A 56,013-nucleotide genomic window follows, 5' to 3' on the forward strand; every position below is an offset into this window, starting at 1 on the left:
CGTCACGTCGGTGAAGCTGACCGCCGTGTCCGCCTTGGTCGTACAGAGATCGGCCAGCGGTGGCTGCCCGGCACGACGAGCAGGCAGCCGTTGTCCTCGTCGGTCGCATCGAGAGCCATCCAGGCTGCGATGCAGGTGCCCGGCTCGGCCTTCAGGTAGAAGTTGTCCTGGTGCAACGCCTGGCCGCGTGCCCCGGGCGGCTTGAAGTAGAGCATCGTCTGGACGGCGTACGGGTCGTTGCCGACCAGCGTCTGCAGCTGGGCCCGAAGCCGCGCATCGAGCAGCCACTGCAGCGACGTGTCGTCCCAGCGGTGCATCTGCGCCATCCGCGGATAGCGCTTCAACGGGTCCTTGCTGCTCGGCTGGACCCCGACCATGTCCTCCGGCAGCCGGTCCCGGCGACGCGCCCTCATGTAGTGGTCACGCAACCGGTCGACCTCGTCGTCGGCGAAGAGCCCGCTGACGACGGCGTACCCATCGGTCTCGAACGTACGCTTGACTGAATCACTCACCATGAGAAAAGCATCCGCCCGAGAACTGGCTCATACGAGGGCCAGCCGTCGCAAGGCGTTGCCTGTTTGACGCATCTGTCTCTCCATGGCTCGCCCAGCTACTGGCGCTGCGAGCCCGAGTGGTCTTGGCGGTCCAAGCCGTTGGAGGACCACCTCCTGTGGTGCGTCCTCGACGGCGTCGGCCGGCTGGAGGTGGCCGGTCACGACGTCGCGCTCCGACCGGGCGTCTGCTTCCTCCTGGAGCCGGGTGACGCCCCGGTTGCCGAGCACGACCCGCACCGGCGGCTGCTCGTCTTCGGCATCCATTTCGAAACCCCAGACGATGTACGCCTGCCGCACCGTTGGTGCGCGACCCGCGACTTCGACCTGCTGACCGGGCTCGCTCGCCTCGCCCACGACGGGCACCGCCGAGGAGACGTGCGCGGGCTGCGGCAGGCGGTCCTCGGTCTCGAACAGATCCTGCTCATGCTCCACGACGACGCGACCCGGCCGACGCCGAGTCACGTGGACACGGCCCTGGCCGACGTCGTACGCGACATCCGTGGCGACCCGGGCCGACGCTGGACCGTGCCCGAGCTCGCGACGCGGACGGGTCTGTCGCGGTCGCAGCTCACGCGCCGGTTCACGACGTACACCGGTCTGCCGCCGGCTCGCTTCGTGGCGCAGGCGAGGGTCGCGCGGGCCCGCGAGCTGATCGTCGAGACGGATCTGACTGTCAGCCAGGTCGCGACTGTCCTGGGCTACAGCGACCTCGGCCACTTCAGCCGTCAGTACCAGCGCCACACCGGACGCGCACCCGGCGCCGACGGCCGCCGATCTAGGGTGGTCGACCGTGCCGACGACTGACTCGACCAGCGACGTCCTGCTCCTGCGCGAAGGCGCACTCGGGCGGATCGTCCTCAACCGACCGCACGCCATCAACGCGCTCACCGAGCCGATGGTCACCGCCGTCTCCGAGGCACTGCGCGAGTGGGCGAGCGACGAGACCGTGCAGACCGTCTCCATCGAAGGCGCGGGCGAGCGCGGCCTGTCCGCGGGAGGCGACGTCGTGGCCGTACGCCGCGCCCGGCTGGCCGGCGAGGACCACACCTCCTTTTTCCGAGCCGAGTACGCCATGAATGCCGCCCTCGCGTCGTTCACGAAGCCGGTGGTCGCGTTCCAGGACGGCGTGGTCATGGGCGGCGGCATCGGCATCTCGTCGTACGCCAGCCTCCGCCTTGTCACTGAGCGCTCGCGAATCGCTATGCCCGAGACGGGAATTGGCTTCTTTCCGGATGTGGGCGCGCTCTACCTCCTCTCCCGTGCGCCGGGCGAGATCGGCACCCACCTCGCGCTGACCGGTACGACGATCGGTGCCGCCGACGCCGTCGCCGCCGAGCTGTCCGACACGGCGGTGAGCTCCGCGGACTGGCCGGACGTGCTCGCCCGGCTGGCGGACGGCGTACCCGCACTGCGGACCACGGTCCCTCCGTCGCCGAGCACGCTCGCGGGTGGCCGCGGGTGGATCGACGAGTGCTACGCCGGGGACGAGGCGGTCGCGATCGTCGCCCGGCTCCTCTCGCACGCGTCGCCGGATGCGCAGGCCGCCGGCGCCCTCATCGAGACGCGCTCGCCGTTATCTGTGGCCGTGACCCTGGAGGCGTTGCGGCGGGCGACGACGATGGAGACGGTCGCCGAGGTGCTTGAGCAGGACCTGGTGCTGGCCGATCGACTGGTGGCCGGGGGCGACTTCGTGGAGGGCGTACGCGCCCAGCTGGTCGACAAGGACCGCTCGCCGCGGTGGCAGCACGACTCGCTCGGCGCGGTCCCGCGCGAGCTGGTGGAGTCGTACTTAGCGAACGGCGCCGGTTGAAGGAATCCCGCGCACAGCACAGTCGCGAGTGCGCGCTCATCGGCGGCCGCCAGAACTTTCTTTCGATATGCCCTTGCCTTAGAGCGTGCTCTAACTCTTACCGTCATAGACATGACCACCGCGACGATCATCGATCAGGCCCTCGCCAATCGCGTCGGCAACGAACCCGTCACCGTCGAGCAGGTGACCGCGCTGCTCAATGCCGATGAGGTCACCGAGCCGATGACCGTCGCCCAGGTTGCCGAGCTGCTCGACCTCAGCCCGCACACCCTGCGCTACTACGAACGCATCGGCCTCGTGTCGGTGCCACGGTCACAGTCGGGCCACCGGGTCTATGACGCAGACTCGGTGCGACGGATCACGTTCCTGACGCGAATGCGCCTGTCAGGTATGTCGATTCGCGATCTCAAGGAGTACGTCGACCTCGCCGCACAGGGCGAGTCCACAGCACCGCAGCGACTGGAGCTCATGCAGTCGCACCGCGACCGGATCGCCCGGCAGATCGAGGAGCTGCAGCTCTCGCTCGCGGTCACCGACTACAAGATCTCCGCCTACGGCGGCATCTGCTCCCCCTAGCGCGACCCGACCGCTTCCCATCTCTCAACTCCCCGATCGCGGGCGTTGTGAACCTTGTCCTGCCTCGAAACACTCGAAGGAGCAACTCAGATGAGCACCCAGATCCCCCGCCGCAGCATCGGTGACCTCGAGGTGTCCGCGCTCGGCCTCGGCTGCATGGGCATGTCGTTCGCCTATGGCGAGGCCGACCGCGACGAAGCCCTCGCGACCCTCAACCGCGCGCTCGACCTCGGCGTGAACCTGCTCGACACCGCCGACATGTACGGCAACGGCCACAACGAGCAGCTGCTCGCCGAGGTCCTGCGCACCCGTCGCGACGAGGTCGTGCTGGCCACGAAGTTCGGCATCCTGACCGACCCCGAGACATCGATGCCCAATGGGCAGGTCGACGGCTCGGCGGCGTACGCCCGCAAGGCCGTTGACGCCTCGCTCTCTCGTCTGGGCGTGGACCAGATCGACCTCTACTACCTGCACCGCCCGGACCCGCAGGTGCCGATCGAGGAGTCCGTCGGCGCGATGGCGCAGATGGTCGACGCAGGCAAGGTCCGGCAGATCGGTCTGTCCGAGGCATCCGCGGAGACGCTGCGCCGCGCGAACGCCGTCCACCAGATCGCGGCCGTGCAGACCGAGTGGTCCATCTTCAGCCGCGACATCGAGCGGGCCGTCGTCCCGACCGCGCGCGAGCTCGGCACCACCGTGGTGGCGTACTCGCCGCTCGGTCGGGGCCTGCTCACCGGTTCAGCGGCGGCAGCAAAGCCGGGTGACGACGACTTCCGGTCGACGCTGCCGCGCTGGCAGGGCGACAACCTGGACAAGAACGTCGCGCTGGTCGAGCGGATCCGCGAGATCGCAGACGGCGTCGACTCCACGCCGGGTCAGGTCGCGCTGGCCTGGCTGCTCGCCCAGGGTGAGGACGTCGTACCGATCCCTGGAACGAAGCGCCGGAAGTACCTCGAGGAGAACGTAAAGGCGGCCACCCTCGTGGTCCCGCAAAGCGCGCTCGATGAGCTGTCCGCGCTGGAGCCGGCCGGCGACCGTACGCCGGACATGAGCTGGGTCGAGCGCGACACCGTCGCCGCCGGCTGACTCAAGAGAACGCTGGTCGAGTAGGCGAGGAACGAGCCGTATCGAGACCCGGTGACGCACAGGGAGATTCCGCCGTCACCGGGTTTCGACTCGTGCTCGCCCAGGGGCTCGCCCGGCTCAACCTGCGGGGGTGGCGAGCAGCTCGTTGACGACGGTCGCGTCGTGGAACTCGATGTCGCCATCGGGCAGGTGCTGCACCCGCTCGTGCCCCTTGCCGGCCACGACCACCACATCGCCGGGCCGAGCCTGCGAGAGCGCCAGCTCGATCGCCTTGCGCCGGTCCAGCACGATCGTCGTACGACTGAGGTCGGCTCCCGTGGCGACCTCATCGGCGATGGCCTGCGGGTCCTCGGAGTAGGCGTCGTCCGTGGTGATGATGCCCACATCAGCCAGCCGCGACGCGACCTGACCCATCAGGGGGCGCTTGGCCTTGTCGCGGTCACCGGCGGCGCCGTAGATGCAGATGACGCGAGCGTCGGCGCCCCGGGCCTGGGCGACATCGCGCGCCACGTCGAGCACGGCCTGCAGGCCGATGTCGGTGTGGGCGTAGTCGACGACGACCTCGATGCCGTGATCCAGCGCCGCCGGCACCCGCTCGAAACGACCGGGCACCTGGTCCATCGTCTCGACCGCGCGCACCAGCACCTCGGGGTCCATGCCCATCTCGAGCGCGATCGCCGACGCACCCGCGACGTTGTGCACGTTGTAGTCACCCAGCAGCGGCGTCTTGAGCTCGAGCATCCCGCGCGGCGTCTGCAGCTCGAACGCCGTCCCGCCGCCCTCGACGCGCTCGCCGACAATCCGGTAGTCGGCGTTCTCGGACAGACCGAACGTCAGCGTGCCCGGGATCTCCTCTGCGAGCCGCTTGCCGTAGACGTCGTCGACGTTGCTGAGCTTCGGCCCGGCCGTCCACTCGAAGAGCCGACGCTTCGTGAGGTAGTAGTCCTCCATCGTGCCGTGCAGGTCAATGTGGTCACGCGTGAGGTTGGTGAAAAGCGCTGCGGCGTAATGGGTTCCGAGCACACGGTGCAAGTGGATGCCGTGCGAGGAAGTCTCCAGGACGACGTGCTGTACGCCGGCGTCGACCATCCGCGCGAGGTTGCCCTGGACGATGGGCGCCTCACCAGTGGTCCGCTCGGACACCTCACGCGAGTCGCCGACCGCGATCTCGGCCGTCGTCATCAGACCCGTGTGATCGGTGCCGTACGCCGCACTCAGGATGGCGTGCAGGACGTACGAGCTCGTGGTCTTGCCGTTGGTGCCGGTGATGCCATAGACGGTGAGCTTCTCGGACGGGCGACCGGTGACCTCGACGGCCAGGCGAGCGAGGGCCGTACGGGCATCAGGGACGATCGCGGTCGGTACGCCCGGGACCTCACGCTCGGCGACGACCAAGGAGGCACCACGCGAGAGCGCCTGGGGCACGAAGTCGACGCCGTCCACGAGGAATCCGGGAATGGCCACGAAGGCACCGCCCGGCACGACATCGCGGGAGTCATGAGTGACCGCGCCCACCGATGTCACGGACTCTGGGACATCAACGCCGAGGATGTCGCCCAGGGCCGCGTGGTCAAGAAGCACCGGAGGACTCTAACAACGGCAGGGCTCGTGCACCTGATCGGTGACGATAACCGCCTCTAGAACACGCGCTAGATCGTCCAAGAGGGCGCGATCGAGTCCCCCGGACGGGTGAGCGCTCCCACTCCACCGAGCGATGCGCAGGGCGCGGACTGCGGCCGATCCTGATGTCATGACCTCGATGACGACGCCCCATCACTGGGCGCCCGTGTCACGATGCGATGTGGCTTCCCTCACGGTGACCGTGCTCGGCAGCTGCGGCGCGTGGCCGGAGCCAGGACGGGCCTGCTCCGGACTCGTCGTCGAGGCCGATGGCGCCGCGGTACTGCTCGATCTCGGCTGGGGCACGCTGCCGAGGCTGCTGACGCATCTGGACTCAGCGGTCGCTGCGGGGCTTGAGGCGGTCGTCATCACCCATGACCACCCGGACCACACCGGCGACCTGGCCGGCCTGCTGCGGGCCCGCTGGTACGCCGGACGGGACCTTCCTCCCCTGCCGCTGTTCTGTCCCTCGGCCGTGTTCGAACGCCTCGCTGCTGTCGAGAAGGGCGGCGGGCTCGCGATGGCGCACGTCTTCGACTGGCGGGGTACGCCGGACACGGCCGAGGTGGGCGCGTTCCACCTCTCGTTGCGGCAGCTCCCGCACTACGTGGACAACGTGGGCGTCCGGGTGACGTCCGGCGCCGGCACGATCGCGTACACCGGCGACACCGGACCGGACGACGCGGTGGCGGAGCTCGGACGTGATGCGGACGTGTTCATCGTGGACGCCACCGACCGTCACCAGCAGGACGGAGTCCCGAGCGCGGAGGCGGGCACACCGGCGTACAACCTGACGGCAGCCGAGGCGGGACAGCTCGCGGAGCGCGCGAGGGCTCGACGTCTCCTGCTCACCCATTTCTGGCCGGGCAACCACCGCGAGCGCAGTCGCCAGGACGCCGCGGCACACTTCTCCGGAGACGTGCTGCTCGCGGACGAAGGGCTGTCGGTCACCGTTTGAGACATGGCGTCCACCATGCGGACAAAATTCCGGATGTGGATCTCCTGGGAGTCCTACAACGCGTCGTCGTGAAAGGGCGAACGGCCCTTCCTCCGCGTCATCAGCGCGATGTCATCGCCCTGATATCCAGACCCCGACGAGGCCCGCGAAGGCGCGCCTGATACCAGGCGCCAGACATTCACCTGGTGAATGGTGATCGGTCACCGGAAGCCATGGGACCGTGAAGGCCATGCCGATCAGCTCCGCCCCCGAGCCGACCGCGTCCCTCTGCCCTTCTGGCGAGCGCGTGCTCCGCTGTCGCGTCCTCGCCACCATCAAGGCACTCCTCGGCCTCGGCGTCACCGCCGGGGCCCTCATCTGGGGCCTGCCGCGCGCCGTCGGCGCCTCCTGGTCCCAGATCGGCTCGATCATCGTGGGTATCCCGATGTGGCAGCTGTTCGCGCTGGCCGCCCTCTGGGCGATCGGCATCCTCTCGCACACGATCATGCTGTCCGCCGCTATGCCCGGCCTCCGGCACCGCCAGGCTCTGCTGGTGAGCCAGACCGGCGCCGCTGTCGCCAACGTGCTCCCGGTCGGCGGGGCCGCCGGCACCGCCCTCAACTTCTCGATGATCCGGCGTTGGGGCTTCACCAGCTTCGACTTCGCGCGCTACGCGATGGTCACCAACCTGTGGGACACCCTCTTCAAGCTCGGCCTCCCGGTCGTGGCCGTCACCTGGCTCGGCGCGACCGCACCCGGTCAGGGCACGTTGTTCTGGATCGCGCTGTGGAGCCTGGTGATGTTCATCGCCGTGGTCGTCGGCGCGACCGTGCTGCTGCGCAGTGACCGACTCGCACACTCCGCCGGCCACCGCGCAGGTCGCGTCGCTGTCCGCTTCGGCCGTCCCGTCGAGCCAGCCGCGTGGGCGCGTCGCGCGGGCGAGATCCGTTGGGACACTGCGGGCCTCGTGTCCTCAGCGTGGATCCGCCTGACGACCGGCAAGGTCCTCTACGTCGTACTGCAGACCGCCCTTCTGGGCGCGTGCCTCGCAGCAGTCGGCGCGAACATCAACCCGGCCGTGGTCTTCGCCGCGTACGCCGTCCAGCAGGTCCTCAGCATCGCCTCCATCACACCCGGCGCGGCCGGTGTGGTCGAGGTCGGCATGGCCGGTGTGCTCGTCGCGCTCGGACTGCCCGCACCCGAGGCCGCAGCAGGAATCCTGCTCTACCGCGGCTTCACCTTCGCCCTTGAGATCCCCGTCGGCGGCACCGCGCTCGTGTGGTGGCTCGTCCGCGGTCGCCACCTGGCCGACGCCCGGCGCGCTAGCGCTCCGCAGCCGGCCGCCGTCGCAGCGACGCGCGCGCCTCGCCCAGCACACCCGGCGTACGCGGCGACGCCGCGCCCGACGTACCTGATGTACCGCCCCGCGCCCGAGCTCGCGCTCGCCGTCGACTGACCGCTCGGCTCACTCGCGCACTGCACCCTTCGTTCGCTCCCGCACTGCACCCTTCGTTCGCTCCCGCACTGCACCCTTCGTTCGCTCCCGCACTGCACCCTTCGTTCGCTCCCGCAAAGTGACTCTCGTCCTCGCAGGCGGCTCTCCTCAAGGCGAGGCATCTGCGAGGTAGCGAGTCACCTTGCGATCGCAAAGGGCCAAGCGGCCGGCGTGGCGAGATCGCGCAGCGCGATCAGGACTTTGGCCGTAGGTGCGGGTGCTGCCGGTAGAGGTAGCGCAGCTGAGTCGCGGCGTTCGGCTCACTCCGCTCGACGGCGCGCCGGAAGGCTCCCTCGGCGCCGGTGAGGTCGCCGCGCTCGCGCAGGTAAGCACCCAGTTCGGTGTGCGCGTCGGGCGCATAGCCGATGTCGGCCGCCAGCCGGTGGGCCGCCTCGGCGCCGGCTGAGTCCGAGGGGCGCCGCGCCAGCAGGGCGGCGAGGCTGGAAACCGCCTGTGCGTCACCTCGCGCCCGGGCCCGACGATAGGCGGCCTCCGCCTCCACGGTGTCGCCACGTGCGGCAAGGATGAGACCACAATGCCAGGCGCTCCTGCCGTGACCTCGCTCGTCGGCGAGCTGGTACCACGGCTGGGCGCGTTGGTGCCGGTCCTCATCGGGCTCCGGATGCTGCGGGAACTCCTCCGCCGCGCGGTCGCCCAGCAGAGCGGCGGCTTCCGCGCTGCCTCGGTCCACCGCGCGTCGCAGGGCTGCGACTCCCTGCTCGGTCTGCCGTTCGGCGAGGGCTTGGTCGCCCGTCTGCCGAGCGATCACAGCCTCCGCGAGCAGGTATGCACCGACGCGGCGTGCGGCCTTCGCGTCACCGACCGAGTCCGCGGCTTCCAGGGCCCGTCGATGTTCCGTCCGGGCTTGCTCGTAGGCGGACCTGAGCTCAGTGCGGTTCGCGTCGGCGCGGGCATGAGTGGTGTACAACAGCCACCACGCGGCCGGCTCACCGCGCCGCGCCGCACGCTCCAGCGCCTCCCGAGCGCCGGCCGGATCACCGCGTTCGGCGTGCACCCAGGCGCACCAGAGGGCGGCCTCCGAGTCTCCGTCGCGATCGGCTACCTCCCAATCGTGAACCACCTCGTCCCATGACCCGTCGGCCTTCAGCAGCCGAACCATGAAGTGCGTGCGGGCCGTCCACCCGTGGTCGCCCTCGGACAGGTGCCAGGTCTCCAAGGCCCGGGTCAGCTCCGCGACCAGGTTCTGCGTCTCACCGTCCACCGGACGAAGGTATCCCCGTCGACCGAGCCGGGCCCGCGCGTCGGTTCCCTGCGACTTGCTCTCGCAATCCAGGCGGGGTAGTCCAAAGTCTCGGACCTGCCCCTCGTGACGGGTCGAGGGTCTAGTACCTGGGGGTGACTTCGGCACCTCGTGATGGCCCCCGAGGGTGACGACGCCGCCCGCCGGTCGGCAGCAACATCGCTGTCATGACCAGTCCAGTGCTCACGCGGCCCGCGCCGACCCGGCTCACCACCAGCCCGACCGCGCTCCCGGGAGCGCCCACGGTGCGTACGGCCCCCACGACTCGACGCCCGGCTCCCAGCACGGCCCCCAGCCCGGCCCCACCCACGACGGCGCCTGAGGCCGCCCAGCAGCGCGCCTGGTGGCCCACCGCGCTGAAGGCGGTCCTCGGCATCGGCCTCACCGGCGCGCTGCTCGTGTGGGCGCTGCCGCACGCGATCGGCGCCTCGTGGTCGGAGATCGGCCACACGGTCGCGAGCGTCCAGCCCTGGCAGCTCGGCGCGCTCGCGGCGCTGTGGCTGCTCGGACTCGCCGTGCACACGCTGGCACTCTCGGCCGGGATGCCGGGCCTGTCGCACCGACGTGCCTTCCTGCTCAACATCACGGGCAGCTTCGTGTCCAACCTGCTGCCACTCGGCGGCGCTGCGGGGACGGTGGCGAACTACTCGATGGCCCGTTCCTGGGGCTTCGGGTCCGTGGCGTTCGGTCGCTGGGCGCTGGTCACCAACATCTGGGACACGATGATCAAGCTGGCGCTGCCGGCCGTCGCCGTCGGCTGGCTGGCCGCGACCACGACGGGCAACCACTCGCTCGCGATGGCGGCCGTCATCAGCGTCGCCGCTCTCGTGCTCCTCACCGTCGGAGTCACCACGGTGTTCCGCAGCGACCGGCTGGCCCGTGCCCTCGGTCGTACGGCCGGTCGCGTCGCGCTCCGCCTACGTCGTCCGGTCGACCCGACCACCTGGGCCGAGCAGGCCAGCGGGATGCGCGCCGACACCAACGAGCTGGTCTCCACCGGTTGGCTGCGCCTCACCATCGGCAAGCTCGCGTACGCCGCTCTCCAGGCGGTCCTGCTGTGGGCCTGCCTGGCCGTGGTCGGGCTGACGGTCACTCCGGCCATCGTGTTCGCAGCCTTCGCGATGCAGAGCGTGCTCACGCTGTTCGTGCTGACGCCGGGTGCGGCCGGGTTCGTCGAGGTCGGCATGGCTGGGATCCTCGTGGCCCTCGGCGTCCCGGCGGCGGGTGCCGCGGCCGGCATCTTGCTCTACCGCGGCTTCGTCTTCCTGATGGAGATCCCGGTCGGCGGTTTGCTGATGGCGGCCTGGATGGCGCGTCGACCGAAGCTGGCTCAGGCGTAGCCCCGCTGGTCGAGTAGGCGAGGGTCGAGTAGGTGAGGAACGAGCCGTATCGAGATCAGGTGCGCGCGTGCACCTGGTCTCGATACGCCTCCGCTAGCGCTCCGGCTACTCGACCGGCGGTGGAGGCTAGCGCTCCGGCTACTCGACCGGCGGTGGAGGCTAGCGCTCCGGCTACTCGACCGACTTATCGAGCTCGGCGACCAGACGCTTCGGCGCCGTGTTGCGGTAGGACATGTCGAGCAGCTCGGCCACTTGGGCCCAATCCGGTTGGCCCACAAGGAAGTTCAACCCGACCCAGCCCGATGGCCCGTAGTACGCCGGGCTGAAGCAGCGCTCGTCCTCCAGGAGTGCGAGCCGCTCGTCGGCGTCGGGCAGCACCAGCACCGAGCGTGCATACGTGTCGGCATGGTGGTCGCCCTTCACGATCCCGCCGAACACCGCAAACACCTTCTTGGTGAAGAAGTTCGGGTGTCCGTGCGACACCTTCACCTGAGCCTCCGGCAGAGCCAGGGCCAGCTCTCGGAGCCGGGCAAGGTAGGGGTCGTCGTCACGGAAGCGGGGCGGGTGCGCCATGCCGCCACCGTACGACGACCTCGCCTCCCGAGGCGTCGAGACTCAGTGCACCTGGGTGAGTGCGGCGTACCGGTCGAGGTAGAGCTGCCAGCCCTGGGGGCTACTGACACCGTCTCGCACGGACTGCCATCCGGGGCCGTGCCGATCGAGGTTGCGGTGCTCGAGCTCGAGCCTCGTGCGCTCCGGAGACTCAGCCGTGAAGCGGACCTCAACCTCACTGGTGTTCTCGAGGTTGGTCTCCACCTGCCACGTCGGGTCGATGTCCCAGCTGAAAACGACTCGGGTCGGGGGTTCGTACGCCAGCACGCGCGCCCAGCGGCAGACGCTGCCGTCCTCCCCACGGTCGTAGATGTGGCCACCGACGCGTGGCTCGAAGACCGTCTCGACGATCGGCGAGGTCAGCAGGGTGTGCTCCGGAGGCTTGAAGTCACCGAGCCGGGCAGTGAAGGTCTCGAAGGCGCGGTCGACGGGGATGTCGACGACCACGGTCTTCAGCACGGCGTTCGGACTCTCAGTCATGGTGTCTCCTTTGATGATTCGTCTGTGACGTCCTGCTCTGCGACGTCGGCGTATCCGGCCAGCGCGCGGTTCCAGAACGTGTCGAGCTGGTCGCGGAGCGCGATGACGCCCGCCGGGTTGAGCCGGTAGATCCTTCGGGTGCCTGCCGCTCGCTCGGAGACCAGCCCGGCGTCCTTGAGCACCTTGAGGTGCTGCGAGACGGCCGGTCGGGTCACGGGCAGGTCGTCGGCCAGCTCTCGGACGGAGCAGGACCCGCCGGCGAGGCGCTCGACGATGAGCCGACGAGTCGGGTCGCTGACGGCACTCCAGCCTTCTTGGTTAGCGGTCACGAACGGTAAGTTGCCACTTACGCATGGGTGATGTCAAGGGTCTGCGTGCCGATTCCGCACGATCGGAGGTGCTCTGCCCCGGGCCGCGACCTAGCGTCGAGCGCATGACGACCTTCGTTCTGATCCCCGGCGCCGACGGCCGTGCTTGGTACTGGCACCGCCTCGTCCCCGCGCTCGAGTCTCGTGGCCACCGAGCCGTCCCGGTCGATCTCCCCCTGGAAGGCACGTCGACCCTGTCGACCTACGTCGACGCCGCAGTCGATCAGGTCGGCTCCGGTCATGACGACCTCGTGGTCGTGGGTCAGTCGATCGGCGGCTTCAGCAGCCCGCTCGTGTGCGAATCGCTGGACGCCCAACGGCTGGTCCTCCTCAACGCGATGATCCCGAATCCTGGTGAAACTGCTGGCGATTGGTGGGACAACGTCGGTCAGGACAAAGCCCAGAGCGAGAACGCTGTGGCGCACGGTCGGCCCGCCGAGTTCGACCTGCGCCGCGACTTCTTCCACGACGTACCGGACGACGTGACCGAAGAGGCGTTCGCAGCCGCCGACGGGATGGCTGACCTGACCTCGATCTGGACGGATCCCTGGCCGCTGCAGAGCTGGCCCGAGGTTCAGACCCACATCCTGCAGGCGACCGACGACCGGTTCTTCCCGTTGTCCTTCCAGCAGCGCGTGGCGCGAGACCGCTTGCAGATCAACGAGATTGACACCATGCCCGGCGGCCATCTCGTCGCACTCAGCCAGCCGGAGATCCTCGCCGACCGCTTGTCCTGCTACGCCACGGCCTGACCCACAGGCGACACGCGACGGCCGACCGTGCGACGACGTACATAGTCGGCGGTGACCACCAGGAGCGTCGGACCCCAGAGGGCCAGCGGTGCGTAGCAGCCGTACATCAGGACGCCCCATGCGTCCCACGTCATGTTGCTCGGCATCCCGAACGCGACGGTCGCCCCGAACAGCGTTGCCCCCAGACCGCCGAGTAGCGCTGCGGTTGCTGCGAATCCGACCGGGACGGCCCGACCACCGATCAGCGGCAGCCACCTGGGAAACACCTCACCCCACGGCCGTACCAACCCGATCGCGAGGAATGCCAGACCATCGCTGAGGACTCCGAGACCGACCAGGTACGCCGCTCGCACCAGGAACGGGTGGCTCATCATCTCGTCCATGAACTCGTGATCCATACCCATGCTGACGCCGAACATCAGCGGCAGCCGCCACAGTGACGACAGCACCGGACTGAGGGCGCTGATGTGCGCAAGACGAACGATCCAGCGCGGAGCCGGCGGTGTCGGTCGGGTTGTCATGCCCCGCAGCCTGGTCCGCTCGTACGCCGACCGCCTCACTCCGCGGGACGACCCGCCTCCCCCTGGCGAGCGGTTCGCCACCAACGTTGGTCAACCCGGCGGAGCGCCAAGAGACTGCGTCTCCTGAATCTGACGCCCTTGTAAGGCGGTCAGATTCGGAAGACGCAGTCTCTTGGCGCCATTCGGTTAACAGTTAAAGGGGCGCGGCCGCATGGGGGCGAAACCCGGACGGCGCCTGGCGTCGAACACCGTTGCGCGCCAATCAGATTCCCCACTCTTAACAGTTAAAGGACGCTGGACCAGCCACCAGAAGAAGTGACCGGCTTACGTTCACGGGATCCCTCTCCACCCATTGCGAGGAGTCCAAGAAATGAACTCTCACCAGAAGGCCATAGCCGTGATCTGCGGCTCGACGCTTGCCGCTGGCGCCCTGGCCACGACGTTGAGCGGCAGCTCGGCTGCGGCCGAACGCCCTGCACCCGCCGCGCACCAGGACGGCGGAGCACCGGAGGCCACAGTCCGCGGCGTGGCAAAGGCATTCGGGATCTCACCCCGAGCAGCCCGGACCGAGCTGATGCAGCAGGACCAGGCGCACCGCGTGTTCTCGTCCCTTCCGCGAGAGCTGCGCGACCAGCTCGCCGGGCACTGGTTCGACCCGGCCAGCGGCAAGCTGACCGTCGCCGTCAACGATGCCAAGGACGCCGAGCAGGCACGAGCGCGCGGTGCGAACCCGAAGGTCGTTCCCCGCAGTCAGGCGGAGCTCGAGCGTCTTCTCAGCTCCGTTCGTGAGGCGGCAGGCTCGGGCGTTCCGGGTGTCTTCAGCTGGGGAATCGACGTGAAGAACAACGTCGTCCGGGTGAACGTGAGCCGGCCCGCGAAGACGGCCGCGACCGAGCGATTCCTCGCGACCGTGCGCAAGCTCGGCGGTGGCGTACAGGTGGTGACGACGGCGTCGCAGCAGCGTCAGCAGTCTGCCGATCCGGGCCTCCTGGGAGGCACCGTGCACACCGGCGACCCCTGGTGGCCGGGGGCTGAGACCCCCTGCTCGGTCGGCTTCGGCGTCACCGACTCTGCCGGTGCCAAGCACCTCCTGACGGCCGGCCACTGCACCAACGATGCCAACCAGCCCGCGTACGGCCAGTCCGGACAGCAGAACAAGCTCGGCACCTCGAATGTCGGCGGCACCCACACCGTCAACGGTCGTGAGGGTGACATGGGTCTGGTCTCGGTGACTGAACCGAGCTGGAACCTGACCGGATCGGTGAACACCTGGGGAAGCCCGGCGGTCTCGGTCACGGGCTCGGCCGAGGCCATGGTCGGCGACCGCGTGTGCCACTCGGGGAACACCTCGAAGTGGCAGTGCGGCGAGGTCAGGTACACCCACAAGTCCATCGACTACGGCGGCAACGTCGGCGTCGTCGAGGACCTCACCTGGACGACGGCCTGTTCGCTGGGCGGCGACTCCGGTGGCGGCTGGCTGCTGGGTGACAAGGCGGTAGGTCTGCACGAGGGCGGCCCGGCGAAGTGCGTGACGAACCCGACCAACGACAACGACCTGTCGATCTTCCAGCCGGTCAACGAGGCACTCGCCAAGTGGAACGTGCAGCTGGTGACCGCCCGCGGCAGCAACGACACGCAGGCACCGACCACGCCGGGAAGTCCGCGCTCGACAGGCGCCACGGACACGACGGTGTCGCTGGCCTGGGACGCGTCCACGGACGACGTCGGCGTCACCGGGTACGACGTTCTCAACGGTGCCACCGTGGTGAAGAGTGCGTCGGGCACCAGTGCCACGGTGACCGGCCTGACTCCGAACACCGAGTACTCGTTCACCGTGCGAGCCACGGATGCGGCCGGCAACAAGTCTGCGGCGACGGCTCCGGTCGTGGTCAAGACGGCGCCGGGTGGCGGCGGCGGCCGGGTGTTCACCAACGGCACCGACTACCCCATCCGCGACTTCGCCGTCGCGACCAGCGCCGTGAAGTCCGACGCGACCGGCCCGGCGGCCTCACCCATCACCGTGGGCGTCGTCGCGAAGCACACCTGCTTCGAGGATCTGAACATCACCCTCGTCTCGCCCACGGGTCGCCGCTACGCCCTCGCCCAGTGGCCCGGGGCGTACTACGACTGCACGCCGTTCGCCTCGAACAAGACCTTCAGCGTCCAGCCCGCGGCCGGTGAGCCGGCCGGGGGGACCTGGACGCTGCGCATCGGCGACAACGGCTACGGGGACACCGGCGTCCTCGACTCTTGGTCGATCACCGTCTAGCTGCCGCGCTCCGCCCATCGACCGTCCTTGGCGGGTGGTCGGTGGGCGGATGTGGCGATGAGGAATCCGGATGAGAGAAGTGATGTCGCACCTTGATGCAGCAGCAGATCTTGAGCAGGTCCTGTACGACGTGCACCGTGAGATCCAGCCTCTGATCGGTCAGGGGCAGCTCGCCGACTACATCCCGGCGCTGTCCGCGGTGGACCCACAGCAGTTCGGGCTGGCACTGGCGACGACGTCCGGGGAGGTCCACGGCATCGGGGACTATCAGCTGCCGTTCTCGATCCAGAGCCTGTCCAAGGTGTACGCCTTCGCCTTGGCCCTGGCTGCTGACGGGGAAACGATCTGGGAACGCGTCGGCCACGAGGCCTCGACCCATCCCTTCAACTCACTGCTGCAGCTCGAGCATGACCATGGAATTCCTCGCAACCCCTTCCTCAATGCCGGAGCATTGGTGAGCGTCGACCGGCTGATGAGCCGGCACGGGTCTGCTGTGCAGCCGTTGAGAGAGTTTCTGCGTGCCGAATCCGGCAACCACAACATCGATGTCGAGAAATCGGTCGCGGAATCGGAGAGAGCACATTGCGACCGCAACGCTTCGCTCGCCCATCTCATGGCCAGCTACGGCAATCTGGACAACCCTGTTCCGAACGTCCTGGACAACTACATCGAGCAGTGCGCGCTGACGATGTCGTGCCACGATCTGGCGCTCGCGGCGCGCTTCCTGGTGCGCGGCGGCGTACGGGCAGACGGCACGCGCCTCCTGTCCACCGACAACGCCAAACGGATCAACGCGACGATGCTGGTCTGCGGAATGTACGACCAGGCAGGGGCTTTCGCGTTTCGTGTCGGCCTCCCGGCCAAGAGTGGCGTCGGCGGCGGAGTCCTCGCCGTCGTACCGAACCGGGGCGTGCTGTGCGTGTGGAGTCCGGGGCTGGACCGCAGCGGGAACTCCGTGGCCGGGGTGGCAGCGCTCGAGGCATTCTCCTTGGCGACCGGCTGGTCAGTCTTCTGAGGCGACAGCCCGATCGGGGGCGGTGGACGGCCAGTCCCAGCGGAAGCCGTAACAGCCGGGTTCGAAGTCCAACGCGATGCCATGCACCGAACCCGTGTCGTCGATCTGCACCACGCGCACGTTCTCCTCGCCATTCTCCCGACGGGTGTACTGCTCGCAATGAATGGGCACGACGTCCGGGTCGAAGACGATCTCGAGCACGAACTCGCGGACCGGAAGTCGGAACTTCCGCTCGTAGTTCGTGGCGAGCGGGCAAGGTGCCTCGTTGATCAGCGCGTGCTCGGTGATGATCGTCTCGCCGCGCCGCAGTGGGCGGTCGAAGAGGAGCTCTGCGACCAACAGACCAACCTCGGGTTTGGCGATGGTTCGACCGAGGTGGCAGTGCCGTAGCGGCTGGACCTGCGGAAGGGCCCGGTCGTGCTCGTCCAGGTGCATGATCACCACCCAGCGATCAGGCCCGTCACGCTCCGCGCGCAGCACCTGTCGGGACACGTACGACTGCTCGCCACGGTCCGGTCCGACGAAGACCCGGTCGTGCTGGCTGATCCTGGTCAGCCGCTCGTCCCAGAACGCGTTGACCTGTCCGACCGCGTCCTCCACGTCGTACAGCGAGGGCCAGAACGCACCGATGGCCGGACGGTCGGTGGCCTGGTTGGACCACCGTCCCCTCGGTCGTGGTGGGCCGAGCAGCATCGCCAGCTCCCCAGGTGGCACACCAAGGATGGTCTCGAGGTGCCCCACGGCGGTCAGCGACGACGGGCGTTCCGGCCGGCTGCGCCCGGACTGCCAGTAGCTCAGGGTGGCCAGGCTGACCGAGACACCGCGATGTGCGAGGTGCTCCCTCAGCCGCTCCAGCCCAAGTCCGCGCGCCTCGATGGCGGCACGGAGCGCGTCGGCGAACTCAGTGTCCTGCGCCCGGTCGGGACCGGCGACGGAGACCGACTGTCCAGACATCGCGCCTCCCGTGGTCAGACTTCAGTCCTCCACCTGACGATAACGGCGCGCGGTCGCTGGCACGAGGCTCTGTGACGACGGGTGCTCAGAGGGTGCGGGCGATGAGCTCCTTCATGATCTCGTTGGTGCCGCCGTAGATCTTCTGCACGCGGGACGACGCGTACATCCGCGCGATCGGGTACTCGATCATGTAGCCGTACCCGCCGAAGAGCTGGAGGCAACGGTCGACGACCTCGCACTGCTTCTCGGTGGAGTACCACTTGGCCATGGACGCGCTGGCTGCGTCGAGCTCACCCTTGAGGTGCTGCTGTACGCAGTGGTCGACGAGGGTGCGTACGGCGCGTGCCTCGGTCGCGCACTCGGCGAGGACGAAGCGAGTGTTCTGAAACTTCAACAGCTCTCGGCCGAAGGCCTCGCGCTCCTTGGTGTACGCGACGGTCACGTCCACGGCGAGCTCGGCCACCTTGGCGGCCGACACAGCGATGACCAGCCGTTCCTGCGGCAGCTGTTCCATCAGCTGGACGAACGCCTGCCCTTCCTGACCGCCCAACAGGTTCTCGCGCGGGATCCGCATGTCGGAGAAGAACAGCTCTCGGGTGTCTTGGCCGTGCATGCCGATCTTCTTCAGCACCTGCCCGCGTTCGAACCCCTCCAAACCTTCAGTCTCCGCGACGATGAGCGACAGACCCTTGCCGCCTTCCTCACCAGTGCGCGCGACGATGATGATGAGGTTGGCGTGGGAACCGTTGGTAATGAACGTCTTTGACCCGTTGACGATGTAGTGCTCGCCGTCGTCGGACAGGCGGGCCGTCGTACGTAGGTTCTGCAGGTCCGAGCCTGCGCCCGGCTCGGTCATCGCGATCGCCCCGACCATCTCGCCGGTCGCCATCTTCGGCAGCCACCGATGCTTCTGCTCCTCGGTGCCGTAGTGCAGGACGTACGGCGCCACGATGCCGCTGTGCACGCTGTTGCCGAAGGCATCGTCGCCGGCTGCGGCCTGCTCCTCGATGACCACGGCCTCGTGCGCAAACGTGCCGCCGCCACCGCCGTACTCCTCCGGGATCGACATGCAGAGCAGGCCCGCCGCGCCCGCGGCGTTCCAGTACTCACGGTCGACCTGATGCTGCTCGGCCCAGCGCTCCTGATTCGGGACGGACTCCTTCTCGAAGAACGTGCGCGCAAGGGTCCGCACGTCGTCCAGGTCCTCAGTCATCCACGGTGACCGGTAGGTGCTCGTCAGCTGCATGGCTCAGTCCTTCGCATCTGCTGGTTGAGGTGAGCGGACTGCGGCGATCGGTAGGTCGTGCTCGCGCGCCCAGACCTCCCACTCATCAGCGGTGCGGGTGGTGAAGACCGCCTCCAGATCGCTACGACTGCCCTCGACACCCAGCTGCTCGGTGAGGTTCTGCCAGAAGTGGCCCTCAAGAGCGGCCACAGCGATGAATCCGCTTGCTGTCGAATAGATTCCGTACGCCGGCAGCGCGCCTCCGAGGAAGCCCTCAGCCGTCGTAAGTCGGTTCCTCACCGGCTGCGACATGTCCTCGGCCACATCGCTGAGCGCCACTTCTCGATGGACACCCTCGCCCGTACGCCCACGCTGCACGAGCGCCGCGACACCGTCGGCGACCGCGCGCTCGGCACCTCCGAGATCAGCGATCAGCACCGTCGGCATGTGCGGTGGCTGCAGCGTCCCGACACCCGCCTGATAAGTCAGGTCGTGCCCGGCCACCTCGGCTGCCTCGCCCGGATGACCCACGATCGCCACCTGACACAGCTGCGGCAACCGGGCGTGCAGCGTGGACCAGTCGAGCCCGAGCCGTGCAAGCGCAGACGGCCGGCTGGAGGTGACGAGCAGATCGGTGTCCGCCAGGAGCGTCCACAGCACGTCCAGGTCGGCCTCGTCCTTCAGATTGAGGGTGACGATCTCCTGGCCCTTGGTGAGGCGCGTGTAGTAGTCGGGCCCACCGAAGGCCAGCGGGTCACCACTCGGCGGCTCGACCTTCGTGACCTCCGCACCGAGCGTGGTCAGGCGAGCGGCCGCGGCCGGTCCGGGCAGGTTGATCGCCAGGCTCACCACGCGTACGCCGGCCAGCGGCAGCTCGCTCATCTCAGAACGCCTCTCCGCGCTCGGCTTTGGCGACCAGCCACGGCGAGGGTTCGAAACGCGGACCGTACGCCGCCGCCAGCTCGCGAGCGCGCGCGACGAACCCCGCCAAGCCCCCGTCGTACGCCTGCATGAACTGCGCCGTCCCGCCGGTGATCGGCGGGAAGCCGATGCCGAAGATCGAGCCGATGTTGGCCGCGGGAGCGGAGTCGATGACGCCCTCCTCGAAGCACTTGGCCGTCTCGAGCGCCATCGCGAACAGGTAGCGGTCCTGGATGTCCCGCAGCGGTACGTCCGTCTCGGCCTTGGCGAAGTGCTCACGGACCCCGGGCCAGAACTTCTTCGGTCCGTCGGCTGGGTAGTCGTAGAACCCGGAGCCGGCGGCGCGACCCTTGCGGCCGAACTCGCCCACCATCCGGTCGATCACGGCGGTCCCTGGCATGGCCGTCAGATCCACGCCGGTCTCCTTCATCGCCTCCGCCCGGATGTGCTGAGTCAGCGTCAGGGACACCTCGTCGAGCATCGCCAGTGGCGGAGCTGGGAATCCCGCCATGGTTGCGGCCCGCTCGATGGTGGCCGGGTCCACGCCTTCCTCGACCAGGGCAGCAGCCTCGAGGATCAGCGTCCCGAACACGCGGCTGGTGTAGAACCCACGGCTGTCGTGGACGACGATCGGGATCTTGCCGATCTGCTGGACGATGTCGATCGCGCGAGCGAGCGTCTCGTCCGAGCTCTCCTTGCCGCGGATGATCTCGACGAGCTTCATCTTGTCGACCGGCGAGAAGAAGTGCAGACCGATGAAATCCTTTGGGCGAGAGACATTCTCGGCCAAAGCTGTGATCGGCAGCGTGGATGTGTTGGAGCACAGCAGGGCGTCGTCGCCGAGCACCTCCTCCGCCTCGGCGAAGACCTTGGCCTTCAGACCCGCGTCCTCGAAGACGGCCTCGATCACCGCATCGCAGCCCTTCAGGTCGGCCGCGTCGGCGGTCGGAGTGATGCGCGCGAGGATCTCGTCGCGAGCCTCAGCCGTCATCCGACCCTTGCTGACCTTCTTGTCGAGCAGTCCGGCGGAGTACGCCTTGCCCTTGTCCGCGCCCTCGACCGAGACGTCCTTGAGGACGACATCGATGCCGCGGGTGGCACACGCATAGGCAATGCCGGCGCCCATCATTCCTGCGCCGAGCACCCCGACCCGTGAGACCTTGGAGGGCTCAATTCCCTTGGGCCGCAACGACCCTGACGAGATCGCCTGGAGGTCGAAGAAGAACGCCTGGATCATGCTCGACGAGACCGGACCCGTCGCGAGCGACGTGAGGTAGCGCGACTCGATCCGGCTCGCGGTGTCGATGTCGACCTGCGCACCCTCGACGGCCGCAGACAAGATCGCCCGTGGCGCCGGGTAGGCAGCGCCCTTGAGCTGCTTGCGCAGGTTGGCCGGGAAGGCCGGCAGGAAGGCCGCGAGCTTCGGGCTCGACGGAGTGCCGCCCGGCATCCGATAGCCCGGACGGTCCCAGGGCTGCGTCGCGGCTTCCTCGTCGTCCTTGTTGGCCAGGATCCACGCCCGCGCCGCCGGCAGCAGGTCGTCCTGCGTCGCGACGATCTCGTCGACGAAGCCCTTCTCCTTGGCCTCGACCGGACCACGCTGCTGTCCCTGCAGCAGCCAGTTCATCAGCGCGTCCTGCAAGCCGAGCATCCGTACGCCGCGGGTCACCCCACCGCCTCCCGGCAGCAGCCCGAGGGTCACCTCGGGGAAGCCGAACTTCGACTTGGGGTCGTCGACCGCGATGCGGTGGTGCGCGGCGAGAGCGATCTCGAGTCCGCCGCCGAGCGCGGTCCCGTTGAGAGCAGCGACGACCGGCTTGCCGATCTGCTCCAGCCGACGCAGCTGGGACTTCACGGTCTCGATCTCGGCGAAGAAGCGGCCCGCGTCCTCGGGCTGCGCAGCCTGCAGCAGCTTGAGGTTGCCGCCGGCGAAGAACGTCTTCTTGGCGCTGGCGAGGATCACACCGGTGACGTCGTCCCGCTCGGACTCGAGCTGGTCGATCGCGGCCGCCATGCCGGCGACGTAGCGCTCGTTCATCGTGTTGGCGCTCGCCTGCGGATCGTCGAGGGTAAGCGTGACGATGCCGTCGGCGTCCTTGTCGTAACGGACAGCGGTGGTCTCAGTGGTAGTGCTCATGGTGTCCTCAGATCCGCTCAACGATGGTCGCAATTCCCATGCCGCCACCCACGCACAGGGTGATCAGGCCGCGCTGCAGGTCACGTCGCTCCAGCTCGTCCACGACCGTGCCGAGCAGCATCGCTCCCGTCGCACCGAGGGGGTGGCCGAGCGCGATCGCGCCGCCGTTGACGTTGACCTTGTCGTGCGGGATCTCCAGGTCACGCATCACGCGGAGTACGACGGCCGCGAATGCCTCATTGATCTCCCACAGGTCAATGTCCTTGGGTTGCAAGCCAACTCGAGCGAGAGCCTTGCGTGCGGCCGGCACCGGGCCGGTCAGCATGATGGTCGGGTCCGAGCCGCTGACGGCGGTCGAGATGATGCGCGCTCGCGGTCGCAGACCGAGTTCCTGGCCGATCGCCTCAGTCCCGATCAGCGTGAGAGCCGCGCCGTCGACGATGCCCGAGGAGTTGCCCGCGTGGTGGACGTGGTCGATCTCGTCGACCCAGTGGTACTTCTCCAGGGCGACGGAGTCGAAGCCGCCCAGGTCGCCGATGTCCTTGAACGACGGCTTCAGACCGGCGAGTGACTCGACCGAGGTGTCGGGTCGGATGAACTCGTCGTGGTCGAGCACGGTCAGGCCGTTGCGGTCGAGCACCGGGATGACCGAGTCCTTGAAGTACCCCCCATCGCGCGCGGCAGCCGCGCGATGGTGCGACTCGGTCGCGAACTCGTCCACAGCCGTACGGGACTGGCCGTCCAGCGTGGCAACGAGGTCGGCGCCGACGCCCTGCGGGACGAAGCCGGTGGTGATCGCCGTCGCCGGGTCCATCGCCCAGGCGCCACCGTCGGAGGCCATCGGCACGCGCGACATCGACTCGACGCCACCGGCGATGATGAGGTCCTCGAATCCCGAACGCACCCGGCTGGCAGCCTGATTCACGGCTTCGAGACCAGAGGCGCAGAAGCGGTTGAGCTGGACACCGGCGACGGTCTCGGGCAGTCCGGCGGCGAGCGCGGCGACCTTCGCGATGTCGGAGCCCTGGTCGCCGAGCGGGCTGACGACGCCGAGGACGACGTCATCGATGCGGTTGGCGTCCAGGGACGGGTTGCGGGTCTGCAGCTCGTGCAGCAGCCCGACGACGAGGTCGATCGGCTTCACCTCGTGGAGGGAGCCGGTCTTCTTGCCGCGACCACGCGGCGTACGGATGGCGTCATAGACGAGCGCCTGCGGGGAGTCAGCCATGCCCTGACGCTAACACTGACAGTGTCACTGTCACTATGGTTGGGGTCAGACTTTCCACGACGTGATCAGGAGGTGTGCCACGATGCCGCGCATGTCTCAGGTCCCTCGCCCCGTCGGCGAGCTCAGCCTGGACGAGCTCGTCGCCCGATCCGGGGTGGGCGTCAGGACGATCCGCTTCTACACGAGCCGCGGCATGCTGCCGGCGCCCACCAAGCGTGGCCGCTCGGCGTACTACACAGCCGATCACCTGGCCCGGCTCGAGCTGGTCCGTGAGCTGCAGGCGCACGGGTTCACGCTGGCGGCGATCGAGAGCTACCTCGCCCGCATCCCGTCCGACGCCACGCCCGAGACCATCGCGCTGCACCGGACTCTCCTGGCGCCCTGGATGCCCGACCTGCCCGAGACGCTGACTCGCGCCGAGCTCGACGCGCGGGCCGGTCGACCACTCAGCAAGGACGACCTCGAGACACTGTCGACGCTCGGCATCGTGCAGCTGGTCAGCCGCGACCACTACCAAGTCGCGGGCGCACACCTGTCGATCGGCGTCACCATGCTCGACCTCGGCCTGCCACCGGCCGCAGCGCTCGCCGCCCACGAGATCTTCACGGCGCATGGTCGGGCCATCGCCGATGAGCTGACCGAGCTGTTCCGTACGCAGGTGTGGCCGGCGTACAAGGAGGCCGGGCTCCCGCCCGACCAGCTCCGGGAGACGGTCGAGAGGTTCAAGCCGTTGACGATCGCGGCCCTGGTGGCGGCGTACGAGAGCGCGGTCAACGAGACCAAGCGCGAGACCGTCACCCGTCGTACGACCGATCTCGCCTCTCCCCAGTCGCTGGTCGAGTAGCCGGGAGCGCCTACTCGACCAACGATCCGAACCTTTTGATTCGCGTTGTCGCATCGGGCGCACCCCGTTCGTAGACATGATGAGAGCAGGCAAACGGACCTGCCTCGAGGCGACCGAAGGAGCAGCACAATGACCCAGTACCTGATGTCCGTGGTGAGTGACCCGGACGGGCGTCCCACGCCGGAGGAGACGAAGCAGTCCTGGGCGGACACGGGCAAGTTCAACGACAAGCTGCAGGAGACCGGCGTCTGGGTCTTCGCCGGTGGGCTGCACGAGATCAGCACGTCCACGGTCGTGGACAACCGAGGCGACAACGTCGTCACGACCGACGGCCCGTACAGCGAGTCGAAGGAGTATCTCGCCGGCTTCTGGATCGTCGAGGTCCCTGATCTCGACGCCGCCTTGGCGCTGGCTGCCGAAGGCTCCAAGGCCTGCCGTGCGCGGGTCGAGGTACGACCGTTCCAGAGCATCGAGGAAGCCGCGCGCGACCTCGGCGTCGACGTTCCCTGAACCACAACCTCGGAAGGAGAAGCCATGACGCAGTACTTGCTGGCCGTAATGGGCCGCCAGGGAGATCCGGAGCGGTCTGAGCCGGACACGCAGGAGGCGTACGGATCGGTCGCCGCCTTCAACGAAAAGCTCGCTGAGGCGGGCGCGTGGGTCTTCGGCGGCGGGCTCGAGCCGGTCACCCAGGCGAGCGTGGTCGACGGCACCGGCGTCGATGTCGTCACGACCGACGGCCCGTTCGGTGAGTCGAAGGAGTTCCTCGGCGGCTTCTGGATCATCGAGGCGGCCGATCTGGAGGCTGCCCGACGGATCGCCGGTGAGGCCTCCAAGGCGTGCGGTGGCCCGGTAGAGGTCCGCGCATTCGACGGCGACGAAGACGTCGACCGCCTGAACGCTTCCGCGAGCAAGGGCTGACGACTCGGTGCCGGACTCCTTGGCTACCAACGAGATCGAGGCGATCTTCCGAGAGGAGTTCGGCCGTGTCGTCGCCACCTTGATCAAACGCTTCGGGGACATCGACCTCGCCGAGGAGATGGCTCAGGAGGCCTTCGTGGAGGCGCTCCAACGCTGGCCGCAGGACGGGCTGCCGCCCAACCCCGGCGGGTGGCTGACCACGACTGCGCGCAACCGCACCATCGACCGGCTCCGACGCGAGTCGCACCGCGACGCCAAGCACGCTGAGTCGCACCACCTTTATGGAGAGGAGGAGGACATGCCGATCACACCAGTGACCTCGGTCAACGACGACCGGCTACGCCTGCTCTTCACCTGCTGCCACCCGGCCCTCGCGACCGACACCCAGGTCGCCCTCACTCTGCGACTGCTGGGCGGTCTCACGGTGCCTGAGGTCGCCGACGCGTTCCTGGTCCCGGAAAGGACCATGGCACAACGGATTACGCGCGCCAAGCGCAAGATCTCGGCCGCCAACATCCCTTACCGAGTGCCACGCGACTCGGAGCTGCCGGACCGCCTCCGTGGCGTACTGGCCACGATTTACCTCGTGTTCAACGAGGGCTATCTGCCGCAGTCCGGCGAGCACGCCATCCGAACTGACCTGTGCCACGAGGCAATTCGGCTAGGTCGTGTGCTGCGCAGCCTGATGCCGGACGAGCCCGAGGTCGCCGGGCTGCTGGCGCTCATGCTGCTGACCGAGGCACGGCGACCCGCTCGCGTCGATGCAGACGGCGTGCTCGTCACGCTCGACGAGCAGGACCGGTCCGCGTGGGATCGCGCGCTCATCGACGAGGGCCACGACCTCGTCCGGTGGTGCCTCCAGCGCAACCAGCCCGGGACGTACCAGCTCCTCGCCGCCGTCAATGCGGTGCACACGGATGCGCGCACGGCCGCGGACACCGACTGGTCACAGATCGTGGCGCTCTACAACCAGCTGTACGCCGTGTCCCCGACTCCCGTCGTCGCCCTCAACCGAGCGATCGCTGTCGCTGAGATCGATGGTGCTGCAACGGGACTCGCGATCGTCGACGCGCTCGACCTCGATGCCTACCACCCGTTCCACGCGACCCGGGCCGACCTGCTGAGGCGGCTCGGTCGTACGAACGAGGCACGGGCGGCGTACGACCGTGGCATCGAGCTGGCGAGCAACCCCGCGGAGGTCGCGTTCCTCACCGCCCGCCGCGACGCCCTCGCGACGACCCCGCAGGTCGAGTAGCCGACAGCACCGCTGGTCGAGTAACCGGAGCGCTAGCGGAGGCGTATCGAGACCAAGGTGCACGCGGTCACCGGGTCTCGATACGGCTCGCCCCTTGGGGCTCGCCTACTCGACCAGCGGGATGGCTCGGCGTGTCGCGGCTGGGTGGTTCTGGGGTGTCCGGAGAAGCGCAACTTTGTTGTAGATCTGTACAACAAGGTTGTATTTCTTCACGAACCACCGCCGCTGCTCGAGTAGCCGGAGCGTCAGCTTCCACCGCTGGTCGAGTAGCCGGAGCGCTAGCGGAGGCGTATCGAGACCCAGGTGCACGCGGTCACCGGGTCTCGATACGGCTCGCCCCTTGGGGCTCGCCTACTCGACCAGCGGGATGGCGCCTTGGGGCTCGCCTACTCGACCAGCGGGACGGCGCCTAGGGGGCTCGCCTACGCGACCAGCGGTAGGGCTCCGGGTCAGAGGTCGAGGCGGTAGCCGTAGCCGCGCACGGTGTGGATGATGCGCGAGGCGGCCTCGTCGATGGCCAGCCTGCGGCGGATCTGACTGATGTGCATGTCGATGCTCTTGGACGACCCCGGCCAGCCGTCCGCGGAGACGTGGACAAGCTGCTCACGGCTGACGACTCGGCCCTCATTGCGGATCAGCGTCCGCAGGATGGCGCTCTCAGAGCGGGGCATGCCCAGTGGCCGTCCTCGCAGATGCACGTCTCCCGACTCGTCGACGCGCAGCAGGTTGGGGTCTGCTTCTGACGGCGCGGGGCGCGGGCGCCGTTGAAGCGCACGCAGTCGGGCCATCAGCTCGCCTATCCGGAAGGGCTTGGTGACGTAGTCGTCGGCGCCAGCGTCGAGGCCGACCACCACGTCGATCTCGTCGCAGCGCGCGGTCAGCATCAGGATCGGGACGGAGACGTCCTTGTGGCGGATGCGGCGGCACACCTCGAGGCCGTCCATATCCGGCAGCCCGAGATCAAGGAGGATGACGTCCGGCCGGTTGGGCAGACTCTCGAGCGCGCCGGCGCCGTCATACCGCGTTTCGACTTGGTAGCCGTCTCGCTCCAGGGCGGCCGCGAGCGCGGTGGAGATGGCGATGTCATCTTCCACCAGCAGGACCCGGGCCTTGTGCGTCACAGGAGTGACGCTAAACATCGGCCGCCCGTTCGTCTCGTGTTAACGGTGACAAATACCCGCCACGTCAGGAATGGGACACCCGATTCGGTAGCGCTGCGGTCCGCCCCTCCAGCACTCTCGAAAGAAGCATCGGTGCCTCACCCGGCCAGATCTGGAGTCCGCACATGAACAGCAACGGAACTATCAGGCCCGTCGCTCGATCCGGCAGCCTGACGATTTTGCTCGGCGATCAACCACATCGTCCAGCCGTGCCCGGGAGGGCCTAAAGACCAGGTAGGGCCCGGCCGTGTACCGACCTGGGCCCTACCTGCACCACCTGAGGCAGGCGCGTCGCGGTCCCCTACAACCAACCGCGACGCGTGGCCTGAATACCCAGCTGGAATCGCGTCTGGGCGCCGAGCAGCTCCTGAAGGCGCCGGACCCGACGGTGCACTGTCCGCTCGCTGATGCCCAGCTCGCGAGCGATCGCATCATCGGTCAGCCCGATGCTGAGCCGGACGAGCACGTCGCGCAGATCTTCTGATCGTGCGGCCAGCTCGTCCCCGGTGTCGGCCGGCGCGTCCGTGGACAGCGGGACGGCCATCCGCCAGAACGCCTCGAACAGCTGAGACAACGCATCCAGCAGCACCGAGGGCCGAATGATCAACGAGTCCATCGTTCCTCGGGAGGCATGCGGCAACGCGATCAAGCCGCGATCCCCGTCGGCCAGGAACAGCTTCATCGGGAGGCCGGGGAACACCCGGGCCTCCTCCCCCAGCGCGATGGAGTCCCGCGCGACGGCCAGCCGCGCCGGACTCTGCAGGACCTCGGAGTCATAGATCACGCGGTACGCGACGGCACGTTCGAGCGCTTCGGACTGACCGTCCGCGATGGTCTCGCCGATGTCGGTGAGGTACGGACCACGGTCGAAGGCGCGTACCTCTGAGACTGCGCAGCTCTGCAGGTTGGCGAAGGCCCGACGGCCGGCAACCTTCCCGCGCACGACCTCCACCCAGTCCACGCCCGAGCCCGCACCTGCGGAGTACAGCTGGGCCAGCGCCTCCGCGCCCTGCCACGCACGAGCCTCCTCGGCCTTTCGGGTCAGCGCCCACGCCTCAACAGCAGAGCGAGGCGACTGCGCCGACAGCACTCCTCCGCGCACGAGGACCAGACCGACCCGCTCCAGATCGGCCACCAGCCCGTCGGCCGCGCCTTCGTCCAGGTCGAGCCGGTCAGCCAGCTCGCTCAGCGACATGTCCCCACCGGCGAGCAGCGCCAGGTACATCGCCTCGGCGTCCGCGGAGACCAGATCCCTCAGGTGCGCGGTCATGGGCGAATCGTGCCACGCCTCAACTCGGTGCGCGCCCTACCGGGCGTTGAGGAAGTTGCGGACCTCGTTCCGGGCCGTGGGGTTGGTCGGTGAACCCTGCACCGAGTGACCGATGCCGTCGATGACGACGACCTTGCCGCGCGGCGCGTACCGCTTCTCCTCGTAGGCCCACTCGACCGGGCAGAACAGGTCGTTGCGACCGTGCACGATGAGCGTCGGCGGACGAAGCGTCTGCGCCCTGGGCTGCTCCGAAGGTCGCGAGACCGGCCAGTTGAGGCAACCCTCGACGGGCGCCAGCGCGCGGGCGGTCGCCTTGTCGTACGGGTAGAGGTCCTTCGAGTTGAGTCGCTGGACTGCACGGTCCAGGGGAGCCTGCCGCCGGGCCACGGGCGTGGCCGAGTCGCCCCAAGGGAAGCGCAGGTCGGCACAGAGCGTCGCCATGTGGAGACCGGCTGACATCTGATCGTGCGGAGCGCCGACGCTGCTCGTCTGCTCGAGGAGATTCTTGAGCGGAGCGGTGTCGCCGGTGCGCGCCTTGTGCAGCACACCGGGGATGCCTTCGAAGGTCGGGTTCACCGAGCTCAGACTCATCACACCCAGCGCGTCCAACAGCTCAGTGCCGTTGATGCGCTGCCCGTCGATCTCGCCGTGCCGGACGAGCCAGGCCAGGTCGGCGACGGGGTCGGTCGTGCACGTCGTGCTCTTTCGACAGGTGTCGGTGAGGACCCGCTTGGTCGCCGCCATGCCGTCGGCGCTGAACGGGTCGAAGCCACGGTGTGGGACCACTGAGTCCAGCACGAGTGCCGACACGCGGCTCGGGTATCGGAGTGTGTAGTGCTCCGCGGTGTACGTGCCGTACGAGACACCGTCGACCGCCATCCGACGTACGCCCAGGGCGCGTCTGAGCAGCTCGAGATCGTTCACCGTGTCGGGTGTGCGGTAGAAGTTGCGCGTCCGGCCGATCTGCGTCGCGCAGGAGATCACGTCCTCGCGCTTCGGCGTCAGGAAGTCCGAGCCACCAGTCGCCGCCTGGAGGTCGGCGCAGTTGATGCCGTCGGGTCCCGTGCCGCGCTGGTCGATCATGACCATCCGGTAGTCCTGGAGCACCTTCGGGTCGAAGTACGTCCGCACGCGGTTCACGAGGGACACGCCGGGCTGCCCCGGTCCTCCGGACAGGACGAGGAGTACGCCGCGGGGTGCGTTCACGTTGTTCGCCGCCGCGACCTTGAGGTCCAGGCTTCCCGGCGTCCGCCGACCGTGGTCAAGCGGCACGCGCAACGTGGAGCAGCTGAAGCCCTCGATGCCAGCGCACGGCGCCTGACCCTCGAGAACAGGGCCGCTCGCGGCGGCCGGAGTGGCCGCCGTCCGACCAGGGCTAGGCGTCGCGGCGCACGCCATCCCGCCTGCCAGGTTCAGCGGGACGGCAAGGGCGGCGGCGATGACGGTACGACGTCGCATGACTCTCCTCTGGTCGAGACGGGATCTCGATCAGGTTGCGAGAGGAGTGAACCGTCGCGCAAAGACCTTCGGCCGTGGCCGAATGTCGGTGTGATGCGCCTCGAGCTGAGCGCCGATGACCTGGCACGCACGCGTGTCGGTGGTCCTCTGGGTCCGTTCGCGGAGACGTTGCTCGGCGTAGCCTCGTTGCGGATGGCCGAGCCCCCTCAGGTGGCGCTCCCGTGGCGCACGCTCGCGCGTAGTCCGCTGGCGCACCCGACACGCGACCTCGCTCGGTTCATGTGCCCGGTGCCGACGGTGCAGCTCGACACGTTCAGCTGCGCCCAGCCTGCGTCCGACGTGGAGGCAGGTGCACAGGCCTGGTTGCACATCCCGAGGAGCCGGCTGCTCGACGAGATCGAGGCGACGGGGTGCCGCGCCGACCCGTCAGCGACGTGGATGGCGGGCCTCGAGCGCGCCAGCCGGCCTGCACGCCAACGCGTCACCGATCTCGTACGCCGTGTGCACGACATGGCGGTCGGCCCCCACTGGGCTGCGATCAGGACAGCCTTGGAGGTCGAGCGGCTCAGACTCCAACGCCTCATGCTGACCGGCGGGCTCGGCGCACTGCTGGCCGACATCCATCCTCAGGCGAGGTGGCGAGCGCCTTACCTGGAGCTGCCCACGGCGGGCCGATGGGCAAGGACGCCTCTTGAGGTTCCATTGCGGGGCCACGGGCTGACGATCGTGCCGTCGGCGTTCTGCGCGGTCGGCCCGATGCCCTTCTTCCCTCACACCGGCGAGCCGACGCTTCTCCTCTACCCAGCCCTGCGACAGGCACACAACGCGGGCCTGTGGGCTAGGTCCGCGCAGACGGCGGCTCACCCGTCCTCGGCCCTGGCTGCCGTGATGGGACGCACCCGTTCGGCTGCCCTCACCGCGATCGGCGAGGGATGTACGACCACCGAGCTGGCCGAACGGATCGACGTCTCGACGAGCTCGGCCAGTGAGCATGCGGCGGCCCTACGAGCGGCAGGTCTCATCCACAGCGTGCGCGACCGAAATCGCATGGTGCACAACGTGACTCGCCTCGGCCAAGACCTCCTGGACGGCGCTCGCTGAGCGACGTCTGGTCTCGATACCGGCTCGCCTAGCGGCTCGCCCTACTCGACCGGCGACAGGAGCGGTGTGGCTGAGCCACTGACCGTGATGCCGCCGGATGCCGGGATCGACACCGCCAGGATGCTCGGTCGGCCGACGTGCTTGCCCTGCTTGATGGTGATCGCACCGGGCACCGGAACAGCGCCCTGCGAGCGCAGGTAGGCGCCCGTCGCGGCCGCGGCCGCACCGGTCGCCGGATCCTCGGCAACGGTGCCGACCGGGAACGGGTTGCGCGCCTCCCACTCGGCCTCGGAGGCCTGCCACAGCACGGCCACGGTCACCCAGCCGTGCTGGTCCTGCAGCGCGCGCATTGCGGCTGGTTCGAACGAGAACCCGTCGAAGGTCGCCCGCTCGGCCAGCGGCACGATGGGGTGGGTGGCGCCCGCGTATGCCAGTCGTGGAGGCAGGTCTTCACGCAGGTCCTCGCGAGTGAGGCCGAGTACGTCGAGCAGCTGATCGAGCACCTTCGGATCCAGATCGGACACTCGCGGTTCGACGCTGGTGAACGACGCCTGGATCACGCCGTCGCGCTCGGAGGTCTCGATGTCCACCGGGCCGGACTTGGTGTTGAAGTGCAGCGGCCCCGTGCCCAGTCGACCCGCCAGCACGGCCGCCGCCGCGATCGTCGCGTGCCCGCAGAACGGCACCTCGGACAGAGGTGAGAAGTACCTGATCGTGAGCTGCCGGTCTTCGCCGGGCGGCTCGACGACGAAGGCGCTCTCCGGGTGGCCAAGCCGGGTCGCGGTCTCCTGCATCTGGGCGTCCGTCCACGCACTGGCATCGAGGACGACACCGGCAAAGTTGCCCCCGCCGGGCTCGGCCGCGAAGGCCGCCATCTCGAGCACCTCGTCGGTCAGCACCTCGGGAGTGCTCACGACGAAATCGCTTGCAGCGCCTCAGGAGTCACCGGGTCGACGATGTCGCCGTACTCCTGGTGCTTCTTGACGAAGGCTGCGACGTAGGGGCAGACCGGGACGACTCGTAGGCCCTCGGTACGGGTGTCGTCGAGCGCGAAAGTGACGAGCTTCGACGCGAGGCCCTGACCGGCGTACGCGTCATCGACGACGGTATGGAAGAAGATCCGCTGGCCACTGTGGTCGACGTACTGCGCGAAGCCCGCGACGGAGTCGCCGACACTGATCTCGTAGCGGTCGCCTGCTGAGCCCTTGGCGACGGCGACGTTGTCCTCGGTCATGCCTCGAACGTACGTCACGTCTGCAGGAACGGGTCGGCGGACACAGCAGGTCAGGCGCGGTGAGCCAGGCGATGCTCGAGACCGTCGAGCATGCTCTCCAGCCCGAACACGAACGAATCCGACTGCAGCTGCTCGATGTCGATCGATGCGCGACGGGCTACGGCATCGCGCATCGCGGGGTACTCGTTCGTGACCGACATGACGTCCTCGTACATCCGGTCCGCCCACTCCTCGGTCGATCGGCCCGAGCTGCGGACCGCCCCTCTCCAGGCGACCTCGGCAGTGGTGATGCCGAAGACGTAGGCGAACACGCTGCTCAGCGCCTTGTCGATCTCCAGCCCCTCGAACCCGGCCGCCTCGAAGAGCCTGAGCCCGCCCGCGCCGCTCGTCATCGCGTTGGGGCCGACGTTGGCCCGACCGAAGATGGCGCTGGGGACCCAGGGGTGGCGCAGGACCATCGAGCGCAGGCTGTGCGCCAGCAGCGTCACGCCGCCTCGCCACCCGGCCAGGTCGGGCTCCGGGACGTCAACCTCGCCGTAGATCTCGTCGATGACCAGGTCGAGCAGATCGTCCTTCGTCGACACGTGCCAGTAAAGGCTCGTCGTGCCCGACTCGAGTCGGCCGGCGAGCTTGCGCATGCTCAGCCCGGCGAGACCCTCCTCGTCGAGCAGCTTCACCGCGGCCCGCACGATCTGCTCGCGGCTGAGCGTCTCGCGAGGTGAGGACGAGGGCGCGGAGCGGGTCCAGATCGAGCCTTCCATGGCGTGAGCGTATCTCTACTCGCACACTGTACGAGTCCACTGGTACGGTGTTCGAGTGACTAGTACAGCGTTCGAGTCCGCACCGGACACCGCCCACCCCCGCCGCTGGTGGATCCTCTTCGTGCTCTGCCTGAGCCTTCTCGTCCTCGTCGTCGACAACACCGTTCTCAACCTGGCCATCCCGTCGCTGATGCGCGATCTCGGGGCCTCGCCGGCCGATGTGCAGTGGATCATCGACGCCTACATCCTCGCGTTCGCCGGGCTGCTGCTGACGGCCGGCAGCCTGTCCGACCGCTTCGGCCGCAAGCGCATGCTGATCATCGGCCTGGCGTTCTTCGGCGTCGCGTCACTGCTCGCCACGCTCGCCCATGAGCCGTGGCAGCTCATCGCCTGCCGCGCCCTCATGGGCGTCGGCGGCTCGTGCCTGATGCCGAGCACGCTCTCTCTGCTGTTCACCGTGTTCCCCCCCGAGGAGCAGCGCAAGGCAATGGCGGGCTGGTCGACGGTCGCCATGGTCGGCGTCATCGCCGGTCCCACGGTCGGCGGCTTCTTGCTCAACCACTACTGGTGGGGCTCGGTCTTCCTGATCAACGTGCCGATCACGATCGCGGGCATCATCGCGGCGGTCGTGCTCATCCCGGAGTCGCGCGGTCCGGCCCGTCCGGTCGACCCGATCGGCGCGGTGCTGTCGATCGTCGGCATGGTCGGCGTCGTCGGTGCGGTGATCTCCATCCCGGCCGACGGGTTCACCTCGGCCACGGTGATCATCGCCTTCGCCATCGGCCTCCTCGGGCTCCTCGCGTTCGCGCGGTGGGAGCGGCACAGTGCCCACCCGATGGTGCCGCTGGCGCTGTTCAAGGACCGCCGGTTCTCCGGCACGAGCGCCTCGATCGTGCTGCTGTCCTTCACCGCCGGCGGTCTGCTGCTCGCGCTGACGCAGTACCTCCAGCTCGTCCTCGGCTACGGACCGCTCAAGGCCGGCCTCGCCCTCATCCCGTACGCCGTCGCCGCCGCACTCTTCAACGGCATCGGCGCGACGCTCGGCAAGAAGATCTCCGACCGCACGTTGATCGCAGCGGGCCTCGCGATCGTCGCGCTCGGGTTCGGCCTGCTGTCACGCGTGAGCGAATCGAGCTCGTACGTCGAGCTCATCGCCGGCCTGCTCGTCATGGGGATCGGTGGTGGAGTCGCCGGCCCGGCGGCGTACACGCTCCTCATGCAGTCCGTGCCGGCCGAGCACCGAGGCGTCGGCTCGGCGATGAACGACACGGTCCAGCAGACCGGCGCCGCGCTCTCGGTGGCGGTGCTCGGCAGCGTCCTGACGGCGGCGTACTCCTCGTCCTTGCCGGATGCCGTGCCCGACAAGGCACGCGACTCCATCGCCGAAACCCTTGCGCTGGGACCGCAGTTCGCCGCCGCGGCAAAGCATGCGTTCGCCGACGCGATGTCGATCGCCATGGTGAGCGGACTCGTCGGTGCCCTGGCCGGAGCGGTCGTCGCGCTGGTCGTGATTCCGCGAGGCAGCCGTACGACTCCGCCTGAGGAATCCGTCGACGCGGAGTCGGTCGCCTCGACCGCCTGACCCGCTCCGCCGTACGCCGGCCGCCCCGCTGCTCACCGCCTGTGAGCAGCGGGGCGGCCGCGTTGTCGGGCCAACTCGTTGACGCCAGAGACGCCATCCATCTAATGTACTAGTTACCTAGATGAATGGAGGGACTCATGATCGAGTTCCATCTGACCGACAGGTCGGGCGTCTCGCCGTACCAGCAGCTGGTGCAACAGGTGCGCAACGCCCTGCGGCTCGATCAGCTCCAGGAGGGCGACCAGCTGCCGACGGTCAAGGACGTCGTCGCAGCACTGGCCATCAACCCCAACACGGTCTTGAAGGCGTACCGCGAGCTCGAGCGCCAAGGACTGGTGAGCGCGCGACCCGGCGTCGGGACGTTCGTGACGCACACCCTGGCCGACGAGACGCTCGCCTCCCACGCACCACTGCGGCGCGAGCTGCAGCGCTGGATGGGCAAGGCCCGTCGCGCAGGTCTGGACGACGAAAGCATCGAGGCGTTGTTCACGACCACTTTTCGTGAGGCGTCCAGAGAGGAGGGCATCGCATGAGCACCGCGATCCGCACCGAGGGCCTGGGCAAGAAGTACCGCCGCCGCTGGGCGCTCACCGACTGCACCCTGGACGTACCCGCCGGCCGCGTCGTCGGCCTCGTCGGCCCGAACGGCGCCGGCAAGTCGACACTGCTCAACCTCGCGGTCGGCATGCTCGCTCCGACCGACGGCAGCATCGAGGTCCTCGGTGGGCGGCCCGCGCAGGACGCCGCCCAGCTCGCCAAGGTGGGCTTCGTCGCCCAGGACACTCCGACGTACGCCGGCCTGAGCGTTGCCGACCACCTGCGGATGGGCGCGCGGCTCAACCCGGGCTGGGACGACACGATCGCGCGTGAGCGGATCGAGCACCTCGGCCTGGACCCGAAGATGAAGGCGGGCCGACTGTCCGGCGGTCAGCGGGCGCAGCTCGCCCTCACGCTCGGCATCGCCAAGAGGCCAGAGCTGCTGATCCTGGACGAGCCGGTCGCGTCGCTCGACCCGCTGGCCCGCCGCGAGTTCCTCCAGGACCTCATGGGTGCGGTCGCCGAGCACGGCCTCAGCGTGGTCCTGTCGTCCCACCTCGTGTCGGACGTCGAGCGGGTCTGCGACTACCTGATCGTCCTGGTGGACTCGCGGGTGCGGATCGCCGACGACATGGAGGCGCTGCTGGCCTCCCACCATCGGCTAACCGGGCCGCGCCGCGACACATCCACTCTCCCCGCGGACCAGCAGGTCATCTCGGCCAGTCACACCGACCGGCAGACCACCCTGCTCGTCCGCACCGACCAACCGATCCTCGATCCGTCCTGGACGGTTTCGCAGCCCAGCCTGGAGGACATCGTGCTCGCCTACCTACGCGGCTCCACCACGTCCGACACCCGTCCCGCGCTGGAGGTGCTCCGATGATCTGGTTGAGCTGGCGCCAGCAGCGCCTCAACCTCGCTGTCATCGCGAGCGCACTCGCAGTGATTGCGATCGTCCTCCTGACAACGGGGCCGGACCTGGCGGACGCGTACCGACACGGCGCCGACACCTTCTTCGACCGGATCAACCTCGACCGCACCCAGAACCTCTACGTCGTCGGCATCGCCGCGTCGTACGCCCTGCCCGCTGCGATCGGAGCCTTCTGGGGAGCGCCGCTGGTCGCTCGCGAGCTGGAGGCGGGCACCCATCGGCTGGCGTGGACGCAGAGCGTCACCCGAAACCGTTGGCTCGCAACAAGACTCGGGTTCGGGCTGCTCGGAGCTGTCGTCGCGGGCGGCGCGCTCAGCCTGCTGACGACATGGTGGTGTGGCCCGATCGACGACACCGTCATCGCCAACGGCCCTGGGCCGGGGATCTTCGAGGTGCCGCGCATCGCGCCGACGATGTTCGCCGCTCGTGGGATCGTCCCGATCGGGTACGCCGCACTCGCCTTCGTCCTCGGCGTCACCGCGGGGGCGCTCATCAAGCGGACCGTGCCGGCGATGGCGGTCACCGTCGTGCTGTACGTCGTACTCCAGATCGCGATGCCGAATCTCGTTCGGCCGCACCTGGTTTCGCCGACCACGTCGACTGTCCCGATCACGGCCGAGACGCTCCGAGGCTTCCAGGGCTCACCTGAGAACGGCGTCGAGCATCTCGATGTCTCCTCACGCCAGCTGGGCGGGTGGAACCTGTCGACCGACACCGTCGACAAGTCGGGAAAGGTGCTGGACCCGCTGCCGGCGTGGGTCACCACTGAGTGCGCGCCCGGCCCCGGCAAGGTCGGCGGCGGCAAGGTTCAGCGCGAAGCCCGCCCTGGCAGCCCAGGAACACCGGCGTGCATCGACCACATGACCAGCGCGGGCCTGGCTCAGCGCTTCACGTCGCAGCCGGCCAGTCACTACTGGGCACTGCAGTGGCGCGAGACGGGCCTCCTCGCGGTGGGGACGATCGCCCTGGCTGGCGTGTGCTTCGGGCGAGTGCGGCGACTCTCCTGACTCACCTGCAGGACTCGGGTCGGAAGGTCCGGCGGCACGCCATCGGCGAGGTCTTGATGTGCTTCGCGAAGTGCTGGCGCATGGCCGCCGACGTGCCGAACCCGCAGTGGGTGGCGATGGTCTCGATGGACAGGTCGGTGGTCTCCAGCAGCTCCTGCGCATGGTGGACGCGCTGCCGGACCAGCCACTGCAGCGGCGTCGCGCCGGTCTGTTCCTTGAACTTCCGGTTCAAGGTGCGGGAGCTCATACCGGCGTACGCCGCGATGTCCGCCAAGACCATCGGCTCGCCCAACCGCTCGCGCAGCCAGCGCATGGTCGGCTCGAGCGATCCGTGGTCGTCGACGGGTTCTGGATGCGCGATGTACGGCGCCTGCCCACCGTCGCGCTGTGGCGGCACGACCATGTGTCGAGCCACGTCGGCGGCCACCGCGGCTCCGAAGTCCTGGCGAATCATGTGCAAGCACAGGTCAATTCCGCTGGCGGCTCCGGCCGAGCTGAGCACGTCACCGTGGTCGATGTAGAGGACGTCGGTGTCGACCGTGATCTGCGGGTAGCGCTCGGCGAGAACATGCGCGCGCGACCAATGCGTTGCCGTCCGCCGACCGTCCAGGAGTCCGGCCTCTGCCATGACACGCGCGCCCCCGGAGCTGATGGAGGCAATCCTGACGCCCCGCCGGTGGGCTTCCTGCAGTAGATCGATCACCTCGGCCGGCGGTTCGCGGTCGGACGTGACGCCGACGACCACGATGGTGTCCACGTCGATCGCGTCAGCCAATCGATACGGCGGCGTGCACCGGTACATCTCATGGCCACCGACCCCGGTGATGGACAGATCGCGCCCTTCGCCACACACCCGCACGTCGTAGAGCGGCGGCCCGAAGAACGCGCCCGGCTCCTTGTCCAGCGAGTGCGCCGTGGTGAACACCTGGATCGGCATGGACAGATCGAAGCTGTGGACCCCGTCGAAGACCAGGACGGCTACGCGATGCATGGCAATAATCTATCGAAGATGGGCATTCTTGCCACTGTTTCTCCGAGTCGATCGCTTCGACGATGGACACATGCTGCTCGCTCTCCTCATGTCCATCGGATCGGTCGCTCTGCTTCTCGCCATGGGCTGGCTCACCGACGAGCTCCTCGGTGGCGACGCCGAGCGCTCGGCGCGACCGGCTTCGTACGATGCTCATGGAGAGAGGACGTGCCATGAGCAATCCCGAGAAGTCCCCATCGGTCGAGGTCTGCGACGGCTCCGGTACGCCCGTGGCTCAGCTGCTGACCGCGCGCGAGGTCCCGCTCGGCGGGCTGCGCGCGATGCCCGTACGCCGGACGCTGCCTCAGCGGGCGCGGTCACTGATCGGCGCGTGGTGCTTCGTCGACCACTACGGCCCGGACGACGTGTCGGTGACCGGTGGGATGGGCGTGGCCGGGCACCCGCACACGGGGCTGCAGACGGTGTCATGGTTGTTCAGCGGCGAGATCGAGCACCGCGACACGATCGGGTCGCATGCGTCGATCCGGCCCGGGCAGATGAACCTGATGACCGCCGGGTCCGGGATTGCCCACTCTGAGTACTCGACGTCGGCGACGACGATGCTGCACGGCGCTCAGCTCTGGGTGGCGCTGCCCGACGAATTCCGAGAGACAGCACCGGCTTTCGAGCATTACTCGCCCACGCCGGTCGACGTCGACGGCGCGTCCGTTCTCGTCTTCCTCGGCTCGCTGCTCGGGTCGACGTCGCCGGTCACCACGTTCACGCCGCTCATCGGCGCGGAGGTGACCCTGCGGCCCGGCCAGACCCTCGACGTACCGGTTGATCCGGTGTACGAGCACGGCGTCCTGATCGACACCGGCTCGGCGACGATCGCGGGAGTGGAGGCGAAGCGCAGCGAGCTGGTCTACCAACCGACGGGCTGCTCGATGCTGACACTGCGCGGTGCCGACGACGAGGCGACGCGGGTGCTCGTGCTCGGTGGCGAGCCGCTCGGCGAGCAGATCCTGATGTGGTGGAACTTCGTCGGCCGCACCCAGGAGGAGGTCACGGCGTACCGCGAGGCGTGGGAGCGCGAGCGGGCCGGCTCGTCCGGCGGGGGACGCTACGGCGACTTCCCGGAGTCGTGGGAGGAGACGATCCCCGCGCCCGCTCTGCCCGCGAGCGTCCGCCTCAAGATGCGCGGCTGACCCCATCGCTGGTCGAGTAGCCGGAGCGCCAGCGGAGGCGTATCGAGACCCGGTGCGCGCGTGCACCTGGTCTCGATACGGCTCGCCCTTGGGGCTCGCCTACTCGACCGGCGAGCTGCCGGTGGGAACAGATGGGCTCGATGGCATGTTGTTGAAAATGCAACTACTTTGGAGCCGATGAAAGAGGCAGCGAGATGAGCGCGATGCAGTTCGGGATCTTCACGGTCGGCGATGTGACCACCGACCCGACCACCGGTCGTACCCAGACCGAGCACGAGCGCATCAAGAACACCGTCGCCATCGCCAAGAAGGCGGAGGAGGTCGGGCTCGACGTCTTCGCGACCGGCGAGCACCACAACCCGCCGTTCGTGCCGTCGTCACCGACCACGCTGCTCGGCTACATCGCGGCGCAGACCGAGCGCATCATCCTGTCCACGTCCACGACGCTGATCACCACCAATGACCCGGTGAAGATCGCCGAGGACTTCTCGGTGCTGCAGCACCTGTCCGACGGTCGCGTCGACGTCATGCTCGGCCGCGGCAACACCGGCCCGGTCTACCCGTGGTTCGGCGAGGACATCCGCCAGGCCGTGCCGCTGACCGTCGAGAAGTACGGCCTGCTGCGCCGCCTCTGGCGCGAGGAGACCGTCGACTGGGAGGGCAAGTTCCGTACGCCGCTGCAGGGCTTCACGCTCGCGCCGCAGCCTCTCGACGGCGTGGCTCCGTTCGTCTGGCACGGCTCGATCCGTACGCCCGAGATCGCTGAGCTGGCGGCCTATTACGGCGACGGGTTCTTCTCCAACCACATCTTCTGGCCGGCCTCGCACACCAAGCAGATGGTCGGGTTGTACCGGCAGCGCTTCGAGCACTACGGACACGGCACCGCGGCGCAGGCGATCGTCGGTCTCGGCGGCCAGGTCTTCATGCGCAAGAACAGCCAGGACGCCGTGCGCGACTTCCGGCCGTACTTCGACAACGCCCCGGTCTACGGCCACGGTCCGACGATGGAGGAGTTCACCTCCAGCACGCCGCTGACAGTCGGCTCACCGCAGGAAGTCATCGAGAAGACGCTCGCCTTCCGTGACTACGTCGGCGACTACCAGCGTCAGCTGTTCCTGCTCGATCATGCCGGGCTGCCGCTCAAGACGGTGCTCGAGCAGCTCGACCTGCTCGGGGAGATCCTGCCGGACTTGCGGCGCGGGTTCGCGGAGGGACGACCGGCGGACGTACCGGACGCTCCCACGCACGCCTCACTGCTGGCTGCCAAGGAGTCCGCGGACGCCGCTGGTCGAGTAGGCGAGCGCCCCAGCGCGAGCCGTATCGAGACCACCGGCGAGGGTGTGCGATGACCAAGCTCGCTGTCATCAGTGCTGGGCTGCGGGAGCCGTCCTCAACGCGACTCCTGGCCGACCGACTGGACGCCGCCGTCCGGGCCGAGCTCGGCGTACAAGGTGTGGCCGCGACGTCCACGGTCATCGAGCTGCGGCCGCTCGCTCACCCGATCATGGACGCGATGCTGACCGGATTCCCTTCTGCTGCACTGGAGTCGGCGTTCGAGACGGTGTCCGCAGCGGACGGCGTCATCGCGGTCTCGCCGGCGTTCAACGCGTCGTACGCCGGCCTCTTCAAGTCGTTCTTCGACGTGCTGCCGGAGGAAGCGCTGTCCGGGATGCCCGTGCTGATGGGTGCGACCGGCGGCACCGAGCGACACTCGCTCGTGCTCGACCATGCAATGCGGCCGATGTTCTCCTACCTGCACGCTCTTGTCGCCCCGACCGCGGTGTACGCCGCCACGGACGACTTCGGTGACGTCGGCCAGTCCTCGCTCGGCGAGCGCATCGATCAGGCAGCGGCCGGGTTCGCGCGGCTGATGCAGGCATGCGGCCAGCACGAGCGGCGCGACACCTTCACCGAACAGCTGTCGTCCATGGAGAAGCTCCTCGGCGGCTCCTGACTCCTCGCTGGTCGAGTAGCCGGAGCGCCAGCGGAGGCGTATCGAGACCAGGTGCACGCGCGCACCGGGTCTCGATACGGCTCGCCCTTGGGGCTCGCCTACTCGACCAGCGGGTTCAGGCTCGCCCACCTCGACAGACGGGCGGCGTAGGCGATGATCCTGGATGTGACTGCAGACCTTGAGGCCCTTGCCCGCGATATCGACGCCCGCTGCCGACTGCAGGGCGAGTTCACGCTCCGCTCGGGTCGAGTGAGCGACGAGTACTTCGACAAGTACCTCTTCGAGGGCGACCCGGCTCTGCTCCGTCGGGTGGCCGAGGCGATGGTGCCGCTGCTGCCCGACGGCACTGAGGTCCTCGGTGGGCTCGAGCTCGGCGGCGTCCCGATCGCGACCATGGTCTCGAGCCTGACCGGCCTGCCGGCGGTGTTCGTGCGAAAGGAAGCGAAGACGTACGGCACCTGCAAGCTCGCGGAGGGCGGCGACGTCGACGGCCGTCGGGTGACGCTGATCGAGGACGTCATCTCGACCGGCGGTGCGGTCAAGGACGCGGCAATCGCGTTGCGCGAGCGCGGTGCTCACGTGTCGGCCGTGGTGTGCGCCATCGATCGCAGCGCGGCCGGCGACAGCATCCTTCCGGCCGTCGAGGTCGAGACCATCTCCGTACTGACCAAGGCCGACCTCGACGCCGCCGCCGCCTCGTCTTCGGTGTGACTTATCGGCTCGCCGCCTGACGCGGCGGGGTGTTGAGCAACGCGTTGATCAGAGTGATCACGTCGGCATCGGTCCAGCGTCGTTTGCCGGTGTCGTAGGTGAGGAAGACGCCGATCGCGCCGTGACCGGGTCCTTCCTTGATGAGCCACCACTCGTCGGACCAACCGCCAACTGCGTCACCCTCGAGCACGAGTGCACCGATGCCAGAACTGACAGCGACTCTGCGCTTCGTGCCGTACGAAATCATTGTTTCGTCGATCTTGAGAGCCTGAGAGACGGACACATTGGCCAACATGTCCTTGGTCATCCAGGTCGCCGACGCGCCTACAGGCTGCTGTCCCGCCATCATCGATCCGTCGCCCGCGGAGAACACACCGGGACCGGCCTTGCCGAGGTGCTTCTTGACCCACGCCTGAGGGATTCGGCCGTCGCAGGTCGATGGCTTGAGGGTGCACCCAGGCAGCTCGCCCTGATCGACATGTAGGCCGGAGCTGCCGGGCATCGGGGCAGACGACTCAGGTTTCAACGTGGTGCCCACGACCAGTGCGCCTCCGACGAACAGCACCATTGCCATCACGAGACCGCCGACCTTCAAGGCGGTCTGCCGACGCGCCCGGCGAGCGCCGCCAGCAACAGCGCGCTCGATGTCGACTCGCGGCTGGACGCCGCCGAGCTCGTCGCGCAGCAGCCGGCCAATCTGCTCATCCGTCTTCATGACGCGGCTCCTTTCGCGAGCTCGGACGCTCCCCAGACCTCGCGCAGCACACCGAGACCCTCGCGTGTCGCGGCCTTGACGTTGCTCTCGGAGATCCCCATGGACTCGGACACCTCGGCGACCGAGAGTCCTTCGACGTGACGCAGCAGCACGGCGAGGCGCTGTCGCTGACTCAGCCGGGCGAGTGCAGCCACCAGCTCAGGCGTGTCCTCCACGCTGCGCAACCGGCCGTCGTACGCCGGCTGCTCGGGCACCGCATCGACGCTCACCTCACGCCTGAACCAGGCGCGGCGCTGTTCGTCGATCAGGATGCGTACCAACACTTTTCGCGCGTAGGCGAGAGGCGAGGAAGCCGTCCGACCAACGCGCGGCCAGGCGACATACATCTTCTCGAGCGTCGTCTGCACCAGGTCATCAGCGCGGTGCCGGTCACGCGACGCGCCGTACGCGACGCGATGCAGGTGCGGGATCGCGCCAGCCGCGAACTCGCGGTACGCGCGTTCCTGTCCTTCGTCCATGTGTCACTCCCCTCTCACCCCTACAGACGCGACACGTGACGGAACGGACAGGTCAGCCGAGCGAGTCGTCGTACGACGCCGTCAGCTCTCCCCCTGCGTCACCGGTGTTGACGACGCCCGTCGGCTCGATCAGGAGAGCGTGAACCTCGCCGTCGGCGACGGGACAGTGCTCGACACCGCGCGGTACGACGTACAGCTGGCCCGGCTTGAGCGTCACGTCCCCGTCTCGCAGCTGGATGGTCAGCTCGCCGTCGATGACCAGGAACAGCTCGTCGGTGTCCTCGTGGGTGTGCCAGACAAACTCACCCTTGAGCTTGACCGCCTTGATCTCATAGTCGTTGAGCCGCGCGATCACCTTGGGCGACCAGTGGTCGGAGAACTGCGACAGCTTGTCTGCGATATCGATCGGCTCGTTCATGTCATCACGGTAGGCCGCTCCGTAAACCGGTGGCCGCGAGCCGGAGTCATTGGGAGAGTCGACGGATGACTGATCTGCTGAGCGCCCTCGGATGGGACGCCGACTGGGAGAGCACCTTCGCGTCGTACGCCGACCGTGGGCTCGTGCCTGCGCGCGTCGGGCGGGTCGATCGCGGGCGCTTCGAGGTGCTCACGGGCGACGAGACCCTGCTCGCGCTCGGTCAGATCGGCGCCGGGACGCTCATCGAGCAGCAACCCGCGACCGGCGACTGGGTCGCCCTCGACACCCAGCCCGAGGGTCTGGTCATCACCGACGTCCTGCCCCGACGGACGCTCATCATGCGCAGTTCGGCGGGCCGTCGGTCCGAGGGTCAGGTCATGGCTGCCAACGTCGACACGGTGCTCATCGCCGTCCCCTTGGAGCGGGAGACCAAGCTGGGCCAGCTCGAACGCTTCCTGACCGTCGCGTGGGAGAGCGGTGGTCAGCCGCTCGTCGTGCTGACCAAGGCCGACGTCGCCGACGACATCGAGACCGCCCAGTTGCGGGTCGAGGAAGCCGCCCCGGGCGCGACGGTGCTGGCTCTCAGCGCCGAGACCGGCGAGGGCATGGAGGCGCTGCGCGCGGCTCTCGGTACGACGACCGCGCTGCTCGGGCAGTCGGGCGCAGGCAAGTCGACGCTCGTCAACACGTTGGCGGGCGAGGAGGTCATGGCCACCCAGGAGACCCGGCAGGACGGCAAGGGCCGCCACACGACCACGACACGTGAGCTGATCGCGCTGCCCGGCGGCGGCGTACTCATCGACACTCCAGGGCTGCGTGGCATCGGGGTTCATGACGCGAGTGACGGTGTGGCGCAAAGCTTTTCGGACATCGAGGAGCTGGCTGAGGCGTGCCGCTTCGCCGACTGCGTCCACGAGACCGAGCCGGGCTGTGCAGTTCGGGGTGCGATCACGGACGGACACCTGACGGAGCGTCGACTCCTCAGCTATCGCAAGCAGCTGCGCGAGGTCGAGTGGGCAGGTCGGCGCAACGACCCGGCGGCGCGCGCCGCGCACGCGAAGCGGTGGGCGCGGATGACACAGGCCAACAAGGGCCTCGGGCAGACCAAGCGCAGCGATCGGCCCTAGCGATTAACAGGTCATTTCGTGCCCTGGAGGGCACGTGATGACTCCCCGGTCCTCAAGGCAGGATGGGGGCATGAGCGACCTGGGGGCGTCGATCCGCGCATGGCAGCTGGGCTGGACCGCGTGCAAGGGGCTGCGGCCGGCGTACGAGATCGACGGTGGGCTGGAGGTCCACGTCGCGCAGCCGGGACGCGAGCGAGAGGCGTTCGCCCTCAGCGACGACGTCGAGACGGTCAGCCAGCTGGCGTCGTACGCCGCGGGTGCCGACGTGCCCACCTGGCTCACGGTGATGACCAACGAACCGGACCGTACGACTGAGGCGCTCACCGCAGCCGGGCTGCTGGTGCCCGGGCCGCACGAGACGTTCATGACCGCCGAGGTGACCCGGGTGCGAGCCCAGCGGCCTCCGGACGGCTACACCGTCACGGTCCAGCAGACGAGGTCGGTGCTGCGCGCGACCGTACGCGCGGCCGACGGCGATGAGGCGGCCAGCGGCACCATGGCGGTGCACGACGACCACGCGGTGGCCCACGACATCGTGACCGAGCCCGATCATCGACGGCGCGGCCTCGGCTCGGTCGTCATGGCTCGGCTCGGCATCGCCGCGCACGATCTCGGGGCACGTACCGCCTACCTCATCGCCAGCCCGGACGGTGAGCGCCTCTACACCTCGCTCGGGTGGGAGCCGCTCAGCAGCGTGGTGAGCGGCCACCCTCGATGACAGCCGCGAGACAGCGCAACTGACTACGGTCGGAGCACGCGGTGGGGGCGGCAGCTCGTGACGGGGGTCTGAGCATCTCTTCCGGCAACAGTTCCCGGCGCCCATCGCGTCCTGTCAGTACACGCTGTCGACAGAAGGGGAATGCTGTGCGATTCAGTGGAATCAGAGGACAACGAAGTCAGCAAGGGCGCCACCGAGCGCTGCGACGGGGCGCCGCCGGCCTGGCCGCGGGTGCACTCGTGGTGGGCGCATTGGGGCCGGCCTTCGCCGCATCCGATGCTGATGCCGCCGCGTGCAACGGGCAGTGGCGACCGGCGGCCAACCCACCTCCGGAGGGGTTCGAGGCACGGGCGGTCAAGGCCATCGCCACCAACGACGTGTGGATGGGCGGCAGCGCGGACGACGGCAACCTTGCGCACTGGGACGGCAAGACGTGGTCCACGCAGGACGCTCCTGGGATCGGCTTCACCGAGACGATCTCTGCCGCAGGGGGCCGGGACGTCTTCGCGGCGGGCCCGAGGGGCTTCCTCACCAGCGCCATCGCCCATTTCGACGGCAAGACGTGGTCGGCTGTCCCGTGGCCGACCGATGTGCCGGAGGACGCGCCGATCATGGACATGACGGCACTCGGCAATGGCGCCCTGCTGCTCGCGAGCTGGAAGTCCACCGCGGTCGGCGCCGTGCCACTCCTGCAGCGCTATGACGGCAAGTCCTGGAAGGCGATCGCCAACGACCTGCCCGGGTCCAGCTACGCCGTGCCCCTCAGTGTCGGCAAGAGCCCGACCGGCGAGGTGTGGGTCACTGGGGAGGACGTCATCGATGAAGGCGGCACGTTCGCCAGCAAGTACCTGTGGTCGGGCAAGCTCGTCGGCAACCGGTTCCAGCGGATCGAGATGCCACGCATCCCGCGCGAGACCGAGACACAGACCCACGCGATGACCTTCGCCAAGGACGGGTCTCCAATCGTGGGAGGCCACACTGCCCATGGCGACTGGGGCGGTGTCGCGATCTATCCGTTCACGTCGACCTTCCACAACGGTGCGTGGACGATGCAGGCCGAGCACGCTCCGGTCGCGGGCAACACCATGACCAGCGGACTCGCGACCATCGGCTCGACCACCTGGTCGGCTTCCGCCGCCACGATCTACTCCAAGGACTGGACGACCCTCGCGACCCTCGATCGCGGTCGCTGGTCGCCGCCACGTCAGTACGCCGCCATGACGGACCAGCTCGCCGGCGGCATCTCCGGTCTCCCCGACGGTCACGGCTGGATGCTCACGGCGACCTTGCCGGACGACCCGAACTCGCCGTTCGCCACCCATCTCTGGACGATGTGCGGCGCACCACCAGCAGCCGCCGCGGGCGCAGCCGAGCCGGCCGGTACGACGACCGCTCCCGCCGCGCCTCCAGCGAAGCTTCTCGCCGGACCGCGTCTGTCCGCCGCCGAGCGGTCCGCGCAGCTCAAGGACCAGCGCGCAGACGTGCGCAAGGGGCGACCGACGGTCCCGGACGGCGTCGCCTCAGCAGCAGACGGGCAGCGCAGCCAGGGGTCGACCGGACGTCCGGTGAGCGGTCCGGCGATCGACAAGCTGCGCCAGTCCAAGAGGGCCGCGAGCTCGTACGTCGCCAAGCCCGTCTGTGCGGCGCCTGCGGGCGCGTCGAAGGCACCCGCGTCGAAGGCAGGCGCGTCGCGGTGCCTCGCGTCGGTGTTGGCTCCTGCCACGGCGACACACGGCGTACCCGCGCTTGCTGGCCCGAGCGAGCCGCCACCGGCCGGTTACACGGCCAAGGAGTTCCGGGCGGCGTACCAGCTGCCCGCGACCGGCGGCAAGGGGCGCACCGTCGCCGTCGTCGCTTACGGCGGCTACCCGCGGCTTGAGGCGGACCTCGCTCAGTACCGCGCAGCCACCGGATTGCCTTCCTGCACAACGAAATCCGGATGCCTGACCATCGTCGGACAGGATGGTGGCGAGCCGCCGCCTCCCACGACCGACGAGGAAGAGGGCTGGCAGCTGGAGCAGGCCCTCGACGTCCAGGCCGTGTCGGCGACCTGCCCGGACTGCAAGATCCTGGTGGTTCAGTCGAGCGCGCCGTACGACAAGGACCTCGGCATGGCCAACCAGGAAGCGGCCAAGCGTGGGGCGTACGTGATCAACAACAGCTTCGGTCGTGACGAGGACGTTGATGACCCCGCCACCGCGACGACCTTCGTACCGAAGGGCGTGCCTCTGGTGGCGTCGACCGGCGACTACGGCCACGGGACCAGCTTCCCTTCGACCGTGCCGTCAGTGATCGGTGCCGGAGGCACGCGCCTCCTGGAAAGCCCTGGTACGCAACGAGGTTGGCGGGATGACGTCTGGGCGTACGGCGGTGGCGGCTGCTCCGCCATCCAACCTAAGCCGGCCTGGGAGAAGGACCCGCTCTGCCTGCACGGGAAGGCATCGGCGGTCGATGTCTCCGCGGACGGCGACCCGGGCTCGGGGGCTGCGGTCTACTTCGAGCAGGGGCTCGGCGGAGAGCCCGGTGGTTGGTACGTCGTCGGCGGCACCTCGCTGTCGTCGCCTTTGACGGCCGGCATGATCGCGCTGCACGGCAAGCCGGTCACGAGCGCGAGCATCTGGGCGCGCTCCTCGCACAACCTCGACGTCAGCACGGGCGGCACGAACGGCTGGTGCGCGCCGGCCCGTGAGTGCAAGGCAGTCAAGGGGTACGACGGCGCCACGGGTTGGGGTGTCATCCGCCCCTGACGCTGGTGACAGTGCCCGCCCCGGTTCGCTCCAGGGCGGGCACCGTCATGTCCATGTGACGCATTCCGAACCTCACCCGACGTCACGCAGCTGTGGCAGCCTCGCGGCATGGGGACGGTGAGTGGGGGCGTGTCCGCGGCGTGGCGCTGGCGGATCACGAACGCGATCCGGAGCGGGACGGTGATCGACCTTGGTGGTCCTGATCCGACCGCCAAGGAAGGCTGGACGGAGGTCCATACGATTCCAGCTGCGGTCATTCGCGAGTGCTTGCTGTCGAACGACCTCCGGCCCGAGCCACCCGGCCTGCGCATCAGAGGCGCACTGATCGAGGGAGAGCTGGACCTCTCGTACGCCGAATTACCTTGCAACATCGGGCTCGTCGCCTGTCGTCTTACCGCTCTTCGGGTTGTCGGCGCCAGTACGCGTTGGCTGAGCCTGGATCGGAGCTTCCTCACCGAGGTGGGGGCCTTTGACGCCAAGATCGGCAGAATCTCCCTTGCCGGAGCGACCGTGTCCAACCCGGACGGGATCGCCCTCGACCTGGACGGAGTCGAGATCCACGGCAGCTGGTTCGCGGACAGGATGCAGGCCACGGGCCAGATTCGCGCACTCGGCGCGAAGATCGGCGGTCGACTCTCGTTGCGAGGGGCCACCCTGTCCAACACGTCCGGCGACGCCCTCAATCTGGACGGCGCAGAGATCCACCGCGGCTGGTTCGCGGACAGGATGAGGGCCACGGGCAAGGTTCGAGCCGTCAGCGCCAAGATCAGCGGCGCGCTCGTCTTGCGGGAGGCGATCCTGTCCAACCCGGACATGAGCAACCCGGACGCGGACGCGCTCAACCTGGACCGCGCAGAGATCCAAGGCGACTGGTCTGCCAACGGGCTGCAGGCCATCGGCGAGGTCCGCGCCCGCGGTGCGAAGATCGGCCAGCTCACCCTCCAGGACGCAACCCTGTTCCATCCGAACGGGAAGGCCCTCACCTTGGACGGCGCCGAGATCCAAGCCGCCTGTCTCGCGAACAGGTTGCAGGCCACCGGCGAGATCCGTGCTGTCAATGCCAAGATCGGCGGTCTGCTGTACGTCGACGACGCACGCCTGAGCGCGCCTGGCGGAAATGCCCTCACCTTGGACGGCGCCGAGATCCACGGCGACTGGTCCGCTGACAGGCTGCATGCCACCGGCGAGGTTCGCGCCCGCGGGGTCAGGGTCGGGGGCCAGCTCAAGTTGAACGAGGTGAGGCTGGACAACCCGGGCCAGAATGCTCTCAACCTGGGCCGGGCAGAACTTCGGGGCGACTGGTCCGCGAGGAAGTTGAGGGCCACCGGGCAGGTCCGCGCCCGCGGAGCGAAGATTGGTGAGCTCACCCTCGACGACGCAGTCCTGACCAACCTCGGCGACAACGCCATCACACTCGATCGGGCTGAGATCCAAGGCGACTGGTCCGCGGACAGGTTGACGGCCGAGGGCCGGGTCCGCGCCCACGGAGTCAGGGTCGGAGGCAAGCTCAAGCTGAATGAGGCGCGACTGTGCAACCCAGGCAAGAGTGCCCTCAACCTGGGACGCGCAGAGATCCAGGGCGACTGGTCGGCATACAAGCTGCGGGCCACCGGCGAAGTCCGCGCCCGTGGTGCGAAGGTCGGCCAGCTCTCCCTCAACGATGCGATCCTGTCCAACCCGGCCGGCGACGCGCTCACGCTCGATCGGATTGAAATCCAAGGTGACTGGTCCGCGGACAGGCTGAGGACCACGGGCCGGGTCCGCGCCAAGGCGGCGACCATCGGCCGCCAGCTCACCCTTCGCGACGCAACTCTGTCCAACCGGCACGAGAGCGCCCTCGGCACGGACAAGATCGCGCTCAACCTGGAGAGGGCAGAGATCGCGCACCTCATCCTGCACCTGACCCCGGAAAGCATCGGGGGCCTCGAGGCCTTTGGAGTCGGTGTCAGGAACCTGGAAGTCTCAGGCACGTTACCCACGCCGCTCACAGGGTCCGGGTGGTCGATCGGAGACCTGCACGGCCCGGTTCGCACAGACCGGCGGGTCGCCCAGACCTGGCTCGACTCAGCCCCTCGGTTCGTCAGTCAGCCATGGCAAGAGATCGCCGCCGTCTACGAGCACAACGGACAACCAGCCGACGGACGACGGTTGCGCTTCTCCGCCGCCCACCGAACAGCCAAGCACTCGCCCGGATCGACTCGCATCGTTCGCTACGCCTACGGCGCGCTCGTCGGTTATGGCTACTACCCACTGCTCGCGCTGATCTGGCTCGTCCTGCTCGCTGGTCTCTGCTGGGGCGTTGCCGTCGACCGCGACTCGTTCGCACCCACGGCCGCCGCCCGAGCCACGACCCAGGCTGGACCAGCCTGTCCTGGCACGCCGCTGTCGGCAGCCACTCCACGGAACTGCCTCATTCCGGACTACCCCGAGTACAACCCGTTGCTCTACGCCATCAACACCGTCACGCCCGGGTCGCTCCAGGACTCTGCCTGGGCGCCAACAGGCACGATCCGATCGTTCACGGTCATGATGGCGAAGACCGCCGGATGGGTCTTGGCCGCCTTCCTCCTCGCCGGCCTGACCGGCTTGCTCAAGAAGACCTGAAGGCCGAGGACGCGGACATCAGCGCTAGAGGTGCTCAGCCAAGAAGGCGACAGCGCGATCCCACAGAGGCTCGATCGGCGTACCGAGGAAGACGTGGTCCGCGCCCTCGACAACGTCCAGCTCGCACGGCGCCCCGATGGCCCGCGCGGCAGCATCAAGGCGTACGGCCTGGTCCAGCGGAGCGATGTCGTCCTGATCGCCGTGCATGACCAGGATCGGTGGCGAGTCCGTCCGCACGTGGCCGACCGGTGAGAAGCGAGCCGCGAGGCCAGCCCGCTCCTCATCGGACGCGTCCGGCCAGAGGAACTCCTGCAGATCCGGGAGCACAGTCAGGTCCGAGGCGCCGTACCAGTAGACGATCGCGCTGACATCTGCTCGACCTGCACCGACGCCGACATCGCCGAGCATCCACGGGTCCGGCTCGGGCGCGCTCCCCGCGAGCGCGGCCAGGGCGACCAGGTGGGCGCCGGCCGAATCACCCCACACACCAACCCGATTCGGGTCGAGCCGGAGCTCGGCGGCATAGCGACGCAGATATCGAAGAGCGGCGACGAGGTCGTGGACCGCTGCTGGCAGGACCGCCTCACGAACCAAGCGGTAATCGGGTGTTGCGACAGCGAAACCCGCGGCGATCAGCCGCTCGAACATCTCCTGCTGCGGCCACTGCAAGGGCACCTGACGTCGGTCGCCCGTCGCCCAGCCGCCGCCGTGCACCCACAGCACCACCGGCGCCGACTCGACGCCCCGTGGCACGTGCAGGTCCATGACCATCGGCCGGTAGCCATCGACCATGGCGTACGTCAGGCCCGTCCACGACTCCGCACCGGCCAGCGGACCGACGCTGATCGGCGGGAAGTGGGTGATCGGCGGCCACGGCCCGTCGTCCACAGGTGGGCGGAGCTCGCGAATGTCCATAGCCACACCGTGCCGCACACCTCGGACACCCTCGGCAGAATTTCGCCGAGGGCGAAGTCCGATCTCTGGTCAGACTCCGGCGAGTGCGCGGGTCTCCTCGTCGGCCGGATAGAACGTCTCGATGGCCAGCTCGGACAAGGTCACCTCGTGCGGAGTCCCGAACACCGTGGTCGCGGAGATGAACGACCACACGTCATCGTCGATGCGCAGCCGTAGCGAGATGACCAGCTCGGCATCCTGGGCTGCGTTCGCCGGCACCGGGCCGAACTCCTCCAGCAGCGTCGCGAGCCGCGGGTCGGCCGACGCCTCGAGCTCACGCGCGACGCGAGCCAGGAGGTGCGTACGCCACTGGTCGAGATTGACGGTGCGCGGCGCGAGTCCGCGAGGGTCCAGCGCAAGGCGGATGACGTTGATCGGCGGTTCCAGCAGGTCGGGCGCGACGCCTTCGACCAGGCGGTAGATCGCGTCGTTGGCCGTCACCAGATCCCAGCCTGTGTCCACGACCAGCGCGGGCCACGGCATGTGACCCTGCACGATCTGCTCGATCGCCCGATTCGCCTGTGCCATAGACGGATCGGAGAGGGCGTGCTCCGGATGTGCGGGCGCGAACCCGCCGGCGAGCAGCACCCGATTCTGCTCACGCAGGGGTACGTCGAGCTGGTCGCAGATCCGCAGGATCATCGCGCTGCTGGGCCGCGCACGACCGTTCTCGAGATAGCTCAGGTGGCGCGCCGACACCTCCGCCTTGTTGGCCAGGTCCAGCTGCGACAGGTGCCTGCGCTGCCGCCAGGTGCGCAGCAGCTGGCCGGTGGTCTCGCTCATGGGCCCGACGCTAGTCGGGTGAGGCGGGCGTACTCCATGACCTCCGAGGTCATCGACGTGATGACGCCGGCGACCGCAGAGTGGTGCTCACCAGACCACGACCCACCTCGACCCACCTCGACCCAAGGAGCAGCCATGACCGCCCCCGCCTATGCGATCGCGTACCTCACCGAGATCCGGATCGGCGACGAGATCAAGGAGTACATCCGCCGCATCGACTCGACGGTCGACGCCTTCGGCGGGCACTTCGTCATCCACGGCGGCGACCTGACCGCGATGGAGGGCGAGTGGCCCGGCGACATCATCATGATCGCCTTCCCGAGTAAGGCCCTGGCACTGGAGTGGTACGCCTCGCCCGAGTACCAGGACATCCTCGCCCTGCGGACCGAGCACAGCGAAGGCATCGCGGCGATCGTCGAGGGTGTGCCGGCCGGCTACCGCGCGGTGGCGAAGCTGGACCAGCTCCCCGCGTGATGGTCCACGCGGCGTCTACGGTCAGAGCGTGCTCTGCCGATCAGCGCCCACCGAGCGCGTCCTCGCCGAGGCCGCGCTCGTCGGCGATCCGCTGGCGCTCCTGAGCGAACCCGAACGCGCGCGCCACGACCGCCTGCAGCGACCCGCGGACCGAGCGGACTTCGTGGCAGCCCGCGCACTCGTACGTGTGCTGCTGGCTGAGCATCTCGACGTCTCATGCGCGCATGATCTGGTCATCACGCAGGTCTGTGCGACGTGCGGCGGACCGCACGGACGTCCGCGGCTCGAGGGGTACGACGGGGTCGGACTCTCGTGGGCCCACGGCTCGGGCGTCGTCGCGGCTGCGGTAGGGCCGGGCGCCATCGGGATCGACGTCGAGCTGGCAGGCCCGGCCGAGCGACCGCCCTCGCTCGGTGGGCGCAGCCCGCAGACCTGGCACGGCTGGACGCGGGCGGAGGCACTGGTCAAGGCCGGCGCTGGTGACCTCGACGAGATGCTCGGGCGCCCGGACGACCGCCCACCGGCGTACCACGGTCAGCGCGGCCCATCGGGACTCGTCCTGACCGACTGGGCCGATCCCGCCACCGGGACGGTCGGCACAGTGGCCGCGGCGTCAGCAGTCGTCGTACGCCTCGGCTGACCCCCAGACCCCGCTGGTCGAGTAGCCGGAGCGCTAGCGGAGGCGTATCGAGACCTCGTAACCGCGCGCACCTGGTCTCGATACGGCTCGCCCTTGGGGCTCGCCTACTCGACCAACGGGGTTGCGGAATTACCCTAGGGGGGTATGGTGTTCTTCGAGGCAAGCAATCGAGGAGACCCACCATGAGCGACACCGCCCACGAACACCACCATGGCTACATCAACCGCAAGGACGACTACCTCAAGCGGCTGCGTCGCATCGAGGGTCAGGCCCGCGGCCTGCAGCGGATGGTCGAGGAAGAGCAGTACTGCATCGACATCCTCACGCAGGTCAGCGCCATGACGAAGGCCCTGCAGTCGGTCTCGCTCGGCCTCCTCGAGGAGCACCTGAGTCACTGCGTCGTCGACGCCGCGCGCCAGGGTGACGCCGAGGCGCAAGTCAAGATCAAAGAGGCCTCCGACGCCATCGCCCGCCTCGTCCGTTCCTGAAAATACCTGACACCCAAGGAGATTCGACCATGAGCGACATCGCCACCTACACCGTGACCGGCATGACCTGCGCACACTGCGTCGCCTCCGTGACCGAAGAGGTCCAGGAGATCGCGGGCGTGAGCGACGTCAAGGTCGACCTCGCGTCAGGCGCACTCACCCTCACCAGCGACCAGCCCATCGAGCGTGCCACCGTCAGCGCGGCCGTCGATGAGGCCGGCTACGGACTGTCATGAACGCGTTGACCAAGGTCGGCGGCTTTGCCGTTGGTGTGGCCGCCGTCTTCGGAGTCGGCATCGCCGGCGGCCACGTCGTCGGTCCTGTTGAGACGGATGACCCGCCCGCCCACGCACACGACGCGGCCGGCCCGTCCGAGAGCGGCACGGGGCATGCGGGTCACGGCGACGACATGACCGCCGCTCCCGCTGCGGCCGCCCTGCCCGGGGGCCTCCAGGTCGCTCAGGACGGCTATCGACTGGCCCTCACCCGGCGTACGTCAGCGGCCGGACGGCAGTCGGTGAGCTTTACGATCACCGGCCCGAAGGGTCGGCCCGTGACGGCGTACGACACTCAGCACGACAAGCAGCTGCACCTCATCGCGGTGCGTCGTGACATGTCCGGCTTCCAGCACGTCCACCCGACGCTGGCCAAGGACGGTCGCTGGTCCACCAACCTCGACCTGACACCCGGCCAGTGGCGAGTCTTCGCTGACTTCAAGGCAACTGGCGGTCCGGCGCTCACTCTTGGCCAGGACCTCGACGTAGCCGGTGCCTACCAACCGGCTCCCGAGGTCCGCACCCGCACGACCACGGTCGTGGACGGCTACACCGTCCGGCTGACCGGAGCACTGGCCGCCGGGAAGTCGACGCCACTCACCCTGTCGATCACCAAGGCCGGCAAGCCGGTCAACGACCTGCAGCCCTACCTCGGTGCCTACGGGCACCTGGTCGCGCTGCGCGCCGGTGACCTCGCCTACCTGCACGTGCACCCCGAGGGCGAGCCCGGTGACGGCAAGACCAAACCCGGCCCCAACGTGACCTTCATGGCCACCGCGCCGAGCGTCGGCGACTACCGGCTCTACCTCGACTTCAAGCACGGCAACACAGTCCGTACGGCGGAGCTTGCTCTCCCGGTCGGCTCACCTGCTCCTTCGAGCGACCCCACCACGCCCGCGTCCGACCACGACGCCACCCCACACACCCATTAACTGCTGGTCGAGTAGCCGGAGCGCTAGCGGAGGCGTATCGAGACCTCGTGACCTCGTGCACCTGGTCTCGATACGGCTCGCCCTTGGGGCTCGCCTACTCGACCGGCGGAAGCGACGAGCATGAGGAGGACGAGATGACGACGCACACCAACGACACCCAGACCGACAGCATCGAGCTGGCGATCACCGGGATGACGTGCGCCTCCTGCGCCAACCGGATCGAGCGCAAGCTCAACAAGCTTGACGGTGTCACGGCCACGGTGAACTACTCGACCGAGAAGGCGAAAATCGAGTTCCCCCAGTCGGTTTCGACCGATGACCTGCTCGCCACGGTCGAGTCCGCGGGCTACCAGGCTGCTCTGCCCACGCTGCCACGCGCGGCCGGCGACGACGTCCCCGAAGCCAGCGACCCGGCGTACGAGCACCTCCGCTCTCTGCGCGAACGCCTGATCATCTCCGCAGCGTTGAGCGTGCCGGTGATCGTGCTGGCCATGGTGTCGGCGTGGCAGTTCGACTACTGGCAGTGGCTGTCGCTGACGCTCGCAGCACCCGTGA

57 protein-coding genes (1 of these 57 only partly in view) are annotated in these 56,013 nt (G+C 68.5%); 33 read left to right on the forward strand and 24 right to left on the reverse strand.

The features are described from left to right. Positions 1–2: 2 nt before the first annotated feature. Entirely contained in the window at positions 3–515 is a 513-nt protein-coding gene (locus tag VV02_RS00005; protein WP_218917317.1) for a phytanoyl-CoA dioxygenase family protein, read from the reverse strand. 138 nt (positions 516–653) lie between these two features. Here VV02_RS00005 and VV02_RS00010 point away from each other — a divergent pair, with 138 nt between their 5' ends. The 4 genes from VV02_RS00010 to VV02_RS00025 all read left to right on the forward strand — a co-directional run bounded on the left by VV02_RS00010 (position 654) and on the right by VV02_RS00025 (position 4,026). Next, positions 654–1,358: a helix-turn-helix domain-containing protein gene (locus VV02_RS00010; protein ID WP_218917318.1), complete on the forward strand. Its 705-nt coding sequence runs from the start codon at positions 654–656 to the stop codon at positions 1,356–1,358. Then, positions 1,345–2,364 (forward strand): 3-hydroxyisobutyryl-CoA hydrolase, encoded by a 1,020-nt coding sequence (locus tag VV02_RS00015; RefSeq protein WP_052589144.1) that lies wholly within the window; start codon positions 1,345–1,347, stop codon positions 2,362–2,364. Before VV02_RS00010 ends, VV02_RS00015 begins: the two co-directional genes overlap by 14 nt. 111 nt (positions 2,365–2,475) lie before the next feature. After that, positions 2,476–2,940, forward strand: a complete 465-nt coding sequence (locus VV02_RS00020) for a MerR family transcriptional regulator (protein WP_052589145.1) — start codon at positions 2,476–2,478, stop codon at positions 2,938–2,940. A 90-nt stretch (positions 2,941–3,030) separates the two neighbouring features. Beyond that, positions 3,031–4,026, forward strand: a complete 996-nt coding sequence (locus VV02_RS00025; protein ID WP_052589146.1) for an aldo/keto reductase — start codon at positions 3,031–3,033, stop codon at positions 4,024–4,026. A gap of 117 nt (positions 4,027–4,143) precedes the next feature. Here the strand turns inward: VV02_RS00025 and VV02_RS00030 are convergent, their stop codons facing one another. Beyond that, positions 4,144–5,607: a UDP-N-acetylmuramoyl-L-alanyl-D-glutamate--2,6-diaminopimelate ligase gene (locus VV02_RS00030; protein ID WP_052589147.1), complete on the reverse strand. Its 1,464-nt coding sequence runs from the start codon at positions 5,605–5,607 to the stop codon at positions 4,144–4,146. Between the two features lie 169 nt (positions 5,608–5,776). On the opposite strand from VV02_RS00030, the gene VV02_RS00035 reads away from it, so the two are divergent. Both VV02_RS00035 and VV02_RS00040 read left to right on the forward strand, forming a co-directional pair. Then, on the forward strand, positions 5,777–6,604 hold the full coding sequence (locus tag VV02_RS00035; RefSeq protein ID WP_218917319.1) for an MBL fold metallo-hydrolase: 828 nt from the start codon (positions 5,777–5,779) through the stop codon (positions 6,602–6,604). Between the two features lie 229 nt (positions 6,605–6,833). Continuing rightward, the gene (locus VV02_RS00040) at positions 6,834–8,039 is read left to right on the forward strand and encodes a lysylphosphatidylglycerol synthase transmembrane domain-containing protein (RefSeq protein ID WP_157063192.1); all 1,206 of its coding nucleotides are present in this window, start codon (positions 6,834–6,836) and stop codon (positions 8,037–8,039) included. Positions 8,040–8,271: 232 nt separating this feature from the next. On the opposite strand, the gene VV02_RS00045 is transcribed toward VV02_RS00040, so the two are convergent. Continuing rightward, complete coding sequence (locus VV02_RS00045; RefSeq protein WP_052589149.1) at positions 8,272–9,300, reverse strand: tetratricopeptide repeat protein; 1,029 nt, start codon at positions 9,298–9,300, stop codon at positions 8,272–8,274. Between the two features lie 206 nt (positions 9,301–9,506). Here VV02_RS00045 and VV02_RS00050 point away from each other — a divergent pair, with 206 nt between their 5' ends. Continuing rightward, the gene (locus VV02_RS00050) at positions 9,507–10,679 is read left to right on the forward strand and encodes a lysylphosphatidylglycerol synthase transmembrane domain-containing protein (protein ID WP_083449789.1); all 1,173 of its coding nucleotides are present in this window, start codon (positions 9,507–9,509) and stop codon (positions 10,677–10,679) included. A 171-nt stretch (positions 10,680–10,850) separates the two neighbouring features. Here VV02_RS00050 and VV02_RS00055 read toward each other — a convergent pair whose 3' ends face one another. The 3 genes from VV02_RS00055 to VV02_RS00065 are packed head-to-tail and all read right to left on the reverse strand — an operon-like array spanning position 10,851 to position 12,100. Further along, positions 10,851–11,252, reverse strand: coding sequence for an MmcQ/YjbR family DNA-binding protein (locus VV02_RS00055; protein WP_052589151.1), 402 nt, complete (start codon positions 11,250–11,252; stop codon positions 10,851–10,853). 42 nt (positions 11,253–11,294) lie between these two features. Next, complete coding sequence (locus tag VV02_RS00060) at positions 11,295–11,771, reverse strand: SRPBCC family protein (RefSeq protein WP_052589152.1); 477 nt, start codon at positions 11,769–11,771, stop codon at positions 11,295–11,297. Continuing rightward, positions 11,768–12,100 (reverse strand): ArsR/SmtB family transcription factor, encoded by a 333-nt coding sequence (locus tag VV02_RS00065; protein WP_052589153.1) that lies wholly within the window; start codon positions 12,098–12,100, stop codon positions 11,768–11,770. The genes VV02_RS00060 and VV02_RS00065 overlap by 4 nt, the downstream gene beginning before the upstream one ends. A 104-nt stretch (positions 12,101–12,204) precedes the next feature. Here VV02_RS00065 and VV02_RS00070 point away from each other — a divergent pair, with 104 nt between their 5' ends. Further along, entirely contained in the window at positions 12,205–12,891 is a 687-nt protein-coding gene (locus VV02_RS00070) for an alpha/beta fold hydrolase (protein WP_052596346.1), read from the forward strand. Here VV02_RS00070 and VV02_RS00075 read toward each other — a convergent pair. After that, positions 12,876–13,412 carry a hypothetical protein gene (locus VV02_RS00075; protein ID WP_052589154.1) on the reverse strand — a complete coding sequence of 179 codons (537 nt, stop codon included), beginning with the start codon at positions 13,410–13,412 and terminating at the stop codon, positions 12,876–12,878. The two genes, VV02_RS00070 and VV02_RS00075, sit on opposite strands and share 16 nt — an antisense overlap. A gap of 370 nt (positions 13,413–13,782) precedes the next feature. On the opposite strand from VV02_RS00075, the gene VV02_RS00080 reads away from it, so the two are divergent. Both VV02_RS00080 and VV02_RS00085 read left to right on the forward strand, forming a co-directional pair. Then, positions 13,783–15,681 carry a proprotein convertase P-domain-containing protein gene (locus tag VV02_RS00080; protein ID WP_083449790.1) on the forward strand — a complete coding sequence of 633 codons (1,899 nt, stop codon included), beginning with the start codon at positions 13,783–13,785 and terminating at the stop codon, positions 15,679–15,681. Positions 15,682–15,763: 82 nt separating this feature from the next. Beyond that, on the forward strand, positions 15,764–16,696 hold the full coding sequence (locus VV02_RS00085; protein WP_083449791.1) for a glutaminase: 933 nt from the start codon (positions 15,764–15,766) through the stop codon (positions 16,694–16,696). Here VV02_RS00085 and VV02_RS00090 read toward each other — a convergent pair. The 5 genes from VV02_RS00090 to VV02_RS00110 form a co-directional block, all read right to left on the reverse strand. Next, on the reverse strand, positions 16,685–17,650 hold the full coding sequence (locus VV02_RS00090) for a helix-turn-helix domain-containing protein (protein ID WP_052589156.1): 966 nt from the start codon (positions 17,648–17,650) through the stop codon (positions 16,685–16,687). The genes VV02_RS00085 and VV02_RS00090 overlap by 12 nt on opposite strands. Positions 17,651–17,735: 85 nt before the next feature. After that, the gene (locus VV02_RS00095) at positions 17,736–18,896 is read right to left on the reverse strand and encodes an acyl-CoA dehydrogenase family protein (protein WP_052589157.1); all 1,161 of its coding nucleotides are present in this window, start codon (positions 18,894–18,896) and stop codon (positions 17,736–17,738) included. 3 nt (positions 18,897–18,899) lie between these two features. After that, positions 18,900–19,757, reverse strand: a complete 858-nt coding sequence (locus VV02_RS00100) for a CoA transferase (RefSeq protein WP_052589158.1) — start codon at positions 19,755–19,757, stop codon at positions 18,900–18,902. A 1-nt stretch (position 19,758) separates the two neighbouring features. Next, positions 19,759–21,933, reverse strand: a complete 2,175-nt coding sequence (locus tag VV02_RS00105; protein ID WP_052589159.1) for a 3-hydroxyacyl-CoA dehydrogenase NAD-binding domain-containing protein — start codon at positions 21,931–21,933, stop codon at positions 19,759–19,761. A gap of 7 nt (positions 21,934–21,940) precedes the next feature. Next, positions 21,941–23,161 (reverse strand): acetyl-CoA C-acetyltransferase, encoded by a 1,221-nt coding sequence (locus VV02_RS00110; protein WP_052589160.1) that lies wholly within the window; start codon positions 23,159–23,161, stop codon positions 21,941–21,943. 91 nt (positions 23,162–23,252) lie between these two features. Between VV02_RS00110 and VV02_RS00115 the strand changes: the two genes are divergently transcribed. From VV02_RS00115 to VV02_RS00130, 4 genes are all read left to right on the forward strand, one after another. After that, positions 23,253–24,005, forward strand: a complete 753-nt coding sequence (locus VV02_RS00115; protein WP_218917320.1) for a MerR family transcriptional regulator — start codon at positions 23,253–23,255, stop codon at positions 24,003–24,005. 129 nt (positions 24,006–24,134) lie between these two features. Further along, positions 24,135–24,515: a YciI family protein gene (locus tag VV02_RS00120; RefSeq protein WP_052589162.1), complete on the forward strand. Its 381-nt coding sequence runs from the start codon at positions 24,135–24,137 to the stop codon at positions 24,513–24,515. 24 nt (positions 24,516–24,539) lie between these two features. Beyond that, complete coding sequence (locus VV02_RS00125; RefSeq protein ID WP_052589163.1) at positions 24,540–24,926, forward strand: YciI family protein; 387 nt, start codon at positions 24,540–24,542, stop codon at positions 24,924–24,926. A 7-nt stretch (positions 24,927–24,933) separates the two neighbouring features. After that, positions 24,934–26,181 (forward strand): RNA polymerase sigma factor, encoded by a 1,248-nt coding sequence (locus tag VV02_RS00130; protein ID WP_052589164.1) that lies wholly within the window; start codon positions 24,934–24,936, stop codon positions 26,179–26,181. A gap of 449 nt (positions 26,182–26,630) precedes the next feature. On the opposite strand, the gene VV02_RS00140 is transcribed toward VV02_RS00130, so the two are convergent. The 3 genes from VV02_RS00140 to VV02_RS00150 form a co-directional block, all read right to left on the reverse strand. Next, a complete protein-coding gene (locus VV02_RS00140) occupies positions 26,631–27,302 on the reverse strand; it encodes a response regulator transcription factor (protein WP_245632957.1) in 672 nt (223 codons plus the stop codon). Positions 27,303–27,642: 340 nt separating this feature from the next. Then, positions 27,643–28,611 (reverse strand): helix-turn-helix transcriptional regulator, encoded by a 969-nt coding sequence (locus VV02_RS00145; RefSeq protein ID WP_052589167.1) that lies wholly within the window; start codon positions 28,609–28,611, stop codon positions 27,643–27,645. Positions 28,612–28,647: 36 nt separating this feature from the next. Further along, positions 28,648–30,069, reverse strand: coding sequence for an alpha/beta fold hydrolase (locus VV02_RS00150; RefSeq protein ID WP_052589168.1), 1,422 nt, complete (start codon positions 30,067–30,069; stop codon positions 28,648–28,650). 93 nt (positions 30,070–30,162) lie between these two features. On the opposite strand from VV02_RS00150, the gene VV02_RS00155 reads away from it, so the two are divergent. Then, positions 30,163–31,170, forward strand: coding sequence for a winged helix-turn-helix domain-containing protein (locus VV02_RS00155; protein WP_052589169.1), 1,008 nt, complete (start codon positions 30,163–30,165; stop codon positions 31,168–31,170). A gap of 41 nt (positions 31,171–31,211) precedes the next feature. Here VV02_RS00155 and VV02_RS00160 read toward each other — a convergent pair whose 3' ends face one another. From VV02_RS00160 to VV02_RS00170, 3 genes are read right to left on the reverse strand one after another with little or no spacing between them, the layout of a single operon-like run. Beyond that, positions 31,212–32,084, reverse strand: a complete 873-nt coding sequence (locus VV02_RS00160; RefSeq protein WP_245632958.1) for a PhzF family phenazine biosynthesis protein — start codon at positions 32,082–32,084, stop codon at positions 31,212–31,214. Beyond that, positions 32,081–32,404 carry a GNAT family N-acetyltransferase gene (locus VV02_RS00165; protein ID WP_052589170.1) on the reverse strand — a complete coding sequence of 108 codons (324 nt, stop codon included), beginning with the start codon at positions 32,402–32,404 and terminating at the stop codon, positions 32,081–32,083. Before VV02_RS00165 ends, VV02_RS00160 begins: the two co-directional genes overlap by 4 nt. Before the next feature lie 50 nt (positions 32,405–32,454). Then, complete coding sequence (locus VV02_RS00170; RefSeq protein ID WP_052589171.1) at positions 32,455–33,165, reverse strand: TetR/AcrR family transcriptional regulator; 711 nt, start codon at positions 33,163–33,165, stop codon at positions 32,455–32,457. Between the two features lie 55 nt (positions 33,166–33,220). On the opposite strand from VV02_RS00170, the gene VV02_RS00175 reads away from it, so the two are divergent. From VV02_RS00175 to VV02_RS00190, 4 genes are all read left to right on the forward strand, one after another. Continuing rightward, positions 33,221–34,747, forward strand: a complete 1,527-nt coding sequence (locus VV02_RS00175; protein WP_052589172.1) for an MFS transporter — start codon at positions 33,221–33,223, stop codon at positions 34,745–34,747. Between the two features lie 137 nt (positions 34,748–34,884). Beyond that, positions 34,885–35,280, forward strand: a complete 396-nt coding sequence (locus tag VV02_RS00180) for a GntR family transcriptional regulator (RefSeq protein ID WP_052589173.1) — start codon at positions 34,885–34,887, stop codon at positions 35,278–35,280. Further along, positions 35,277–36,167: an ABC transporter ATP-binding protein gene (locus VV02_RS00185; protein ID WP_052589174.1), complete on the forward strand. Its 891-nt coding sequence runs from the start codon at positions 35,277–35,279 to the stop codon at positions 36,165–36,167. Before VV02_RS00180 ends, VV02_RS00185 begins: the two co-directional genes overlap by 4 nt. Then, positions 36,164–37,222: an ABC transporter permease subunit gene (locus tag VV02_RS00190; protein ID WP_052589175.1), complete on the forward strand. Its 1,059-nt coding sequence runs from the start codon at positions 36,164–36,166 to the stop codon at positions 37,220–37,222. Before VV02_RS00185 ends, VV02_RS00190 begins: the two co-directional genes overlap by 4 nt. 1 nt (position 37,223) lies before the next feature. Here the strand turns inward: VV02_RS00190 and VV02_RS00195 are convergent, their stop codons facing one another. After that, positions 37,224–38,213, reverse strand: coding sequence for a GlxA family transcriptional regulator (locus VV02_RS00195; RefSeq protein WP_052589176.1), 990 nt, complete (start codon positions 38,211–38,213; stop codon positions 37,224–37,226). A 212-nt stretch (positions 38,214–38,425) separates the two neighbouring features. Between VV02_RS00195 and VV02_RS00200 the strand changes: the two genes are divergently transcribed. The 4 genes from VV02_RS00200 (at position 38,426) to pyrE (ending at position 42,065) form a co-directional block, all read left to right on the forward strand. Next, entirely contained in the window at positions 38,426–39,400 is a 975-nt protein-coding gene (locus VV02_RS00200) for a pirin family protein (protein ID WP_052589177.1), read from the forward strand. A 203-nt stretch (positions 39,401–39,603) separates the two neighbouring features. Beyond that, the gene (locus VV02_RS00205) at positions 39,604–40,749 is read left to right on the forward strand and encodes an LLM class flavin-dependent oxidoreductase (protein ID WP_083449792.1); all 1,146 of its coding nucleotides are present in this window, start codon (positions 39,604–39,606) and stop codon (positions 40,747–40,749) included. Then, entirely contained in the window at positions 40,746–41,354 is a 609-nt protein-coding gene (locus tag VV02_RS00210; protein ID WP_052589179.1) for an FMN reductase, read from the forward strand. The genes VV02_RS00205 and VV02_RS00210 overlap by 4 nt, the downstream gene beginning before the upstream one ends. Positions 41,355–41,519: 165 nt before the next feature. After that, a complete protein-coding gene (gene pyrE / locus VV02_RS00215) occupies positions 41,520–42,065 on the forward strand; it encodes an orotate phosphoribosyltransferase (protein ID WP_245632959.1) in 546 nt (181 codons plus the stop codon). A gap of 1 nt (position 42,066) precedes the next feature. Here pyrE and VV02_RS00220 read toward each other — a convergent pair whose 3' ends face one another. From VV02_RS00220 to VV02_RS00230, 3 genes are read right to left on the reverse strand one after another with little or no spacing between them, the layout of a single operon-like run. Further along, complete coding sequence (locus tag VV02_RS00220; RefSeq protein WP_052589181.1) at positions 42,067–42,780, reverse strand: hypothetical protein; 714 nt, start codon at positions 42,778–42,780, stop codon at positions 42,067–42,069. Further along, the gene (locus VV02_RS00225) at positions 42,777–43,298 is read right to left on the reverse strand and encodes a sigma-70 family RNA polymerase sigma factor (protein WP_052589182.1); all 522 of its coding nucleotides are present in this window, start codon (positions 43,296–43,298) and stop codon (positions 42,777–42,779) included. The genes VV02_RS00220 and VV02_RS00225 overlap by 4 nt, the downstream gene beginning before the upstream one ends. A gap of 52 nt (positions 43,299–43,350) precedes the next feature. After that, the gene (locus VV02_RS00230) at positions 43,351–43,716 is read right to left on the reverse strand and encodes a cupin domain-containing protein (protein WP_052589183.1); all 366 of its coding nucleotides are present in this window, start codon (positions 43,714–43,716) and stop codon (positions 43,351–43,353) included. Positions 43,717–43,781: 65 nt separating this feature from the next. Between VV02_RS00230 and rsgA the strand changes: the two genes are divergently transcribed. From rsgA to VV02_RS00250, 4 genes are all read left to right on the forward strand, one after another. Continuing rightward, positions 43,782–44,843: a ribosome small subunit-dependent GTPase A gene (gene rsgA / locus VV02_RS00235; RefSeq protein WP_052589184.1), complete on the forward strand. Its 1,062-nt coding sequence runs from the start codon at positions 43,782–43,784 to the stop codon at positions 44,841–44,843. 70 nt (positions 44,844–44,913) lie between these two features. Beyond that, positions 44,914–45,561 (forward strand): GNAT family N-acetyltransferase, encoded by a 648-nt coding sequence (locus VV02_RS00240; protein ID WP_052589185.1) that lies wholly within the window; start codon positions 44,914–44,916, stop codon positions 45,559–45,561. Between the two features lie 239 nt (positions 45,562–45,800). Next, positions 45,801–48,308 carry a S53 family peptidase gene (locus VV02_RS00245; RefSeq protein ID WP_157063194.1) on the forward strand — a complete coding sequence of 836 codons (2,508 nt, stop codon included), beginning with the start codon at positions 45,801–45,803 and terminating at the stop codon, positions 48,306–48,308. A 108-nt stretch (positions 48,309–48,416) separates the two neighbouring features. Then, on the forward strand, positions 48,417–50,912 hold the full coding sequence (locus VV02_RS00250) for a translocation/assembly module TamB domain-containing protein (protein WP_157063195.1): 2,496 nt from the start codon (positions 48,417–48,419) through the stop codon (positions 50,910–50,912). A 24-nt stretch (positions 50,913–50,936) separates the two neighbouring features. Here the strand turns inward: VV02_RS00250 and VV02_RS00255 are convergent, their stop codons facing one another. Beyond that, positions 50,937–51,827, reverse strand: coding sequence for an alpha/beta hydrolase (locus tag VV02_RS00255; protein WP_052589188.1), 891 nt, complete (start codon positions 51,825–51,827; stop codon positions 50,937–50,939). Between the two features lie 69 nt (positions 51,828–51,896). Beyond that, a complete protein-coding gene (locus VV02_RS00260) occupies positions 51,897–52,649 on the reverse strand; it encodes a helix-turn-helix domain-containing protein (protein WP_052589189.1) in 753 nt (250 codons plus the stop codon). Positions 52,650–52,784: 135 nt separating this feature from the next. Here VV02_RS00260 and VV02_RS00265 point away from each other — a divergent pair, with 135 nt between their 5' ends. The 6 genes from VV02_RS00265 to VV02_RS00290 form a co-directional block, all read left to right on the forward strand. After that, the gene (locus VV02_RS00265; protein ID WP_052596351.1) at positions 52,785–53,123 is read left to right on the forward strand and encodes a DUF1330 domain-containing protein; all 339 of its coding nucleotides are present in this window, start codon (positions 52,785–52,787) and stop codon (positions 53,121–53,123) included. Between the two features lie 28 nt (positions 53,124–53,151). Continuing rightward, positions 53,152–53,763 (forward strand): 4'-phosphopantetheinyl transferase family protein, encoded by a 612-nt coding sequence (locus tag VV02_RS00270; protein WP_157063196.1) that lies wholly within the window; start codon positions 53,152–53,154, stop codon positions 53,761–53,763. A 182-nt stretch (positions 53,764–53,945) separates the two neighbouring features. Continuing rightward, positions 53,946–54,251 (forward strand): metal-sensitive transcriptional regulator, encoded by a 306-nt coding sequence (locus VV02_RS00275; RefSeq protein ID WP_052589191.1) that lies wholly within the window; start codon positions 53,946–53,948, stop codon positions 54,249–54,251. Positions 54,252–54,280: 29 nt separating this feature from the next. Next, the gene (locus VV02_RS00280; protein WP_052589192.1) at positions 54,281–54,487 is read left to right on the forward strand and encodes a heavy-metal-associated domain-containing protein; all 207 of its coding nucleotides are present in this window, start codon (positions 54,281–54,283) and stop codon (positions 54,485–54,487) included. After that, on the forward strand, positions 54,484–55,458 hold the full coding sequence (locus tag VV02_RS00285) for a hypothetical protein (RefSeq protein WP_052589193.1): 975 nt from the start codon (positions 54,484–54,486) through the stop codon (positions 55,456–55,458). Before VV02_RS00280 ends, VV02_RS00285 begins: the two co-directional genes overlap by 4 nt. Before the next feature lie 134 nt (positions 55,459–55,592). Next, on the forward strand, positions 55,593–56,013 hold the beginning of the coding sequence (locus tag VV02_RS00290) for a heavy metal translocating P-type ATPase (protein WP_052596352.1). The gene runs 1,847 nt beyond the window's last position; 421 of the gene's 2,268 nt are visible here — the first part of the coding sequence; its start codon is at positions 55,593–55,595; the stop codon falls past the right edge of the window.

This window comes from Luteipulveratus mongoliensis, from assembly GCF_001190945.1.
GTDB lineage: Bacteria > Actinomycetota > Actinomycetes > Actinomycetales > Dermatophilaceae > Luteipulveratus > Luteipulveratus mongoliensis.

Coding starts and splice junctions, on each gene's coding strand:
- VV02_RS00165 (WP_052589170.1), bottom strand. CDS start 32,404: ATGACCGAGGACAACGTCGCCGTCGCCAAGGGCTCAGCAGGCGACCGC.
- VV02_RS00050 (WP_083449789.1), top strand. CDS start 9,507: ATGACCAGTCCAGTGCTCACGCGGCCCGCGCCGACCCGGCTCACCACC.
- VV02_RS00255 (WP_052589188.1), bottom strand. CDS start 51,827: ATGGACATTCGCGAGCTCCGCCCACCTGTGGACGACGGGCCGTGGCCG.
- VV02_RS00240 (WP_052589185.1), top strand. CDS start 44,914: ATGAGCGACCTGGGGGCGTCGATCCGCGCATGGCAGCTGGGCTGGACC.
- VV02_RS00145 (WP_052589167.1), bottom strand. CDS start 28,611: ATGACCGCGCACCTGAGGGATCTGGTCTCCGCGGACGCCGAGGCGATG.
- VV02_RS00080 (WP_083449790.1), top strand. CDS start 13,783: ATGAACTCTCACCAGAAGGCCATAGCCGTGATCTGCGGCTCGACGCTT.
- VV02_RS00225 (WP_052589182.1), bottom strand. CDS start 43,298: ATGGACGAAGGACAGGAACGCGCGTACCGCGAGTTCGCGGCTGGCGCG.
- VV02_RS00085 (WP_083449791.1), top strand. CDS start 15,764: ATGTCGCACCTTGATGCAGCAGCAGATCTTGAGCAGGTCCTGTACGAC.
- VV02_RS00210 (WP_052589179.1), top strand. CDS start 40,746: ATGACCAAGCTCGCTGTCATCAGTGCTGGGCTGCGGGAGCCGTCCTCA.
- VV02_RS00105 (WP_052589159.1), bottom strand. CDS start 21,933: ATGAGCACTACCACTGAGACCACCGCTGTCCGTTACGACAAGGACGCC.
- VV02_RS00220 (WP_052589181.1), bottom strand. CDS start 42,780: ATGAAGACGGATGAGCAGATTGGCCGGCTGCTGCGCGACGAGCTCGGC.
- VV02_RS00040 (WP_157063192.1), top strand. CDS start 6,834: ATGCCGATCAGCTCCGCCCCCGAGCCGACCGCGTCCCTCTGCCCTTCT.
- VV02_RS00250 (WP_157063195.1), top strand. CDS start 48,417: ATGGGGACGGTGAGTGGGGGCGTGTCCGCGGCGTGGCGCTGGCGGATC.
- VV02_RS00090 (WP_052589156.1), bottom strand. CDS start 17,650: ATGTCTGGACAGTCGGTCTCCGTCGCCGGTCCCGACCGGGCGCAGGAC.
- VV02_RS00075 (WP_052589154.1), bottom strand. CDS start 13,412: ATGACAACCCGACCGACACCGCCGGCTCCGCGCTGGATCGTTCGTCTT.
- VV02_RS00265 (WP_052596351.1), top strand. CDS start 52,785: ATGACCGCCCCCGCCTATGCGATCGCGTACCTCACCGAGATCCGGATC.
- VV02_RS00285 (WP_052589193.1), top strand. CDS start 54,484: ATGAACGCGTTGACCAAGGTCGGCGGCTTTGCCGTTGGTGTGGCCGCC.
- VV02_RS00170 (WP_052589171.1), bottom strand. CDS start 33,165: ATGGAAGGCTCGATCTGGACCCGCTCCGCGCCCTCGTCCTCACCTCGC.
- VV02_RS00020 (WP_052589145.1), top strand. CDS start 2,476: ATGACCACCGCGACGATCATCGATCAGGCCCTCGCCAATCGCGTCGGC.
- VV02_RS00095 (WP_052589157.1), bottom strand. CDS start 18,896: ATGCAGCTGACGAGCACCTACCGGTCACCGTGGATGACTGAGGACCTG.
- VV02_RS00120 (WP_052589162.1), top strand. CDS start 24,135: ATGACCCAGTACCTGATGTCCGTGGTGAGTGACCCGGACGGGCGTCCC.
- VV02_RS00005 (WP_218917317.1), bottom strand. CDS start 515: ATGGTGAGTGATTCAGTCAAGCGTACGTTCGAGACCGATGGGTACGCC.
- rsgA (WP_052589184.1), top strand. CDS start 43,782: ATGACTGATCTGCTGAGCGCCCTCGGATGGGACGCCGACTGGGAGAGC.
- VV02_RS00025 (WP_052589146.1), top strand. CDS start 3,031: ATGAGCACCCAGATCCCCCGCCGCAGCATCGGTGACCTCGAGGTGTCC.
- VV02_RS00150 (WP_052589168.1), bottom strand. CDS start 30,069: ATGCGACGTCGTACCGTCATCGCCGCCGCCCTTGCCGTCCCGCTGAAC.
- VV02_RS00055 (WP_052589151.1), bottom strand. CDS start 11,252: ATGGCGCACCCGCCCCGCTTCCGTGACGACGACCCCTACCTTGCCCGG.
- VV02_RS00195 (WP_052589176.1), bottom strand. CDS start 38,213: ATGCATCGCGTAGCCGTCCTGGTCTTCGACGGGGTCCACAGCTTCGAT.
- VV02_RS00280 (WP_052589192.1), top strand. CDS start 54,281: ATGAGCGACATCGCCACCTACACCGTGACCGGCATGACCTGCGCACAC.
- VV02_RS00185 (WP_052589174.1), top strand. CDS start 35,277: ATGAGCACCGCGATCCGCACCGAGGGCCTGGGCAAGAAGTACCGCCGC.
- VV02_RS00070 (WP_052596346.1), top strand. CDS start 12,205: ATGACGACCTTCGTTCTGATCCCCGGCGCCGACGGCCGTGCTTGGTAC.
- VV02_RS00200 (WP_052589177.1), top strand. CDS start 38,426: ATGAGCAATCCCGAGAAGTCCCCATCGGTCGAGGTCTGCGACGGCTCC.
- VV02_RS00060 (WP_052589152.1), bottom strand. CDS start 11,771: ATGACTGAGAGTCCGAACGCCGTGCTGAAGACCGTGGTCGTCGACATC.
- VV02_RS00035 (WP_218917319.1), top strand. CDS start 5,777: ATGACCTCGATGACGACGCCCCATCACTGGGCGCCCGTGTCACGATGC.
- VV02_RS00155 (WP_052589169.1), top strand. CDS start 30,163: ATGCGCCTCGAGCTGAGCGCCGATGACCTGGCACGCACGCGTGTCGGT.
- VV02_RS00110 (WP_052589160.1), bottom strand. CDS start 23,161: ATGGCTGACTCCCCGCAGGCGCTCGTCTATGACGCCATCCGTACGCCG.
- VV02_RS00275 (WP_052589191.1), top strand. CDS start 53,946: ATGAGCGACACCGCCCACGAACACCACCATGGCTACATCAACCGCAAG.
- VV02_RS00180 (WP_052589173.1), top strand. CDS start 34,885: ATGATCGAGTTCCATCTGACCGACAGGTCGGGCGTCTCGCCGTACCAG.
- VV02_RS00190 (WP_052589175.1), top strand. CDS start 36,164: ATGATCTGGTTGAGCTGGCGCCAGCAGCGCCTCAACCTCGCTGTCATC.
- VV02_RS00125 (WP_052589163.1), top strand. CDS start 24,540: ATGACGCAGTACTTGCTGGCCGTAATGGGCCGCCAGGGAGATCCGGAG.
- VV02_RS00100 (WP_052589158.1), bottom strand. CDS start 19,757: ATGAGCGAGCTGCCGCTGGCCGGCGTACGCGTGGTGAGCCTGGCGATC.
- VV02_RS00115 (WP_218917320.1), top strand. CDS start 23,253: ATGTCTCAGGTCCCTCGCCCCGTCGGCGAGCTCAGCCTGGACGAGCTC.
- VV02_RS00230 (WP_052589183.1), bottom strand. CDS start 43,716: ATGAACGAGCCGATCGATATCGCAGACAAGCTGTCGCAGTTCTCCGAC.
- VV02_RS00260 (WP_052589189.1), bottom strand. CDS start 52,649: ATGAGCGAGACCACCGGCCAGCTGCTGCGCACCTGGCGGCAGCGCAGG.
- VV02_RS00205 (WP_083449792.1), top strand. CDS start 39,604: ATGCAGTTCGGGATCTTCACGGTCGGCGATGTGACCACCGACCCGACC.